The organism is Serratia inhibens (genome assembly GCF_003591175.1).
Taxonomy (GTDB): domain Bacteria; phylum Pseudomonadota; class Gammaproteobacteria; order Enterobacterales; family Enterobacteriaceae; genus Serratia; species Serratia inhibens.
Genome location: NZ_QYYG01000002.1, coordinates 1 through 55,700, shown reverse-complemented (window position 1 = coordinate 55,700; position 55,700 = coordinate 1). Strand labels below are relative to the sequence as shown.

61 protein-coding genes and 1 riboswitch (1 of these 62 running past the window's edge) are annotated in these 55,700 nt (G+C 55.2%); of the genes, 35 read left to right on the top strand and 26 right to left on the bottom strand.

All coding sequences use genetic code 11. The features are described from left to right. From D4100_RS09280 to ompC, 6 genes are all read left to right on the top strand, one after another. On the top strand, window positions 1–845 hold the 3' portion of the coding sequence (locus tag D4100_RS09280) for an aspartate aminotransferase family protein (protein WP_119804158.1). The gene continues 370 nt to the left of window position 1, outside the view; 845 of the gene's 1,215 nt are visible here — the last part of the coding sequence; the start codon falls outside the window, past its left edge; its stop codon occupies window positions 843–845. A 52-nt stretch (window positions 846–897) separates the two neighbouring features. After that, entirely contained in the window at window positions 898–1,932 is a 1,035-nt protein-coding gene (gene astA / locus D4100_RS09275) for an arginine N-succinyltransferase (RefSeq protein WP_006321574.1), read from the top strand. Beyond that, window positions 1,932–3,416, top strand: coding sequence for a succinylglutamate-semialdehyde dehydrogenase (astD, locus tag D4100_RS09270; RefSeq protein WP_119804157.1), 1,485 nt, complete (start codon window positions 1,932–1,934; stop codon window positions 3,414–3,416). The genes astA and astD overlap by 1 nt, the downstream gene beginning before the upstream one ends. Before the next feature lie 248 nt (window positions 3,417–3,664). Next, a complete protein-coding gene (astB, locus tag D4100_RS09265; protein ID WP_119804156.1) occupies window positions 3,665–5,005 on the top strand; it encodes an N-succinylarginine dihydrolase in 1,341 nt (446 codons plus the stop codon). Between the two features lie 11 nt (window positions 5,006–5,016). After that, window positions 5,017–6,000, top strand: a complete 984-nt coding sequence (gene astE / locus D4100_RS09260) for a succinylglutamate desuccinylase (protein ID WP_119804155.1) — start codon at window positions 5,017–5,019, stop codon at window positions 5,998–6,000. Between the two features lie 650 nt (window positions 6,001–6,650). Then, complete coding sequence (gene ompC / locus D4100_RS09255; RefSeq protein WP_119804154.1) at window positions 6,651–7,733, top strand: porin OmpC; 1,083 nt, start codon at window positions 6,651–6,653, stop codon at window positions 7,731–7,733. 82 nt (window positions 7,734–7,815) lie between these two features. Here the strand turns inward: ompC and D4100_RS09250 are convergent, their stop codons facing one another. Next, window positions 7,816–8,040: a biofilm development regulator YmgB/AriR family protein gene (locus tag D4100_RS09250; protein WP_006321579.1), complete on the bottom strand. Its 225-nt coding sequence runs from the start codon at window positions 8,038–8,040 to the stop codon at window positions 7,816–7,818. Window positions 8,041–8,170: 130 nt separating this feature from the next. Next, window positions 8,171–8,362, bottom strand: coding sequence for a YdfD/YebW family protein (locus D4100_RS09245; RefSeq protein ID WP_006321580.1), 192 nt, complete (start codon window positions 8,360–8,362; stop codon window positions 8,171–8,173). A gap of 230 nt (window positions 8,363–8,592) precedes the next feature. Here D4100_RS09245 and lysM point away from each other — a divergent pair, with 230 nt between their 5' ends. The 5 genes from lysM (at window position 8,593) to D4100_RS09230 (ending at window position 11,476) form a co-directional block, all read left to right on the top strand. After that, on the top strand, window positions 8,593–9,039 hold the full coding sequence (gene lysM, locus D4100_RS09240) for a peptidoglycan-binding protein LysM (RefSeq protein ID WP_119804153.1): 447 nt from the start codon (window positions 8,593–8,595) through the stop codon (window positions 9,037–9,039). A gap of 285 nt (window positions 9,040–9,324) precedes the next feature. Beyond that, on the top strand, window positions 9,325–9,465 hold the full coding sequence (locus tag D4100_RS25785; protein WP_004945701.1) for a hypothetical protein: 141 nt from the start codon (window positions 9,325–9,327) through the stop codon (window positions 9,463–9,465). 23 nt (window positions 9,466–9,488) lie between these two features. Beyond that, window positions 9,489–9,653 (top strand): hypothetical protein, encoded by a 165-nt coding sequence (locus D4100_RS25780; RefSeq protein WP_006321582.1) that lies wholly within the window; start codon window positions 9,489–9,491, stop codon window positions 9,651–9,653. Window positions 9,654–9,749: 96 nt separating this feature from the next. Continuing rightward, complete coding sequence (locus D4100_RS09235; RefSeq protein WP_119804152.1) at window positions 9,750–10,691, top strand: pirin family protein; 942 nt, start codon at window positions 9,750–9,752, stop codon at window positions 10,689–10,691. 428 nt (window positions 10,692–11,119) lie between these two features. Then, window positions 11,120–11,476 carry a DUF1304 domain-containing protein gene (locus D4100_RS09230; RefSeq protein WP_119804151.1) on the top strand — a complete coding sequence of 119 codons (357 nt, stop codon included), beginning with the start codon at window positions 11,120–11,122 and terminating at the stop codon, window positions 11,474–11,476. Between the two features lie 28 nt (window positions 11,477–11,504). On the opposite strand, the gene D4100_RS09225 is transcribed toward D4100_RS09230, so the two are convergent. Together D4100_RS09225 and D4100_RS09220 are read right to left on the bottom strand one after the other, a co-directional pair. Next, the gene (locus D4100_RS09225) at window positions 11,505–11,891 is read right to left on the bottom strand and encodes a helix-turn-helix domain-containing protein (protein WP_006321585.1); all 387 of its coding nucleotides are present in this window, start codon (window positions 11,889–11,891) and stop codon (window positions 11,505–11,507) included. 514 nt (window positions 11,892–12,405) lie between these two features. Beyond that, window positions 12,406–12,618 (bottom strand): YccJ family protein, encoded by a 213-nt coding sequence (locus D4100_RS09220; RefSeq protein WP_006321586.1) that lies wholly within the window; start codon window positions 12,616–12,618, stop codon window positions 12,406–12,408. A gap of 200 nt (window positions 12,619–12,818) precedes the next feature. Here D4100_RS09220 and D4100_RS09215 point away from each other — a divergent pair, with 200 nt between their 5' ends. Then, window positions 12,819–13,058: a DUF2766 family protein gene (locus D4100_RS09215; RefSeq protein ID WP_004945684.1), complete on the top strand. Its 240-nt coding sequence runs from the start codon at window positions 12,819–12,821 to the stop codon at window positions 13,056–13,058. Window positions 13,059–13,098: 40 nt separating this feature from the next. On the opposite strand, the gene D4100_RS09210 is transcribed toward D4100_RS09215, so the two are convergent. Next, window positions 13,099–13,332: a YobH family protein gene (locus tag D4100_RS09210; RefSeq protein ID WP_119804150.1), complete on the bottom strand. Its 234-nt coding sequence runs from the start codon at window positions 13,330–13,332 to the stop codon at window positions 13,099–13,101. Window positions 13,333–13,509: 177 nt separating this feature from the next. Here D4100_RS09210 and mgrB point away from each other — a divergent pair, with 177 nt between their 5' ends. Both mgrB and D4100_RS09200 read left to right on the top strand, forming a co-directional pair. Then, on the top strand, window positions 13,510–13,653 hold the full coding sequence (gene mgrB / locus D4100_RS09205) for a PhoP/PhoQ regulatory lipoprotein MgrB (RefSeq protein ID WP_472541450.1): 144 nt from the start codon (window positions 13,510–13,512) through the stop codon (window positions 13,651–13,653). Between the two features lie 99 nt (window positions 13,654–13,752). Further along, window positions 13,753–14,025: a YebO family protein gene (locus D4100_RS09200; RefSeq protein WP_006321595.1), complete on the top strand. Its 273-nt coding sequence runs from the start codon at window positions 13,753–13,755 to the stop codon at window positions 14,023–14,025. Window positions 14,026–14,078: 53 nt separating this feature from the next. Here D4100_RS09200 and fos read toward each other — a convergent pair whose 3' ends face one another. Beyond that, the gene (gene fos / locus D4100_RS09195; RefSeq protein ID WP_006321596.1) at window positions 14,079–14,486 is read right to left on the bottom strand and encodes a fosfomycin resistance glutathione transferase; all 408 of its coding nucleotides are present in this window, start codon (window positions 14,484–14,486) and stop codon (window positions 14,079–14,081) included. Window positions 14,487–14,655: 169 nt separating this feature from the next. Here fos and D4100_RS09190 point away from each other — a divergent pair, with 169 nt between their 5' ends. The 3 genes from D4100_RS09190 to D4100_RS09180 all read left to right on the top strand — a co-directional run bounded on the left by D4100_RS09190 (window position 14,656) and on the right by D4100_RS09180 (window position 16,817). Next, window positions 14,656–14,970 carry a phage protein NinX family protein gene (locus D4100_RS09190; protein ID WP_119804149.1) on the top strand — a complete coding sequence of 105 codons (315 nt, stop codon included), beginning with the start codon at window positions 14,656–14,658 and terminating at the stop codon, window positions 14,968–14,970. Between the two features lie 67 nt (window positions 14,971–15,037). Next, window positions 15,038–15,274: a DUF4060 family protein gene (locus D4100_RS09185; RefSeq protein WP_006321600.1), complete on the top strand. Its 237-nt coding sequence runs from the start codon at window positions 15,038–15,040 to the stop codon at window positions 15,272–15,274. Window positions 15,275–15,449: 175 nt separating this feature from the next. Next, on the top strand, window positions 15,450–16,817 hold the full coding sequence (locus D4100_RS09180; RefSeq protein WP_119804148.1) for an amino acid permease: 1,368 nt from the start codon (window positions 15,450–15,452) through the stop codon (window positions 16,815–16,817). A 39-nt stretch (window positions 16,818–16,856) separates the two neighbouring features. On the opposite strand, the gene D4100_RS09175 is transcribed toward D4100_RS09180, so the two are convergent. Next, complete coding sequence (locus D4100_RS09175) at window positions 16,857–17,147, bottom strand: hypothetical protein (protein WP_119804147.1); 291 nt, start codon at window positions 17,145–17,147, stop codon at window positions 16,857–16,859. A gap of 222 nt (window positions 17,148–17,369) precedes the next feature. On the opposite strand from D4100_RS09175, the gene D4100_RS09170 reads away from it, so the two are divergent. The 3 genes from D4100_RS09170 to cspE all read left to right on the top strand — a co-directional run bounded on the left by D4100_RS09170 (window position 17,370) and on the right by cspE (window position 19,607). Further along, entirely contained in the window at window positions 17,370–18,368 is a 999-nt protein-coding gene (locus D4100_RS09170) for an MBL fold metallo-hydrolase (RefSeq protein WP_119804146.1), read from the top strand. An 871-nt stretch (window positions 18,369–19,239) separates the two neighbouring features. After that, window positions 19,240–19,356, top strand: a complete 117-nt coding sequence (locus tag D4100_RS09165) for a DUF2627 domain-containing protein (RefSeq protein WP_002211058.1) — start codon at window positions 19,240–19,242, stop codon at window positions 19,354–19,356. A gap of 41 nt (window positions 19,357–19,397) precedes the next feature. Continuing rightward, window positions 19,398–19,607 (top strand): transcription antiterminator/RNA stability regulator CspE, encoded by a 210-nt coding sequence (gene cspE, locus D4100_RS09160; protein ID WP_002221949.1) that lies wholly within the window; start codon window positions 19,398–19,400, stop codon window positions 19,605–19,607. A gap of 55 nt (window positions 19,608–19,662) precedes the next feature. On the opposite strand, the gene D4100_RS09155 is transcribed toward cspE, so the two are convergent. Beyond that, complete coding sequence (locus D4100_RS09155; protein WP_119804145.1) at window positions 19,663–20,376, bottom strand: purine nucleoside phosphorylase YfiH/LACC1 family protein; 714 nt, start codon at window positions 20,374–20,376, stop codon at window positions 19,663–19,665. 132 nt (window positions 20,377–20,508) lie between these two features. On the opposite strand from D4100_RS09155, the gene rlmA reads away from it, so the two are divergent. Then, window positions 20,509–21,327: a 23S rRNA (guanine(745)-N(1))-methyltransferase gene (gene rlmA, locus D4100_RS09150; protein ID WP_006321663.1), complete on the top strand. Its 819-nt coding sequence runs from the start codon at window positions 20,509–20,511 to the stop codon at window positions 21,325–21,327. Here the strand turns inward: rlmA and D4100_RS09145 are convergent. After that, complete coding sequence (locus D4100_RS09145) at window positions 21,324–22,061, bottom strand: ArsR/SmtB family transcription factor (RefSeq protein ID WP_119804144.1); 738 nt, start codon at window positions 22,059–22,061, stop codon at window positions 21,324–21,326. The two genes, rlmA and D4100_RS09145, sit on opposite strands and share 4 nt — an antisense overlap. Before the next feature lie 129 nt (window positions 22,062–22,190). Between D4100_RS09145 and D4100_RS09140 the strand changes: the two genes are divergently transcribed. Next, window positions 22,191–23,576, top strand: coding sequence for an MFS transporter (locus D4100_RS09140; RefSeq protein ID WP_119804143.1), 1,386 nt, complete (start codon window positions 22,191–22,193; stop codon window positions 23,574–23,576). 67 nt (window positions 23,577–23,643) lie between these two features. Here the strand turns inward: D4100_RS09140 and mntP are convergent, their stop codons facing one another. The 5 genes from mntP to manX form a co-directional block, all read right to left on the bottom strand. Next, entirely contained in the window at window positions 23,644–24,213 is a 570-nt protein-coding gene (mntP, locus tag D4100_RS09135; protein WP_006321666.1) for a manganese efflux pump MntP, read from the bottom strand. An 11-nt stretch (window positions 24,214–24,224) separates the two neighbouring features. Continuing rightward, window positions 24,225–24,408, bottom strand: a riboswitch (yybP-ykoY riboswitch). Between the two features lie 219 nt (window positions 24,409–24,627). Beyond that, window positions 24,628–25,086 (bottom strand): DUF986 family protein, encoded by a 459-nt coding sequence (locus D4100_RS09130; RefSeq protein WP_006321667.1) that lies wholly within the window; start codon window positions 25,084–25,086, stop codon window positions 24,628–24,630. A gap of 54 nt (window positions 25,087–25,140) precedes the next feature. After that, window positions 25,141–25,983: a PTS mannose transporter subunit IID gene (locus D4100_RS09125; RefSeq protein WP_004945644.1), complete on the bottom strand. Its 843-nt coding sequence runs from the start codon at window positions 25,981–25,983 to the stop codon at window positions 25,141–25,143. A gap of 15 nt (window positions 25,984–25,998) precedes the next feature. Continuing rightward, window positions 25,999–26,799 (bottom strand): PTS mannose/fructose/sorbose transporter subunit IIC, encoded by an 801-nt coding sequence (locus D4100_RS09120; RefSeq protein ID WP_004945641.1) that lies wholly within the window; start codon window positions 26,797–26,799, stop codon window positions 25,999–26,001. Window positions 26,800–26,854: 55 nt separating this feature from the next. Continuing rightward, window positions 26,855–27,826: a PTS mannose transporter subunit IIAB gene (manX, locus tag D4100_RS09115; protein ID WP_119804142.1), complete on the bottom strand. Its 972-nt coding sequence runs from the start codon at window positions 27,824–27,826 to the stop codon at window positions 26,855–26,857. A 695-nt stretch (window positions 27,827–28,521) separates the two neighbouring features. Between manX and D4100_RS09110 the strand changes: the two genes are divergently transcribed. Then, a complete protein-coding gene (locus tag D4100_RS09110; protein WP_006321670.1) occupies window positions 28,522–30,066 on the top strand; it encodes a TerC family protein in 1,545 nt (514 codons plus the stop codon). A gap of 19 nt (window positions 30,067–30,085) precedes the next feature. On the opposite strand, the gene D4100_RS09105 is transcribed toward D4100_RS09110, so the two are convergent. The 4 genes from D4100_RS09105 to pabB form a co-directional block, all read right to left on the bottom strand. Then, window positions 30,086–31,702 carry an EAL domain-containing protein gene (locus D4100_RS09105; RefSeq protein ID WP_006321671.1) on the bottom strand — a complete coding sequence of 539 codons (1,617 nt, stop codon included), beginning with the start codon at window positions 31,700–31,702 and terminating at the stop codon, window positions 30,086–30,088. Window positions 31,703–31,984: 282 nt separating this feature from the next. Next, on the bottom strand, window positions 31,985–33,349 hold the full coding sequence (sdaA, locus tag D4100_RS09100) for an L-serine ammonia-lyase (RefSeq protein ID WP_119804141.1): 1,365 nt from the start codon (window positions 33,347–33,349) through the stop codon (window positions 31,985–31,987). 446 nt (window positions 33,350–33,795) lie between these two features. Continuing rightward, window positions 33,796–34,374 carry a CoA pyrophosphatase gene (locus D4100_RS09095; protein ID WP_006321673.1) on the bottom strand — a complete coding sequence of 193 codons (579 nt, stop codon included), beginning with the start codon at window positions 34,372–34,374 and terminating at the stop codon, window positions 33,796–33,798. Next, window positions 34,371–35,744: an aminodeoxychorismate synthase component 1 gene (gene pabB / locus D4100_RS09090; RefSeq protein WP_119804140.1), complete on the bottom strand. Its 1,374-nt coding sequence runs from the start codon at window positions 35,742–35,744 to the stop codon at window positions 34,371–34,373. The genes D4100_RS09095 and pabB overlap by 4 nt, the downstream gene beginning before the upstream one ends. Before the next feature lie 503 nt (window positions 35,745–36,247). On the opposite strand from pabB, the gene D4100_RS09085 reads away from it, so the two are divergent. Then, the gene (locus D4100_RS09085; RefSeq protein WP_119804139.1) at window positions 36,248–37,255 is read left to right on the top strand and encodes a glycosyltransferase; all 1,008 of its coding nucleotides are present in this window, start codon (window positions 36,248–36,250) and stop codon (window positions 37,253–37,255) included. A 63-nt stretch (window positions 37,256–37,318) separates the two neighbouring features. Further along, a complete protein-coding gene (locus D4100_RS09080; RefSeq protein WP_006316778.1) occupies window positions 37,319–37,564 on the top strand; it encodes a YoaH family protein in 246 nt (81 codons plus the stop codon). A gap of 33 nt (window positions 37,565–37,597) precedes the next feature. Here the strand turns inward: D4100_RS09080 and purT are convergent, their stop codons facing one another. Continuing rightward, on the bottom strand, window positions 37,598–38,776 hold the full coding sequence (purT, locus tag D4100_RS09075; RefSeq protein ID WP_119804138.1) for a formate-dependent phosphoribosylglycinamide formyltransferase: 1,179 nt from the start codon (window positions 38,774–38,776) through the stop codon (window positions 37,598–37,600). Between the two features lie 242 nt (window positions 38,777–39,018). On the opposite strand from purT, the gene dbpA reads away from it, so the two are divergent. From dbpA to yebF, 4 genes are all read left to right on the top strand, one after another. Next, the gene (gene dbpA, locus D4100_RS09070; protein ID WP_006316780.1) at window positions 39,019–40,401 is read left to right on the top strand and encodes an ATP-dependent RNA helicase DbpA; all 1,383 of its coding nucleotides are present in this window, start codon (window positions 39,019–39,021) and stop codon (window positions 40,399–40,401) included. Window positions 40,402–40,490: 89 nt separating this feature from the next. Further along, window positions 40,491–40,814 (top strand): YebG family protein, encoded by a 324-nt coding sequence (locus tag D4100_RS09065; RefSeq protein ID WP_006316782.1) that lies wholly within the window; start codon window positions 40,491–40,493, stop codon window positions 40,812–40,814. A gap of 39 nt (window positions 40,815–40,853) precedes the next feature. Further along, window positions 40,854–41,162 (top strand): N(4)-acetylcytidine aminohydrolase, encoded by a 309-nt coding sequence (gene yqfB / locus D4100_RS09060; protein WP_006316783.1) that lies wholly within the window; start codon window positions 40,854–40,856, stop codon window positions 41,160–41,162. Window positions 41,163–41,233: 71 nt separating this feature from the next. Beyond that, window positions 41,234–41,593 carry a protein YebF gene (gene yebF, locus D4100_RS09055; protein ID WP_119804137.1) on the top strand — a complete coding sequence of 120 codons (360 nt, stop codon included), beginning with the start codon at window positions 41,234–41,236 and terminating at the stop codon, window positions 41,591–41,593. A gap of 81 nt (window positions 41,594–41,674) precedes the next feature. Here the strand turns inward: yebF and D4100_RS09050 are convergent, their stop codons facing one another. From D4100_RS09050 to mdtH, 5 genes are all read right to left on the bottom strand, one after another. Beyond that, window positions 41,675–42,238 (bottom strand): lipoprotein, encoded by a 564-nt coding sequence (locus D4100_RS09050; protein ID WP_006316785.1) that lies wholly within the window; start codon window positions 42,236–42,238, stop codon window positions 41,675–41,677. A 153-nt stretch (window positions 42,239–42,391) separates the two neighbouring features. Beyond that, complete coding sequence (locus D4100_RS09045; RefSeq protein ID WP_006316786.1) at window positions 42,392–44,032, bottom strand: ABC1 kinase family protein; 1,641 nt, start codon at window positions 44,030–44,032, stop codon at window positions 42,392–42,394. A gap of 30 nt (window positions 44,033–44,062) precedes the next feature. Further along, on the bottom strand, window positions 44,063–44,710 hold the full coding sequence (gene grxB, locus D4100_RS09040) for a glutaredoxin 2 (RefSeq protein ID WP_006316787.1): 648 nt from the start codon (window positions 44,708–44,710) through the stop codon (window positions 44,063–44,065). Between the two features lie 128 nt (window positions 44,711–44,838). Beyond that, window positions 44,839–45,087 carry a hypothetical protein gene (locus tag D4100_RS09035; protein WP_006316788.1) on the bottom strand — a complete coding sequence of 83 codons (249 nt, stop codon included), beginning with the start codon at window positions 45,085–45,087 and terminating at the stop codon, window positions 44,839–44,841. A gap of 86 nt (window positions 45,088–45,173) precedes the next feature. Next, window positions 45,174–46,379 carry a multidrug efflux MFS transporter MdtH gene (mdtH, locus tag D4100_RS09030; protein WP_006316789.1) on the bottom strand — a complete coding sequence of 402 codons (1,206 nt, stop codon included), beginning with the start codon at window positions 46,377–46,379 and terminating at the stop codon, window positions 45,174–45,176. A gap of 345 nt (window positions 46,380–46,724) precedes the next feature. On the opposite strand from mdtH, the gene rimJ reads away from it, so the two are divergent. The 4 genes from rimJ (at window position 46,725) to murJ (ending at window position 50,576) form a co-directional block, all read left to right on the top strand. Further along, window positions 46,725–47,309, top strand: a complete 585-nt coding sequence (gene rimJ / locus D4100_RS09025) for a ribosomal protein S5-alanine N-acetyltransferase (RefSeq protein ID WP_006316790.1) — start codon at window positions 46,725–46,727, stop codon at window positions 47,307–47,309. 8 nt (window positions 47,310–47,317) lie between these two features. Further along, a complete protein-coding gene (locus D4100_RS09020; protein ID WP_006316791.1) occupies window positions 47,318–47,962 on the top strand; it encodes a YceH family protein in 645 nt (214 codons plus the stop codon). Beyond that, window positions 47,955–48,875, top strand: coding sequence for a Gfo/Idh/MocA family protein (locus tag D4100_RS09015; RefSeq protein WP_006316792.1), 921 nt, complete (start codon window positions 47,955–47,957; stop codon window positions 48,873–48,875). Before D4100_RS09020 ends, D4100_RS09015 begins: the two co-directional genes overlap by 8 nt. 165 nt (window positions 48,876–49,040) lie before the next feature. Further along, complete coding sequence (gene murJ / locus D4100_RS09010) at window positions 49,041–50,576, top strand: murein biosynthesis integral membrane protein MurJ (protein WP_119804136.1); 1,536 nt, start codon at window positions 49,041–49,043, stop codon at window positions 50,574–50,576. 72 nt (window positions 50,577–50,648) lie between these two features. On the opposite strand, the gene argS is transcribed toward murJ, so the two are convergent. Beyond that, window positions 50,649–52,379 carry an arginine--tRNA ligase gene (argS, locus tag D4100_RS09005; RefSeq protein WP_119804135.1) on the bottom strand — a complete coding sequence of 577 codons (1,731 nt, stop codon included), beginning with the start codon at window positions 52,377–52,379 and terminating at the stop codon, window positions 50,649–50,651. Window positions 52,380–53,301: 922 nt separating this feature from the next. Between argS and D4100_RS09000 the strand changes: the two genes are divergently transcribed. After that, entirely contained in the window at window positions 53,302–53,865 is a 564-nt protein-coding gene (locus tag D4100_RS09000) for a VOC family protein (protein ID WP_006316796.1), read from the top strand. On the opposite strand, the gene D4100_RS08995 is transcribed toward D4100_RS09000, so the two are convergent. Continuing rightward, window positions 53,862–55,013 carry a MalY/PatB family protein gene (locus D4100_RS08995; protein WP_119804134.1) on the bottom strand — a complete coding sequence of 384 codons (1,152 nt, stop codon included), beginning with the start codon at window positions 55,011–55,013 and terminating at the stop codon, window positions 53,862–53,864. The two genes, D4100_RS09000 and D4100_RS08995, sit on opposite strands and share 4 nt — an antisense overlap. A 102-nt stretch (window positions 55,014–55,115) precedes the next feature. Here D4100_RS08995 and cutC point away from each other — a divergent pair. After that, the coding region (cutC, locus tag D4100_RS08990) for a copper homeostasis protein CutC (RefSeq protein ID WP_119804133.1) at window positions 55,116–55,700 on the top strand (585 nt) is incomplete at its 3' end.

The following is a 55,700-nucleotide window of genomic DNA, read 5'->3' as shown; positions in this document are numbered from 1 at the left end:
ACAACGGCAACGCCGGCAAGAACCAGATTGTGGCGTTCAATAACGCTTTCCATGGCCGGACGCTGTTCACCGTGTCTGCCGGCGGCCAGCCGAAGTATTCAAAAGATTTCGCACCGCTGCCTGGCGGCATCAGTCACACGGGGTTTAACGATCTGGCTGCCGCGGCTGAGCTGATCAACGACCAGACCTGCGCGGTGATTGTGGAGCCGATTCAGGGCGAAGGCGGCGTGCTGCCGGCCGATGGCGCTTTCCTGCAGGGTCTGCGTGAACTGTGCGATCGCCACGATGCGTTGTTGATTTTCGACGAAGTGCAAACCGGCGTGGGCCGTACCGGTCATCTGTATGCCTACATGCAATACGGCGTAGTGCCGGACGTGCTGACCACCGCGAAAGCGCTGGGCGGCGGTTTCCCGATTGGCGCCATGCTGACCACCGACGCGTTGGCCAAAACCCTGAGCGTAGGCACCCACGGCACCACCTATGGCGGCAACCCGCTGGCGACGGCGGTGGCGGGCGCGGTGTTCTCCATCATCAATACGCCAGAAGTGCTGGAAGGGGTGAAGCAGCGCCACCTGTGGTTTATCGAAGGTTTGCACAAGATTAACCAGCAATACCCGATTTTCTCTGAAATCCGCGGCGGCGGCCTGCTGATTGGTTGCCAGCTGAATAAGGATTATGCCGGCAAGGCAAAACAGATTACCCAGTTGGCTAATGAAGAGGGCGTGATTGCGCTGATCGCCGGTCCGGATGTGGTGCGCTTCACCCCTTCACTGATCATTCCAGAGCAGGATGTGAAAGAGGGGCTGGCGCGATTCGCGCGTGCCGTGGCGCGGATTTGCAGCTAATACACAGGCTGCGCCTTAACCGGCGCAGCCTGATTCTGACGAGGTTCGCATTATGATGATTATTCGCCCTATTGAGCGTCGCGATTTGGCTGACTTACTGACGCTTGCCGGTAAATCCGGCATCGGTCTCACTTCCCTGCCGCAAGATGAAGATACCTTGTCGGCACGCATTGAGCGGGCGTTAAAAACCTGGCAAGGCGAACTTCCGCGTGGCGAGCAGTGTTACCTGTTTGTGCTGGAGGACAGTGAGCGCCAGCAGGCGGTAGGGGTTTGCGCGATTGAAGTGGCCGTTGGGCTGACCGAGCCGTGGTACAGCTTTCGCGTCGGTACCCAGGTGCATGCGTCCAAACAGTTGAACGTCTATAAATCGGTGCCGACGCTATTTCTCAGTAACGATCACACCGGTCATTCCGAGCTGTGCACGCTGTTCCTCGATCCGGACTACCGGCATGGCGAAAACGGCAAGCTGTTATCGAAGGTGCGTTTCCTGTTTATCGCCGCTTTCCGCGAGCGTTTTTCCGCACGGCTGATTGCCGAAATGCGCGGTTTTTCCGATGAAGAAGGCCGTTCGCCGTTCTGGGAGAGTGTCGGAAACCATTTCTTTTCCATCGAGTTCGCCAAGGCGGACTACCTGAGCGGCACCGGGCAAAAGGCGTTTATCGCCGAACTGATGCCGAAACACCCGCTGTATGTCGATTTCCTGGCCGAAGACGCGCAAAAGGTGATTGGCCAAGTGCACCCGCAGACCGTTCCCGCCCGCCGGGTGCTGGAGTCGGAGGGCCTGCGCTATCAGGGTTATGTCGATATTTTCGATGGCGGCCCGACGCTGGAAGCGGAAATCGACCAAATCCGTGCGGTCAAAGAGAGCCGTCTGGCGAAAGTGGTGCTGGACGAGACGCCGATGCGCGCAGATGCGCCGGCTCTTCTGGTGGCCAATGATCATTATCAGTCCTATCGCGCACTGTTGGTCAATGCCGACCTGTATGACGAACGCTTGCATATCAATGCGGAAACCGCTGCGGCGCTGGGCGTTGAGCAAGGCAGCCCGGTACGGGTCATCACCCTTATTTCACAGGAGAAAGCGTAATGTCACATCCTGCACTGTTTATTAACGGCGCCTGGCAGCAGGGCCGGGGCGCTGAATTCAGCAAAGCCGATCCGGTCGACAACCAAAGGCTGTGGCAGGCCAATGCCGCGGACGGCAGTGATGTCGCCGCCGCCTGCGAGGCCGCCCGTGCCGCGTTCCCGGCCTGGGCCCGTACCCCGTTTGAACAGCGTGAGCAGTTGGTGAAGCGTTTTGCCGCCCTGCTGGAAGAGCATAAACAAGATTTGGCGGCGGTGATCAGCCGTGAAACCGGTAAACCGCGCTGGGAGACGCTGACCGAAGTGCAGGCGATGATCGGTAAAGTGGCGATTTCCCTGCAGGCTTACCAGACGCGTACCGGCATCAGCGAAACCGCGATGGCAGACGGCGCTTCGGTGCTGCGCCACCGGCCGCATGGCGTGCTGGCGGTGTTCGGGCCTTATAACTTCCCGGGCCATTTGCCGAACGGCCATATTGTGCCGGCCTTGCTGGCGGGCAATACGGTGGTATTTAAACCCAGCGAGCTGACGCCGCTGACCGCCGAGGAAACGCTGAAGCTGTGGCAGCAGGCCGGTTTGCCAAACGGGGTGATCAACCTGGTGCAGGGCGGGCGTGAAACCGGCGAGGCGCTGGCTGCCAGCGCGGATATCGACGGTCTGCTGTTTACCGGCAGCGCCGGCACCGGTTATCACCTGCATCGCCAGTTGGCGGGGCAGCCTGAAAAGATGCTGGCGCTGGAAATGGGTGGCAACAACGCGCTGATTATCGATCAGATCGACGATCGCGATGCGGCGGTCAATCTGGCTATTCAGTCGGCGTTTATCTCCGCCGGCCAGCGTTGCACCTGTTCGCGCCGCATTCTGGTGAAACGCGGCAGCGAAGGCGATGCCTTTATCGAGCGTTTGGTACAGGTGGCGGGTGCTTTGCGCGTCGGCCGCTGGGACGCCGAACCGCAGCCGTTCATGGGCGGGGTGATCTCCTCTGCGGCGGCGGAAAAAATGCTGGCGGCGCAGCACCATTTGTTGTCTTTGGGCGGCAAAGCCTTGCTGACCATGCAGCAGCTGGAAAGCGGCAGCGCGCTGCTGAGCCCAGGCATTATCGATGTGACCGGCGTGCGCGATGTGCCGGACGAAGAATATTTTGGCCCGCTGACCACCGTCATTCGTTATAACGATTTTGACGAGGCGTTACGCATCGCCAACCAGACGCGCTATGGCCTGTCCGTCGGCCTGGTGTCGCCGCAGCGTGAGCGGTTTGAGCAACTGCTGTTGGAAGCGCGCGCCGGTATCGTCAACTGGAACAAACCCTTGACCGGTGCCTCCAGTGCCGCACCGTTCGGCGGCGTGGGCGCCTCGGGTAACCACCGTCCAAGCGCCTACTACGCGGCGGATTACTGCGCCTGGCCAATGGCGTCGCTGGAAAGCGAAAGTTTGACGCTGCCGGCCAACCTGTCGCCAGGGCTGTCGTTTAATACCGCTACACCCTAAGTTTGAGGCCGGTGGGGTCATTACAGGTTAGCCGACCGCTGAGCGCAGGCATGCGTTCACGGCGTGTCGGCGCTCTGTATGCCCCCACCTGTAGCACTATCAGGCGCAGCTACTTAGCTGGGTGCCTGGTTGTGCTGTACGGGGATGTACAAATGCCGCGAGCGCATGGGCGCGCCAGAGCGGCCAACGTGAAACTACAGGGTGTATTTTTTGAACAGGGGCGAGCCTGCTCGGCCCGGGAGAACCACATGTCAGGATATGAAGTCAATTTCGATGGTCTGGTGGGCCTGACGCATCATTACGCCGGATTGTCGTTTGGCAATGAGGCCTCTACGCAGCATCAAAACAGCGTGTCTAACCCGAAACTGGCGGCCAAGCAGGGTTTGCTGAAGATGAAGGCGCTGGCCGATCTCGGTTTCCAGCAGGGCGTTTTGCCGCCGCAGGAGCGACCGCATGTGCCGATGCTGCGCAAACTGGGCTTCAGCGGCAGCGATGAGGCCGTGTTGGCACAGGCGATGCGTCAGTCGCCACGCCTGCTGTCGGCACTCAGTTCGGCTTCCAGTATGTGGACCGCCAATGCGGCTACGGTTTCGCCTTCGGCGGACAGCAAGGATGGCAAGGTGCATTTCACCGCCGCCAACCTGAACAATAAATTCCACCGCGCCATTGAGGCTGAGACCACCTCTGGCGTGCTGCGCGCGATTTTCAACGATGAACGTCACTTCACCCACCACGAAGCCCTGCCGCAGGTGGCGCTGTTTGGTGATGAAGGTGCAGCCAACCACAATCGGCTGGGTGGCGACTACGGCAAACGCAGCGTGCAGATGTTTGTTTATGGCCGCCAGGAATTCGGCGGCGAAACCGCACCGACGCGCTACCCGGCGCGCCAGACGCGTGAGGCCGGCGAGGCGATTGCCCGACTGCATCAATTGGATGAGCGGCACACGGTGTTTGTGCAACAAAACCCGGCGGTGATTGACCAGGGCGTGTTTCATAACGACGTGATTGCGGTCAGTAACCAGAACGTGCTGTTCCATCATCAGCAGGCGTTTCATCAGCAGCAGCAAGCGCTGGATGAGGTGCGCCGCAAGATGGCGACGCTGGAAAGCGAATTGACGGCGATTGAGGTGCCGACGGCGCAGGTCTCGGTGGCGGATGCGGTATCGACCTATCTGTTCAACAGCCAGATTTTAACCAAACCTGACGGCAAGATGATGATTGTGGTGCCGGAAGAGTCGCGTCAGCATGACGGCGTGTGGCGCTATCTGAGCGAGATGGTGGCTGGCGGCGGGCCGATCGATGAAATCAAGGTATTCGACCTGCGTGAGAGCATGCGTAACGGCGGCGGACCGGCTTGCCTGAGGCTGCGCGTAGCGCTGAATGAACAGGAACTGCGGGCGGTGAACCCGCGCGCGATGATGAACGACACGCTGTTTGTCACGCTGAATGAGTGGGTCGATCGCTATTACCGCGATCGGCTGACGCAAAACGATTTGGCCGATCCGCAATTGTTGCGTGAGGGGCGCGACGCGCTGGACGCCTTGACGTCTATCCTCGGGCTGGGTTCGGTTTATCCTTTCCAACAATAGACGGAGTCGCCATGTTTGATTTGCTGGCCCTGACGCTGGCGGGGCAAGCCCCGGCCAACCAGCAGGGTGAGAACCTGAATGTCCGCTGGCGCTGGCTGGGGGAAGGTTTGCTGGAAATTACCCCACGCCAGGCTTACCGCCAGGCGGTAGTGCTTTCCGCCGGGATCCACGGTAATGAAACGGCGCCGATTGAACTGCTGAACCAATGGGTCAATACGCTGTTGGCGGGCGAGCGGCCGCTGGCGGTTCGGCTGTTGGTAGTGCTGGGCAATCCGGCGGCGATACGCGCCGGCAAGCGTTATCTGCACAGTGACATGAATCGCATGTTCGGCGGCCGTTATCGCGATTTCAACCACAGCGGTGAAACCGTGCGGGCGCAGCAGCTGGAGCAAGTGATAGCGGCTTTTTTCGACGGCGAAGAGGCTGAGCGTTTCCATTATGATCTGCATACGGCGATACGTGAATCGCGGTTGCCGCGCTTTGGCATCTTGCCATTCCAGACACGGCCCTACAGTGCGGATATGCTGGCCGTGCTGGATGCTGCCGATCTGGACGCGCTGGTGATCCACAGCGCGCCTGGCGGCACCTTCAGCCATTTTTCCAGCGAACACGCCGCTGCTGCAAGCTGCACGCTGGAGCTGGGCAAGGCGAAACCCTTCGGCAGCAACGATCTGCAACAGTTTGCCGCCATTAACCGTGCGTTGCAGGCGGTGGTGAGCGGTGAACCTTTACCTTCGCGGCCGGGTGTTGCGCTGCGCCTATTCCGCGTCGAACAGTCGTTGATTAAGCGCAGCGAGGATTTCAGGCTGCATCTTAGCGACGACACCGCCAACTTTACCGAGCTTAAGCAGGGCACTTTGTTGTGCGAACAACCGGGTGAGGAGTACCGGGTTCAACATGCCAGCGAGTGGATTTTGTTCCCCAATCCTGCCGTTGCGCTTGGGCTGCGCGCCGGTATGGTGTTGACTGAGGTGCCGCGCAGCACGCTGTATTAATCGGTCAGCTGTCCAGACGGTTTTATCTGTAGTGTACGTCAGGTTGCAGCGTTGTCAGCTGCAGCCTGTAATTAATCTGGCGTATTATCCTGTAAAATACGTTTGTTCTCCTCTCTTTATATATCCGCTATTCACTATTGCCATTTCTTAAATTTAATTTCCCCCGGTATTACTATTTTGACGCTTTGAGTCGCATTGATTATGTGAACCTGTAAAAGATCTGGTTAAAACCCGCTTAATGGCCTAAATCAGTGCAGTGACTTTGTTTAGATGAAAATGTGAAATAAGTAACGTTATTAGTAACCACGCTAAGTTTCATGTTATTTCCGTATCGTGTAGAAAGTAGGCTAAAATAAGTCAAATTGCACTAATTTGGTGCATTGCACCAATTTGGTTATAAGGTATGTGACAAATATCAATATGAATCAATGGTTTGTTTGTGTCCTTTGTTGTAACATTCAGTTACACATAAACATGCTTTACCCACGGTATTTTATGAACTTTTTCTTTTGAAGTTTGGATTCATGATGCTAATGTCACATGGCCCCTGATTAGGGGCGCTCATAAAATACTAAATGATAAAGATCACAGCCCAAATCATAAATTGGGCGTGATGGGCAGGTTTTTAATTATAATATCTAGGAAAATAAATGATGAATCGCAGTGTATTAGCCTTAGCTGTTGCCCTTGCGGCAATCACCTCCTTTGCCAACGCGGCTGAAATTTATAATAAGGATGGCAATAAACTTGACCTGTACGGTCGCGTTTCTGCCAAACATGTTTTCAGCGATGACAAATCCGAAGATGGCGACAAGACTTATGTCCGTCTGGGTTTCAAGGGCGAAACGCAAATCAATGACCAACTGACCGGTTACGGCCAGTGGGAATATAACGTCCAGGCCAACCACGACGAAGCGCAGGGTACCACAGGCACCAAAACCCGTCTGGGCTTTGCCGGTCTGAAGTTCGCCAACTACGGTTCATTCGACTACGGCCGCAACTACGGCGTAGTGTACGACGCGGAAGCCTACACCGACATGCTGCCGGAATTCGGCGGTGATAGTTACAGCTACACCGATAACTACATGACCGCGCGTTCCAACGGCTTGGCGACTTATCGTAACCGTGATTTCTTCGGGTTGGTGGAAGGTCTGAACCTGGCGGTACAGTACCAGGGTAAAAACGACGGCGACGGTCGCAGCGTGACCAAGCAAAACGGTGACGGCTACGGTCTGTCATTGGATTACCAGGATATCGGTGGTTCAGGTATCGGCGTGGCGGCGGCATTCTCTGACTCGAACCGCACCAGCGATCAAAAGAAACTGCAGTACGGCAAAGGCGACAGCGCGACGGCCTGGACCACGGCGGTTAAATACGACGCCAATCAGGTTTACCTGGCGGCAATGTACGCTGAAACCCGTAACATGACGCCAATCAGCGGCAACGGCGTGTCTGGCTTCGCCAACAAAACTCAGAACTTCGAAATGGTCGCTCAATACCAGTTCGAAAACGGTCTGCGTCCATCTCTGGCCTACGTGCAGTCTAAAGGCAAGGATATCGAAGGGTTTGGCGATGTCGATCTGGTGAAATACGTGGAAGTGGGCGCGACTTACTACTTCAACAAAAACATGTATACCTACGTTGATTACAAAATCAACCAGCTGAATGACGACAACAAGCTGAAACTGAGCACTGACGATATCGTCGCGGTTAACCTGACTTATCGTTTCTAAGTTTCAACGCTATTACCTTCATCCTGTGTCGGGAGAACGGTAAAAAGGCAGAGCGAAAGCTCTGCCTTCTTTATTTGGGCCGCTATCCTTTGGGGGCCAGGCCCATCAGTTCAATCGCAGAGCGCAGGGTGGCAGAGCGTTGCTGATTTTTCTCGTGTTCAATCTCGGTGACCAATTGGGCCAGAATATTATTGCCGGAGACTTTCTTATTGAGATTGATCAGTTGGATCACCGCGCCGCCGACCACCAGGCTGACATCGCGTAACAGGGTTTCATAATGTTCGTCTGAGAGAGTAGATACGGGCATGATGCCGTCTCCATATCGTTCGGGTGAAGCAATTTAGCAAAATAGCGGCATAAAACATCGTAGATATACCTCTTTCCCGATGAATTCAGAAATTCCTCAGAGGTAAATAGCAGAAAACCCGCATTCCGCTCTACAACGGCGCATATTCGCTGGCAGGCAGCCAGAAACCGTCGATAAAATCTTCCACCGGAAAACAGCCGGCGTGGCGCAGATTTTGTTCTTTCATGACGACCAGGCACTGGGGTTCGTCGCGCAGCACGTCAACCACGATATCGGCGCAGCCGCCATCCAGATAACAGACAAACATGACCAGTGCGTACATAGCCTCTTGCATCCTCGAGCCAAAATCTCTCCATACCCTTATTGTAGGTAAAAAAGGTGCGTCTTTCAGCGTGGACATCGGTACAAAGTGATGAATTGGCACTCAAAGAGGGCACTTTCGGATTACTCCAACGGCTAAATGCTACAGGAGCGATGGAATATCCGTTTTGCAGTGCTAAGCTTAACAAGCCTTAAGTGAACGCAACATTGTAACCATCGAAAGGAGTGAATATGGGATTGTTTAACTTCGTCAAAGAAGCTGGCGAAAAACTGTGGGACACAGTGACCGGCAACGCGACTGCCGAAGATCAAAGCGCCAAACTGAAGGAGCATTTGAATAAAACCGGTCTGCCGGGTACCGATAAGGTCGATGTGCAGGTGGTTGATGGTAAAGCCGTGGTGACCGGCGATGCCGCCAGCCAGGAGCTGAAAGAAAAAATCCTGGTGGCGATCGGTAACGTGGCGGGTATCAGCGGTGTGGAAGATAAGGTGTCGGTGGCACAATCTGCAGCAGAGAGCCGTTTCTATACCGTTAAGAAGGGCGACACGCTGAGTGCGGTGTCGAAAGAAGTGTACGGTAACGCCAACCTGTACAACAAGATCTTCGAAGCGAACAAGCCCATGCTATCCAGTCCGGACAAAATTTATCCGGGACAGGTTCTGCGCATTCCTCAGTAAAGAAGAAAAGATGTTCAGAAGCCCGATGTGATATCGGGCTTTTTTATCGTTTATATTATAAGTTTGACTAATTATTTTTTGTTTTAATAAAATTTTCGAATGTTTTATACTCACCGCCACCTCTGCTTCCGGGGGATATTGACCCTGGTGAGGAAAGTTGATAGCGTCTTGCCACTATTGAGGTCTGAATGGCATTGGACGCAGAATCTAAGAAAACCGCAGTAGCGAGTTTTTATCGATCATCCCACCACAATAACGTTTACGTGATGAGTTAAGATAGATTTTGTGAAAGAACAACGTAATGCCTCACAAGACAAAAACTACCGTGAAACTCTGGGAGATGCGCAGTTTGCCATCATCGTGCTGGCGATAGCGTCTTGCTCCCTGATCATTTTTACGCTGTCGGTCACCTTATGGCTGACATGACGTCGTTCTGAACAGGAGATAAAATGGAGCATAATCTCCACGACGAAACCAAACTGCTGGCGCTTATCGGCCTGCTGGTTTCCGTGTTGTTGGTCGTATCAATACTCTTTGGTGTGACGTATTTCTCCGATCTGAAGCATGCACATGACGAAGTTGATGTAAAAGGCTGCTATATCAAGTCATCCTGACAGGCTCCGCCTCCCTGGTTGCATTTAGGCCACTTGCTGTGTGATAAGCTGGCTTTGTCATTAATTCAACCTGTGTGTCGTTCTGGAGGCGTTACGATGAGCAACTCCCGCCCAACCCATTCTTCCTCTTCCCGCGATTGTCCAACGGTCGGTGGCGTGCGTCAGATTCAGCGTATTACCGCACGCAATGCCGAAGTCGGCGGTATCCCGATCAACCGCGCCTTACCCACCCGTGAACGTCGTACCGTAGGTGCCTGGTGCTTTCTCGACCACGCCGGGCCTTCGGTCTTCAGCGGTTCTTCTAAAGGCATGGACGTGGGTCCACACCCGCATATTGGCTTGCAAACCTTTACCTGGATGATTGAAGGAGAGGTGCTGCATCGCGACAGTCTGGGCAGCGAGCAGGTGATTCGCCCGGGCCAGGTCAACCTGATGACGGCGGGGCGCGGTATCGCCCATACCGAGCAGTCAACGGGGGAAGAGCGGCTTTTGCATGCTGCGCAGCTGTGGATTGCTTTGCCGGCCGGCAATGCCGATATGGCGCCGCGCTTCGATCATTATCCTGACTTGCCGTCCTGGGCACAAAATGGCGTGAGACATACTTTGTTGGTGGGGGAGTTTGAGCAATACCGTTCCCCGGTGTTTACTCTTTCGCCATTAATCGCCATTGATCTGGAGTGGCAGAGCGACGGCTATTTGCCGTTACCCTTGCGGGAAGACTTTGAAATAGGATTTTTGCCCCTTATTGGTGCATTTGAGGTTAATGATGAAAAATTTTCACCTGATGAGTTCGCCTATTTAGGGATGAATGTTAACCAGATCGGGTTAAATGCCAGGAAGGGCAGCCGGGCATTATTAATCGGTGGGGCACCATTAAACGAAGAGATTCTCATTTGGTGGAACTTTGTCGGCCACAGTAAGCAGGATATTACTCGGGCACAACATGACTGGGAGCAGGGGAATAGCCGTTTCCCGGATGTCGGTGGCTATAGTGGCCCGCGCTTGACCGCACCACGCCTGCCCTGGAGCGATGTTTGATGCCCTCTGGCTATAACGGCGGGATGATCTTATTCATTTCTTTCTATTAACGCTGAATTAATGTGATCGAAAGTCCATGTTTTGGATCGAATATAGTTTATCTGGTAAATAGTGATCTGGCGCAAATAATTGGTCGGAGCAGTGGATTAAGATATCTATCAAGAAGTGTTGTTATCTAACCGCTAGTCAGTAGCCTGTGAGGTCATTATGAGCCAAGTATTCTATCGTGCAAGATTATCCCATGTTGTTATTGCAACGGCGGCTTTCTGGATCTCAATCGCAGCTATGCTTGTTGTTGCGCTAAGTTAACACTGAATGATTAGGTAATAGACCCGCTGCGGCGGGTTTTTTTATGTCTGGCTATTCGCAATTTTCTGAATGTGGTTATACTTATTAAACCTAATCCTCAATTAACCTTACAAAATACAATGATAATAATTTCTAATATTATCGTCTTATTAATAGCCGCGATTCATTTGTATATTCTGATCCTGGAAATGTTCCTTTGGCAGGCACCGACCGGCAGGCGCGTATTCGCCACCACGGCGGAATTTGCGGCTGCAACACGCGTGCTGGCGGCTAATCAGGGGCTGTATAACGGTTTTCTGGCTGCCGGGCTGGCATGGGGTGTTTGGCGCGCTGATCCGGCTGTGCAACTGTTTTTCCTTGGCTGCGTGCTGGTAGCGGGCGTCTTCGGTGGCCTGACGGCGAGCCGTAAAATTCTTAAGGTCCAGGCGCTACCCGCGTTGATTGCCATACTGGTGGTTATTTGGGCCCATCTTTAGCCCGCCGGCCGGTGCGGCGGGAGAGCTGTCAGGCGGTTTTCTGATGGATGATGTGCAATGGAGGGGCGATGTGCAAATCTACGCTTAAATCCTGGCGGAAATCATAAGGCGTGATGTTGAACCGCTTTCTGAACATATAAGTAAAATGTGACTGCGAGCCAAAACCGAAATCCAGCGCAATGTCAAAAATAGTAGCGTCGCTGCTGCGTAATTGGTAAACCGCGCCGGCCAGCCGGCGTTCGCGGATATACTTGCCCAGCGAAATCCCGGTCGCTTCTTTGAACAACTTCTGCATGTGCCACAGGGAGTAGCCGGAGTACTCGGCCAGCTCTTCGAGATGGATCACTCTACCGAGGTGAGTTTCGACCCATTTGCTGAGGGCGCAGACCAATGAGAGGTGATGTTCTTGTATCATCAGTGCGTCTGTGTGAGATCTACATAGCGGTGAAGTATACACAACTTGCCGCCCCGGACAAAAAGCCCGCTGGCACCAGGGTGAAATTATTCGGAAAAACCATCATCAGGTGGCTTGTCAGCTGGAAGGAAAAACGGCTAATCTGAGATTGCCCGCTACCGCTGATACTGAAGTGGTTCAGGCCGCAGGAAATAAACCGCCTAGACAGAGTCAGCCGTGACAACTCAGCGTTGATGGGGTGATCGCATGTTAATGACAGTGATTATTACTCTGGTTGTAATCGTGGGTGTTGCCGCTTTTATGGTGACGCCGGTGATGAGAATGAACAATGCGGAAGGTGTGGGAGGTGAAGAGCCGTGATTTTTGGCCACAATATAACCCGCAATGGGGTATGACAGACGACCGAAAAAGCCTGGATGCCAATACCCGTCGTGTTTCAAGCTAGCGCGTTTTTGGCTGCAAACTGAAATTCACGGATATCGTTCATCCGGGCTTTTTGTTGATAACTTCCCAATCAGACGTTTTTGCGTTCTACGGTTTCTTCGCCCCAGTACAGCTGATCGGCGCTGGTTTTGGCGAAGGCCATTTGCAACGCTTCGTCGCTGCCTTCCTCCCAGATTTTTTGCGCCAATATTTCGTCGTTCTTGGCCAGTTCAAAAATCGCCTCGGCAATTTCAACCGACGTTTCACGCACTGTTGCCCAGGATTTCACATTGTGGTTGGCCATCGCACTCTCCCGTTAGGTTAGGGTTTGCAATGCGCTGCCGAGCGCAGCGCTCAAGCCCCAAGTATAGGCCAATTCGGCAGGGCATTTTGATGGCTAATGCGCATTAGCGCTGAAAATTCAGCGGTAAACGGCCAGGGGGCGGAAAAGCGGCAGGCGGCATGGTATTCTGTGCGGCGTCTGAACTAAGAAGGAAAGTAACCATGTCCGACATGCTGAGCAACGACCAGGAATTGGCTTCCGATCTGGTCGCCTGCCAACTGGTCATCAAACAAATTCTGGATGTCATTGACGTTATCGCACCAACCGAGGTGCGGGACAAAATGGCAAGTCAGTTGAAAAGCATCGATTTTTCCACCCATCCTGCCGGTGCCGACCCGGTGACGCGGCGGGCGATCGAAAAAGCGATTGCATTGATTGAGATGAAATTTACTCGCAATTGATGTGAAACCGCCGTTTGGCGGCGGTTTCGGACGGTGGTGATCAATCCACCACCGTTTCGATCTTTTTGAACAGCGGGCAGTCGGCAACGCCAATCACGCCGTTGTCACCGTGCAGATATTGCGCAATCACCACATTACGTGCCGTCAGGTATTTACACTGCAACCCCAGCCCTCCGACGTTTTGATTGCTGCCGATAAGCACCCCGTACCCCGAAAACAGAAATACGCCGTACATCACCGCCAGCGCTACGATCCACTTAATCAGCTTACCCATAGTGACTCCTTTTAGTTATCGCTATAACGATATAGCCATGAGCCAGGACAGGGCGCAACGGTAACATTCTGAAAAGTAAACCCAGGTGAGATTTCTAAACGACAGGTTAAACTTCGTTTAAGTTGGCTGTGATAGGCTGAATAACCAATTACCAAGATAACAATGAGGCTGCTAAATTTGTTGCGAAAAAAATTCCTCGTGATAATTGCGGCTCTGGCTGCCTGTCTGTTTTTTTACCTGCTGGCGCTGGATAGTTATTGCGATGAGGGGGAAACTTTTGCTCTGGGGATTTGTTCAATCACTCGCTTTGTTCCCTGGTAAGCTGCGCAGCGGGGCGCAACAATTTGCCGCGGAGATGTTCGCGCCCCTGCCCGGAGTGTTAAGATGTCCGCCTGTTTTTTGCAGTAGATAGGGTTGTCCATGTACGATTTAGGTTTTGGTCCAAATGGCCTGGTTTCGCTGGCCATCGCAGCGCTGGTGCTGCTGGTGGGATTATGGGGCTGGTTCCTGGTGAACCGCGCCAGCGTGCGTGCCAATGAACAGATTCGCCTGTTGCAGGAAATCGCCGAGCAGCAGCGCCAGCAAACGGCGTTACTGAAGAGCCTGGCGCAAAGCGCCCGCGGCGGCAGCGTGGCGGACGATGACGATCTCAGCCCGGCGCTGGATTTCAAAGGTTTTATCCCCGAACGTTAATCAGATGCCTGTCGGGTGGCGCTCCACGCTCTGTGCCACCCGCACCCGCTTCCTCAGAAAAACTCCATCCCCCGATAAGGCTGAACGCGGCATGCTGCCAAACGGCTCGCCAGATCGCCGCTGTGAATTTCTAACCTATGCCCATCGGGATCGAGAAAGTACAGCGATTCCCCCTCGCTGCGATTGCTTTTCCACTCTTTTACTCCTGCCTGGCGCAGCCGTAATGCCACGGCCGCAAAATTCTCCGCCGCCACGCTGAAGGCGTAATGGGTGTAGTCACCTGGCGCGTTCAGCGCTCGAGAATTGTCCCATGACAGGCACAGCCACAATTCGCCAAGAGACAGATAGGCGCCATGTTGCCAGCGTGCACGCGCAATGAATCCCAACGGGTTGGTATAGAAATCGAAACTGCGGTTGACGTCGCTTACCGCGAGTGTCAGGTGGTTAAGGCCGCTCAACATGGCGATCATTTCCGTGTAAAGGAACAGCTAAAAAGTGTAATCATCCGATTCGAAAATATAAAGTGGTAAAACATTAGTATGGATAATATGAAAAGCCGTCGTTTTGTCATAAATCTGTCGTATTGGCATCGTAATGTAGCGCCAACCTTACGAAAGATGGATAAAGCCGATGATTAAATGGTATGAAGAAAGCGACGCCGAGGTGAACCGCAGCATTGCGTTGATCACCGGAGAAAATCCGGACAAATGGTATCCTTATGGCGGCGTGAAAGGTAAAGACTATTGCAAGAATCCCTCCGATGCCTGGCCGATTATCTGTGCCAACAAAATCAGCTTGAATGCCGACGACCAAAGCGATAGCCCGCAGTGGCAGGCGCGAATGATCACCCAGCGTGGTGAGTGGCAAGCGGACAGCAGCAGCCCATTGCGTGCAGCGATGATCTGTTTCCTGCTGAGCCAGCAAACCACCGAAACGGTACGTTGAACCACCAGAAATACTGATGATTTTTCCCTTTTTATGACAACAGAACTGTCTCTGGCGGAGCCTGTTTATGAAGCGCATTATTAAAGGTGATAAAAACTTGTCTCATCTGGTGATTGCCCACGCGGCAATCGATCGTCACGCAGAAAGCTTTGGGCAGCGCCGACAGGGCTGGCCCTCAACCTACCTGATAAAATATCAAAACGATCGCGTGGCGGTGGAAGTGGTCACGCGCAGCCAGTCTTACGTCGCAACGCTGATGATTGGCGCACGCAATCTGACCAAACTGTGCGGTCTGCCCAACTGAATCTCAGCCATTCTGGCTCCCTTCTTTGCATAAAATAGCTCCCTGGCCTCCGTTGCCGGGGTGCTTCTCCTTGATGCTCCTTGGGTTAAGTGTTAAAAAGCCGCCCGCAGATACATTTATTGATTGGCGAAATCTTGTGCAAAATCGACGGGATCCAACGCCATATGAGGATAAGATGGGCGGTCAGCAACAGGATACCCCGCTAAAACGCGGTTTAAAAAACAGACATATACAACTTATCGCCCTTGGGGGCGCCATAGGTACCGGCTTGTTTCTCGGCATCGCGCAGACCATTAAAATGGCCGGCCCTTCCGTGCTGCTGGGCTACGCAATCGGTGGCTTTATCGCTTTTCTTATTATGCGCCAACTGGGTGAGATGGTGGTTGAAGAGCCGGTCGCGGGGTCATTCAGCCACTTTGCCTATAAATACTGGGGCGATTTCGCCGGTTTTCTTTCCGGCTGGAATTATTGGGCGATGTTCATCCTGGTCGGCATGGCCGAGTTAACGGCCGTAGGGATTTATATTCAATATTGGTGGCCGGACATCCCGACCTGGGTCTCCGCAGCGGTCTTTTTTGTGCTGATTAATCTGATCAACCTGGTCAACGTGCGACTGTACGGTGAAACGGAGTTCTGGTTCGCCATCATCAAGGTGGTAGCGATTGTCGGCATGATCCTCTTCGGTGCCTGGCTGTTGGCCAGCGGCAACGGCGGCCCGCAAGCCAGCTTCGGTAACCTGTGGGAGCAGGGCGGCTTTATGCCGCACGGCATCGAAGGGTTGGTGATGGCGATGGCGGTCATCATGTTTTCATTCGGTGGGCTGGAGATGGTCGGCATTACCGCGGCGGAAGCCGCCGATCCGCGCCGCAGCATTCCGAAAGCCACCAACCAGGTGGTGTACCGCATCCTGATTTTTTATATCGGTTCGCTGACCGTGCTGCTTTCTCTCTACCCATGGGACAAAGTGGTGGAAGGCGGTAGCCCGTTCGTGATGATTTTCCACGCGCTGAACAGCAGCCTGGTGGCGACCCTTCTTAACGTGGTGGTGCTGACGGCGGCGCTGTCGGTGTATAACAGCGGGGTCTACGCCAACAGCCGCATGCTGTTCGGCCTGGCGACTCAGGGGAATGCGCCGAAGGCGTTGACCCGGGTGAATAAGCGCGGCGTGCCGGTGCTGTCCATCGCGCTGTCGGCGCTGGTGACCTCTGTCGGCGTGCTGATCAACTACGTGATGCCCGGCAAGGCGTTTGAGCTGCTGATGGCGCTGGTGGTGTCCACACTGGTGATTAACTGGGTGATGATTTGCCTGGCGCACCTGAAGTTCCGTGCGGCGAAAAACCGCCAAGGGGTGATCCCGAGTTTCAAGGCGCTGTGGTATCCCTTTGGCAACTACCTGTGTTTGGTGTTTCTCGGTCTGATTCTGGTGATCATGTATTTCAGCGAGGGGATCCGCATCTCCGTATTGCTGATGCCGGCATGGATCCTGCTGCTGTGGGTTGGCTTTATGCTGACGCGCCGTAAAGGCGCCAAAGTGCGGTGTTAATCTCTACCGGAGGCGCCTTGCGCGCCTCCGGTTCAGGCTTTAGCTACGTGGCATAAAGGCGTTGCCCTGATTGCCGCGCCCCAGCCCCAACAGTTTCCTGCACAGCAGGAACAGGGTGGTGACGATATCGATAGCGACCACGCTAAGCATCAACACACCCAGCATGAAAAAACTCACCAGCGCGCCAAACAACAGCACCAGCGGGGCAGGTACCCTTATACGCCGGAGTTTCATCGCGGCATACATTTTCCAATACTGCCCTTGTGACCGCATCGCGCTACGGATACGGCCCATACGAACACGTGATTTGCGTGATGTAGAACGGCTCATAACTTCTCCTTTTCTGAATGTCCTATAAGTGAATCATAAAGATCTTAAGAGATGCTTAACAGGCTCTTTACGGCCCTGGCATGCTCATAGGGACTGTGACACCACAATATCCGAAAAGGTCCCCCCTGAGGTGAGCACGGTTCACAAAGCGCACTCATCGACTATCTTGTTATGTTATCTAATCTGCCCGTGCAGGGTGTCCGCAGTGGTCGGGAGAGCAATTTGAAGAGAACCAATCGTTACTATGATGCCGCGAAAGCGCACCACACCCCGGAGGGGTTTCGCAATCCGGAACCGACTCAGCGTCAGGAAGGGGATCTGAGGCGCTGGCAGAATGAGCGTAAGCAGCAAGGATTGCCCAAACCGCCGCAGTTGGGGTATCAGCAGTTTACCCAGCGTTGGTGGCAGAGCGCCGATCTCAGCGGCAGCGATAACAGCATCTGGTGGCTGGGGCACGCTTCGATGCTGCTGCGCCTGGATGGCCGCTATATCCTGATCGATCCGGTGCTTTCGCAACGCGCATCACCGTTGAGTTTCTACGGCCCCAAGCGCAAGACGCCACCTCCGTTGACGGTGCAGCAATTGCCGGCGGTGGATGTGGTATTAATTTCCCACAACCATTACGACCACCTCGATCGGCGTACCGTGCGCCAACTGGCGAAACGTTTCCCCACTGCGACTTTTATCGTGCCGCTGGGGTTAAAGAGTTGGTTCAGCCGTTATCGCCTCAAGCGTGTGGAGGAACTGGACTGGTGGGATAGTCTGTCGTTGGGCGAGTTAACGCTCCACTGCACGCCGGCGCGCCATTGGAGCATGCGCACCCTGTGGGATCGCAATCGCTCTTTATGGTGCGGTTGGGTTATTCATCATCCGGCGCTCCGTTTCTATTTTTCCGGGGACAGCGGTTATTCCGAGCGGCTGGCGAATATTGGCGCGCGTTTGGGGCCGTTTGACGTGGCGGCGTTGCCAATCGGCGCTTATGCACCGCGCTGGTTCATGCAGGAACAACATATGGATCCGCAGCAGTCGGTGACGCTGTATCAGCAATTAAATTCACCGCGGGTTATTCCGATTCATTGGGGGGTTTTTGAATTGGCCGATGAGTCGCTGGATGAACCGCCGCAGCAATTAAATCTGGCGTTGAGTTCTGCCGGAATAGATCAGCATCAGTTCCTGCCAATCAAAATTGGCGAGCGCATTGTGCTTGAACCTAACTCTTAAGCGTTATAGCCCATCCCTTGTGAGCGGCTTTTCAGGTTGAATTGCCTGCAAGGCCGCCCGGTTGCGGGCTGCCGTTGTACGGGCGAACGGCGGAGGGCGGTTAGCCGGTGCTGAACCTGATAAGCGGATGCGAATGGTGAAACGCAAAAAAACGAAATAAATAGGCTCGCGAGCCGGCATTATCGGCAGCGTAAATACCCACTGTCTTTTTAATATTTAATTCCGCTATACATTCTCGCCGACGTCAGGGTTATTGCCGTTATTTAATTCGCCCATCAACAGGGTATTTATCCGCTTATGCACAATGATGGTGCGTAAATTCCCCCCGTTGCATGCCTATGCACCTTAAAGCGGCAATGCCCTTTGTTTTTATGCCGGGGTGCGGTTGCGCAAATTATGCTCATAATAACGAATATCAATAATTAGTATCGGTATTGTTTTCTGTGACGACGGTAGCGTTATCAGACTGGGGGCGGTGCCGGCGTTGGGCCATCCAGATGGCGACGTGCTGGTCAGATGAGCCGGGCTGCGGGGACGCCCGTTCATCGATATTCAAATGTTGCATAAGAAATTCCATAAAGATTCAAATTTTTTAACGTTCTAAGCGTCCTGCAGCGGTTATATGTCGTAACGCATGGGGGCAATCGGATGAAAGAATTGTTAAAATTCAGTCAGGCTGCGGAGTGTAGCGCCGTGTGACCGTTAAGCAGAAAATAGCTAAGGCTTCAACATCTTTTAGCCTATTTAAGCTTCTGTTGCTATCGACCGTTTCAAATATGTGCGACAGGTCCATCAGTGATTAAAAATGGCTTGCCATCGAATACAGAGTATGTGATAACGCATCTGGGTAAAACGAGGTACAGTTCTGTATATGTGTGGCATTTTCAGTAAAGAAGTTCTGAGTAAAGACGTTAGCGTTGAATACCGCTTCTCTGCCGATCCTTATCTTAGTGCCTCAAGCAGTAACGACTCTAGTTTGTCTATGTAACGCCTCCGGGCGGTTTAAACAATCCAAAGGAAATACTCAAGATGGCAAAGATCAAAGGTCAAGTTAAGTGGTTCAACGAGTCTAAAGGTTTCGGTTTCATCACCCCAGCTGACGGCAGCAAAGACGTGTTCGTACACTTCTCTGCAATCCAGGGTAACGGCTTCAAAACCCTGGCTGAAGGCCAGAACGTTGAGTTCGAAATCCAAGATGGCCAGAAAGGCCCATCTGCAGTAAACGTTACTGCTATCTAATCAGCGTCAGCTGTACAAAAAGCCCGCCTCCGTGCGGGCTTTTTCGTGTCTGCGCTCAGCCGGCGATAATAATGCCCGCGTACTGATTGCGGCCGGTAATGCCTGGGTGCCCAGGATCTTGCTCGCGTCGATGGCTGTTGCGGCGGTAGCTGGTGTATTTAAAGCGCTGCGGGTGCCGCGAGTCGGTATTCGGCGTGCAGATGGTACAACTCCCGGCGCGATCAACGGCGGCAAACCCCAGCTCGCTGAGTTTGTATTCGGCGATGGCGGCCAGATCCAGGTGGCGATAGCTTGGGCTTATCAAGGCGGCGGGCAGCGGCAACTGCTGCTTAAAGCGCGCTACCAGCTCTTCGTTCACTTCATAGCAGCACGGGCCGGCAGCCGGGCCAATGGCGGCCACCCAGTTAGCCGTCGAATCATCGCGGCCGATGCGTGCCGCCAGTTGCTCAAGAATGCCATCCAGCAAGCCGCGCCAACCGGCATGCACGGCGGCAATGGCCGAGCCGTCGTTGCGGCTGAAAATGACCGGCAGGCAGTCTGCCGTCAATACGCTGAGCAGAATACCGGGTTGGGTAGTGTAAAAACCGTCGGCTTCACCGCAAATTTGGGCCGCCTGATGAATGTCGACGATGCGCGTACCGTGCACCTGTTTTTTTTCCGGCAGCGTGGCACGGTAAGGTTGCAAGTGCCCGGGCAGCAGGGCACTTTTGTTGCCGAATCCGTGCTGAATGGCCGGAACGGTGCTGAGAAGCGGGGAGTAGTCGGTCATATAACGTCTTTGCCTGCGTCAGAAAACATTACGTCAGTGTAGCCAGCTTTTTTATCCGTTGGCCAGGCCTGCCTTGCATCGCGCAGAAGCCTTCTTTAGACTACCCGCGCCGTATCTCTCTGGAATCCAATCATGTCTTATCAGTGCCCTCTGTGCCACCAGCCGCTTCATTTTTCTCACTTGCAATGGCGTTGCGATGCCAACCATCAGTTTGACTGCGCCAAAGAAGGCTATGTCAATCTGCTGCCGGTGCAGCATAAGCGCTCGAAGCAGCCGGGAGACAGTGCGGAAATGATGCAGGCGCGGCGCGCCTTTCTCGACGCCGGGTTTTATCGGCCGTTGCAGCAACGGGTGGCGGAACTGCTGGAACAGGCGCTGGGGGCCGAGGCGCAGGCGCTGCTGGATATTGGCTGCGGCGAAGGCTATTACACCGCCGAAGTAGCTGCACGATTGGCGCCGCGTGACATCACCGTTTATGGGTTGGACGTCGCTAAGGTGGCGATCCGCTATGCGGCCAAGCGTTATCCTGCGGTGTCGTTCTGCGTGGCGTCCAGCCACCGTTTACCCTTTGCCGACCGTTCTTTGGACGGGATCCTGCGCATTTATGCGCCGTGCAAAGCCGAAGAGCTGGCGCGGGTGGTGAAGCCCGGCGGCGTGGTAGTGACGGTATCGCCCGGTCCGCGCCACCTGTATCAACTGAAAGAACAGGTTTATCAGCAGGTGCAACTGCATGCCGAACCGGATGAGCAGTTGACGGGCTTTGACTGTGAGCGGCTAGAGGCGCTTTCTTACCCGATGACATTGCCGGGCGAGCAGGCGGCCAATCTGCTGCAAATGACGCCTTTCGCCTGGCGGGCCTCTCCAGAGGTGCAACAACGTCTGGGCGCCAGTGAATCCTTCGCCTGTGAAACGGATTTCGCCATAGGGCTGTACCGCCGCCAACCCGATTAAGCCACCGGATATGCCGCTTCGCCATTGACTCTCTCGTCCTCCAGATCTGCGCGCTCAACGGCGAGGTGCGTTTTCAACGCCGTCCACCCCAAAGGTGTTACTTTGAGCGCACGGGTTGCCGGCAAGCGCTGTAACCAGCCCCAATGGCAAAAAGCGTCAAGCAGATAAGCCGCCAGCGGCCCCGCGAGGTGATATTGCCGCTCGGTCCAGTCCAGACATTGACGGCCTTTGCCCACCGTCGCCGGCGCTACTGCGGTAGCCTCGGCCCCCAATTCCTGCAGCCAATCAGCCCCGGCCGGTGTCAGCACATATTCGCACGCGCCATTTTCGACGATTAGTCCCTGTTTCAGCAGGCTGCGCGTGACGGCAACGCCAACTTTCCCCGCCAGATGGTCATAACAACAGCGCGCGAAACGCATCTCACGCGCGGAGCGGTTGGGCGTATTGCGCCAGGCTGGCGTTACCGGCCCGATCGATGCAAGACTTTCCAACAGGTGCGAGACGTGCGGCCCCGACAATCGGTAGTAGCGATAACGCCCAAGCTGTTCGACGCTGAGCAGGCCACCGCCCAACAGCTTTGCCAGATGCGAGCTGGCGGTTTGCGGGGTGACGCCTGCCGCCTCTGCAAGCGCGCTGGCTGATAGCGCGTTGCCGTCGGCCAGGGTGATCAACATCACCGCCCGTACCGGCTCGGCGATCAGATGCGCCACGGATGAAATATTATGTTGGCCCACGAATTTCTCCTTCATCAATAGCGGGCGATGTTTTCATCGCTCAAAGCACACTTCGATATGGCTCGAAGCATTCCAGGTGAATAGCGGCTTATAGTCAATGCCTGTTTTATCAGTCTGGGGCTGCAGCCAGTGGCAAGCTTGAATCAACAACAAAAACGGGTACTGATGGCGACCAGCCTCAGCTATGTCATTGTCATCCTGGATACGTCGATCGTTAACGTCGCCTTACCGCCGATCGCGGCCGATCTGGGCTCCGGGCTTACCGGCCTGCAGTGGGTGGTGAGCGCCTATACGTTGACGTTTGCCAGCCTGTTGCTTAGCGGAGGAGCATGGGGTGACAGGTTGGGGGCCAGGCAGGTTTACCTTGCCGGGTTGGCGATTTTTGCCGGCGCTTCCGCCCTTTGCGGGCTGGCGGGCGGATTACCCTTACTGGTCGTTGCCAGAGTATTGCAAGGCGTTGGGGCCGCTTTGCTGGTCCCCAGTTCCTTAACGTTGATTAACGGGGCTTTCCCCGATGCCAGGCAGCGGGCAGGTGCGATTGGCGTGTGGGCCGGGTGCGGCGGAGTGGCGATGGCGGCGGGGCCGCTGATTGGTGGCATGTTGATCCAATTTTTGGGCTGGCGCAGCCTGTTTTGGATCAATATTCCGGTGATTGTGCTGGGAATAGGGCTCACGCTGCGTATTACGGCCGTTCGTGCGTTAATTTCCCAGCGCCAGATGGACTATGCCGGTCAGGGGGCGGTGATTGTGGCGTTAGCCACATCGGTGGCCGTGTTGATTGAGGGCGCACGGCTAGGCTGGCACTCTGGCTGGGTGTTGGGCGGTATCGTCGTGGCTACCCTAAGCTGGCTGATGTTTGTAGCGATAGAGCGACGAGGCAGGCAGCCCATGCTACCGCCGGCACTTTTCCGCAGTGCGGTTTTTTCGGCCTCGGTATGGGTGTCGTTGGTCTCTGCGTTGGTGTTTTATGGGGCGTTCTTTTTGCTGAGCCTCTATTTTCAAACCGTGCGCGGTTGGTCGCCGCTGCAGTCCGGCCTGGCATTCCTTCCCCTGACAATTATGGTCACCCTCGGCAGCTTTGTTTCTGGCCGCCTGGTTCGGGCGTTTGGCGCGGGACGGGTGGTTTATGGCAGTTTGCTGCTGTATACGCTGGGTTTTGGTGGTTTGCTGGCGCTGGCCGCAAGCTTGCCTTACTGGCGTATTGCACTATGCTTCCCCCTGCTTGGCCTGGCGGCCGGCATTATTACGCCTGCGGCCACGGCAGCGCTGTTGAATGAGGTCGAGAGCGGGCGGGCGGGCATAGCTGCCGGTGTGCTCAATGCCGGCAGGCAAAGCGGTTCCGCATTTGGCGTGGCGATTTTCGGTGCGCTGATGACGGCATTTCATCCGCTGGAAAGCGGGATCCGGATCGCCGTGTACGGCGCGATGGGCCTGTCGTTGCTAACGGCTGTTCTATGGGGATTGGCGATCAGGTTTGCCGTGCGCGCAGGAGCCAGGCAACCGACAGGGCGATAGCTAAGGCGATGCGTTGCCAGAAACGAAAAAACCTGCCATTGGCAGGTTTTTTTGTGTTCGGCGACAATCAGGCGAGGTAGCCCAAATGCTCCAGCAGAATGTTGATGCCGATACCAATCAGCACCACGCCGCCGATGATCTCTGCGCGTTTGCCCAGTAGCGGCCCGATAAAGCGGCCAATCATCATGCCCAGCGTCGCCATAATCATGGTGGCCATACCGATAGCCATAGCGGTATGCACAATATTGACCTGCAGGAAGGCCAGGCCGACGCCGATGGCCATGGCATCAAGGCTGGTGGCGATAGCGGTGGCCACCAGCAGCCAGAATCCGTGACGCTTCACTTTTTCCACTTCGTCCGGCCGGTTTCTGATGCCTTCGACAATCATGCGCATGCCGAGAATAAACAGCAGCGAGAAGGCTACCCAGTGATCCCACTCCATGATGTATTGGCTGGCGAACAGGCCAATCGCCCAGCCGATGATCGGCGTAATGGCTTCGACCACACCGAAGATAAGTCCGGTACGCAGGGCTTCACGAAAACGGGGTTGATGCAGGCTGGCACCTTTGCCGATCGACGCGGCGAACGCATCCATAGACATGCCAAAAGCGAGAATGAGTGTAGCGGAAATATTCATGTTAACTAGCCTCGGCCGGGCGGCTCCATATACACGTAACCCACCCCCAACCATACGACGGAGTTACGTGTCTATGGTCTCGCCAACCTTACCTGGCTGCCCGCACCACGTTTCAAAGAACAAAACGAGTATGTTGATACGGGCGTTTCTGGCGTTTTATTGCCCAGAAACCGGCTACTCCCCAATGACGGCGCAACCATACCATAATATTTCTGACGGCGACAACCTTAATTACTTGATAATATTCTTGTTGGAATTGAGACTTGTTTTCATTAAAGAATTGCAAGAGGGAATATAATGTAGGCTGATGCAACAATGTTGCGCAAATAATAAACGGATAAGCGCTGAGTTTGTCGATTAATTATCCATATACAGCGCATGTTAGCGGAGGGAGGAACTTGAATTTTATTTTATTTATTGATTTTCAACGAAAAAATGATAAATCCTCTCCAGATCATCTAATTGTGTAACCTGAATGAGCAACCGGCGCTGCTCCAGATCTATGACCAGGATGCCATCTTCGGATAAATTCATGGCTTTAATGCGCTTATATTCAATGAAGGTATTGGCATAAAAGAAACCCTGCGGTTTAAACAACATCTTTGGCCAGCGAATATAGGAAATGTAGACGGCGATCAATGCTAAAGAAATAAGCAGATAGGTGGTCAATATTGCACCGTTAGCGGTGACGTTACGGTAAATCAAAATGGCAATCAGGCCGACGAAAATCAGGCAGTCGATCCGATTACGGCGTTTTAACTGCACTTTAAGCAGCGTTTTGCCCTTCAGCAGGTTCATGCCGAATTCGTCGTAAATCGCATACAGCAGCATCAGCGCGGTAAAAATCAGTAATACGCTATCGGTCAGCGACATCTTTCAACTCCACAAATAAAAAAACCGGGGGTTTCCCCCCGGCCGTGACCCGCTTTACAGGCCCAGCAGGCCAATCCAGTAACCGAAGATACCGATGGCGAAGAAGCCGATGATAATCCACAACGCGTTCACTTTTCTGCGCAGCAGCCACATGCAGCCGAAGGTCAGCAGCAGCGGTACCAGACCCGGCATCAACTGGTCGAGAATGGTTTGCACTGTGGTCACCGTGGTATGCCCGGTCTGATCGGTGATCTTCGATACCACCAGCGGGATATTCACGTGCGTCCACTTGTTAACTAATGCCCCCATCACAAACAGGCCAAGAATGGACGCTCCTTCCGTCAGTTTTTGCAGGAAGCCGCCACCCATGTCATTAACGATATCCACCCCTTTGCGGTAACCGTAGGCCACGCCGTAATAGCGGGTCAGCAGGCGCACCAGGTTGAACAAGACAAAGAACAGAATAGGGCCAAGCAGGCTGCCGCTCATGGCGATACCGGCACCGAGTGCGGCGAATACCGGCCGCACCGTGCCCCAGAAGATCGGGTCGCCCACGCCGGCCAGCGGCCCCATCAAACCGACCTTGATGCCGTTGATGGCCGCATCGTCGATCGGTGCGCCGTTGGCGCGCTGTTCTTCCATCGCCATGGTAACGCCAAGCACCGGCGCCGCCACGTAAGGGTGGGTGTTGAAGAATTCCAGGTGGCGTTTGATCGCCTGTTTGCGGTCGTCGTTATTTTCCGGGTACAGGCGACGGATCACCGGCACCATAGAGAAGCAAAAACCCAACGCCTGCATGCGTTCGAAGTTCCATGAGCCCTGGAACAGGTTCGAGCGCAGGAACACACCGCGAATATCGGCCGGCGTGAGTTTCTTTTGAGCTGTTGTATCAACCATTTCTCTCACCTATTCCTAGTCGAGTTCGTTATCGAGATCGTTGGCATTAGCCGGGCCAGCCTGTACAACCTGAGACTTGTTGTATTTCGGACTGAGCTGGATATAAAGCACGGCCATCACCACGCCGATGACGCCGAGCGCCACCAGGTTGAAGTTGGTGAAGGCTGCGGTAACGAAGCCGAGGTAGAAGAAGGGCATCAGGTAACCGGCGCGCATCATGTTGATCACCATGGCGTAGCCGACCACCACGATCATCCCGCCGGCGATGTTCAGGCCGCTGGTGACGACTTCCGGGATCGAGTTAAGCAGAGCGTGAACGCCTGCGGTGCCCACCGAGATGGCCACAATGACCGCCGGGATGGCGATGCGCATCGCCTGCAACAGCAGGGCGGAGATGTGGATCCAGGTGATGGCGCGCAAGCTGCCGCGTTCTGCCGCGCTGTCTGCCGCGTGCTGGAAGGCCACGGTCAGGGTACGCACTATGATGGTCAGCACTTGCCCGGCTGCCGCCAGCGGTATGGCCAGCGCGATACCGGCGCCGACGCTCTGGCCGCCGGCAATAACCAGAATGGTGGAAATGATTGACGCCAATGCTGCATCCGGCGCGACCGCAGCACCGATATTCATCCAGCCCAGGGCTATCATCTCCAGCGTGCCGCCGATGATGATGCCGGTTTTCATATCGCCGAGAATAAAGCCAATCAGGGTACAGGCGACCAGCGGACGGTGGAACTGGAACTCGTCGAGGACGGATCCCATCCCGGCGATACAGGCAACGATAAATATCAGCACAATCTGAAGAGTGGTAATCTCCATTGCACTTCTCCTATGACCAAAGAGCTCTGAGTAAAATAATTATTGGCTGTCGCCATTAATTGAGTTTGTTAATCAGGTCCATCATTTTTAATCGGCTGTCGGACGAGACTTTGCGAACTTCCAGTTCAATACCGCGATCGTTTAATTTCTTAAACGCTTCGATATCCTTTTCGTCGACCGACACGGCGTTATTGACCTGGGTTTTCCCCTGGCGAAACGCCATGCCGCCGATATTCACCGATTTGATATCCACGCCGGCCTCGACCAGGCGCCAAACGTCGGTCGGGTTGGTGAACAGCAGCATCACGCGGTCACCGGCATATTTCGGGTTGTCCCATACGCGGATGGCTTTCGCCACGTCGACCACGTGTGCGGTAACGCCCGGCGGAGCCACTTGGGTCAGTAAGGTTTTGCGGACGTGATCGGCGGCTACTTCGTCGCTGATGACGATGATGCGACTGACGTTGGTTTCCTTGGTCCAACGGGTGGCAACCTGGCCGTGAATCAGGCGGTCATCGATGCGCGCCAGGCCGATCTTCATACGGTCATTGGGGCCAAGCGGTGCCTGCGGTGCGGCGGGTTTGGCGGCGGGGGAACTTTGTGGTGCCGCGGGCTTAACACTCTCTTCTTCCGGTTTTTTCAGCGCTTTAACGCCTTCACGGCCGGTTTCCAACGCCAGAGCGACCAATTCGTCGAAGCCCGGGTTATCGTCTCGCGCCATGAACGTTTCCACCAGCATGGGAATGTTAACCCCGGTGACGACCTCATGATTTTCCTTATCGACGGCAATGCGGCTGGCCGCGTTGAATGGGCTGCCGCCCCAGGTATCGACCAGGAACAAGACGCCACCGCTGGTGTCTAGCTCGCTGATTTTCAGGTTATATTTTTCGATTAACGTTTCGGCATTTTCACCGGGGACGAAGTCTATAAAAGCGACGTTATCTTGTTCACCCAATAGCATTTCCGTCGTCTTCAGCAATTGTTCCGCTGCGGTCCCGTGTGTGCCGATGATAATAGCTATTGCCACTCGCTACCTCCTCATTGAACTTCATACCCGTCATCTTTCAAGCCGCAGCGTTGTTGGCTGCACTCACTCACCCCAGTCACTTACTTGAGTAAGCTCTTGGGGATTCCTGAGTTTGCCGCCTAGCTGCAACGTGAAAGCTATAGGGTATATGCACGGATTGTGTCGTTATTGATTTCCTTTCTGGCAGTCACTTTCGCGTTTCAAATACATTATGGTAGAAAATTAAAAACGCGGGCTTAACATTTTTCGCGCAGTTTCAAAAGCCTGTGCGCGTTAATTCACATTCGCGTCATTTATTTTAGTGAGTGAAAAAATAAATTTTGTGACGTTGCTCCGTTATTGAGCGCTCAGACAACGCTTAAGGCGGTGTTTGCGGAATTAAACAACAGACCTGTTACAAGACGATGCTGAAGGTAAAAAAGCTTCTTTGCCGTAAAAAAAATTCCTGCTAGAGTATTTCCTCTTTCATATTTAGGAGTGAAGGGCCTCAGCCCACCCTATGGACTGTCACCGAAGTTACTGTTTTTCAAGGTTCCACCCGCCACCTGCTGGCGTAACACAAGTCACACGGCCGTTCGGCCATCCCCCGGTACCGCAATCCCGTTATCTTGCTGTTGTTGTCTGTGCGCACTCTGCGTCGGCATCGTCACGCCTGAGCCCCGCTCGGCAATCCTGTCTTTTTTCCGGAGTCTGATATGGAATTTTTAATGGACCCCTCGATTTGGGCTGGGTTACTTACACTGGTGGTATTGGAAATTGTACTGGGCATCGACAACCTGGTGTTTATCGCCATTCTGGCCGATAAGCTGCCGCCGAAGCAGCGCGACAAAGCGCGCATACTGGGTCTGTCGCTGGCGCTGTTTATGCGCCTGGGCCTGTTGTCGGTCATTTCCTGGATGGTTACGCTGACTACGCCGCTGTTCAGCGTGGCGGATTTCAACTTCTCCGGACGTGATTTGATCTTGCTGTTCGGCGGTGTCTTCCTGTTGTTCAAAGCCACCATGGAATTGCATGAACGGCTGGAAGGTCAGACGCACCAGGACGGCGCCAACCGTGGCTACGCCAAGTTCTGGGCGGTTGTGGTGCAGATTGTGATCCTTGACGCCGTGTTCTCGCTTGATGCGGTGATTACCGCCGTGGGGATGGTGAACGACCTGCCGGTAATGATGACTGCGGTGGTCATTGCCATGGTGGTGATGTTGGTGGCGTCAAAACCGCTGACTAACTTCGTGAACGCGCACCCTACCATTGTGGTGCTGTGCCTGAGTTTCCTGTTGATGATCGGCCTGAGCCTGATCGCCGAAGGCTTTGGCATGCATATTCCTAAAGGTTATCTGTACGCCGCGATTGGCTTCTCGATCCTGATCGAGTTGTTTAACCAGATTGCTCGTCGTAACTTTATCAAACACCAGGCGCACCGCCCGATGCGCGAGCGTACCGCCGAGGCGATTATGCGCCTGATGGGGCAACAGCGTTCACAGCAGACGGATGAAGCCGTACCTCAGCCGGTGAATGAGACCTTTGCCGCGGAAGAGCGCTACATGATCAGCGGTGTGTTGACGCTGGCTTCGCGTTCCCTGCGCAGCGTAATGACGCCGCGTACCGAAATTTCGTGGGTGGATTGCGATCGCTCTCGTGAAGAGGTGCGCGAACAACTGCTGGATACGCCGCACAGTCTGTTCCCTGTTTGCCGTGACTCGCTGGACGAGATTATCGGCGTGGTGCGCGCCAAGGATCTGCTGGTGGCGGTGGAACAGGGCGAGAATATCGCCGAGTTTGCCGCACGCACGCCGCCGATAGTGGTGCCGGAAACCATGGACGTGATTAACCTGTTGGCGGTATTGCGCCGGGCCAAAGGGCGTCTGGTGGTGGTGACCAATGAATTTGGTGTGGTACAGGGGCTGGTAACGCCGCTGGACGTGCTGGAAGCCATTGCCGGCGAATTCCCGGATGAGGATGAGACGCCGGATATCGTAGTGGAAGACGCGAGCTGGCTGGCGAAGGGCGGCACCGATCTGCATTCGTTGGAGCAGGCGCTGAACTGCGAAGATCTGGTTAGCCCGACGGCGGATTACGCCACATTGGCGGGCTTCCTGCTTTCTCACTACGGCCAGATGCCGGTGGTGGGGGATGTCGTGGAGTTAAACCAGCTGCGCTTCGAAATTATTGAAGTGTCGGAGTACCGCATCGAGCTGGTGCGTATCACTAAAGTGACGCCTCACGACGAGGAACCGCAGTAACATGACGAACCGGGGGCAATCACGCCTCCGGTTTGCTTTCCCCCTCGTTTTGCCGCTCTTCGCGCGCACTCACCGCTCGCAACCGCGATTCATATTGCTGTAACCACAGCGGAAATACGTTGATTGGCATCGGTTTGGCGAAATAAAATCCCTGCAGCGCGTTCACGTCGCGTGAGCGTAGATAATCCGCCTGTTCGGCGGTTTCCACCCCTTCGGCCACCAGCTTTAGCTTCAGTCGGTGCGCCAAAGTAATGATGGTATCGGTGACGGTGGCGTTGATCGCATCGGTACCGATGGCGGCGGTAAAACCGCGATCGATTTTCAACACGTCAGGGCTCAGTTTTTTCAGGTAGCTGAGCGAGCTGTGGCCGGTGCCGAAATCATCGATTGCCAGCATGATCCCCATTTCCTTCAGCGTTTTGATTTGTTCATACTGAATTTCAGACAAAGCGGTGCGTTCGGTAAGCTCCAGCATCAGCGAGGGCATCGGCTGGGCCGGTAGCCAGATACGCCGAATATCGTCGATAAGGGTGACCGCATTGAAATGCTCCGCCGCGACATTAATGCTGATATAAAACGACGGGCGCGGCGGGAACAACTGCAAATTTTCCACCACGGTGGCCATCAGGTAGCGGGTCAGGGCGACGATTAGCCCATGTTGCTCCGCGAGGGGGATAAATACGTCCGGCGAGATCCAGCCCTGGCGTTTGTTTTTCCAGCGCAGCAGGGTTTCCACCCCGATGCAGCGGCCCGTTTCGGCGTTGATGATCGGCTGGCAGTAAACGCGGAATTCACGGTGGGTAATGGCATGGCCAATATGATAGGACAGGCTCATGCGATTGGCGGTGAGCAGGTACACGACATAGGCCGCCAGCAGGCTGATCAGCAACGCCAACGGGATATGGCGCGGCAGCGCAGCCAGAGCGAGCCGACTGGCCTGCGGGCCAAACAGCGAGATGGAGAAAGGGTATTGCGCTGATTTTGCGGTATAGAGAAGGCCTCTGGTCAGGGAATCGCTGCGCAGGATCTCCCGTCGACCATATTCCAGGCTGTAGTCGCCGACGTTCAGCACCACCCGCTGTGCGTAAGGCTCCTGCGGTTCCAGCAGGAAATTCGCCAACAGCTCAATATTGAATACATGCAGAACGCCGTTCAGGTTGTGACCGGCCGCACCCGGCGTCCACATGATCAGCGTTGGCACCCCTTTGGCGACAGAAAGAGAAGGGCGCAGCGCCAACTTCGCGCTACCGTCCGCCAGGGTGGGCAAGATAGCGCTGAAAACATAGTTACGTACGCCGAACAGGCTGGAACAGTAAATAACCCCGTCTTTGACCAACAGCATGGCCCGCAGCGCCTGATTTTGCGCAGCGCGAAAGCGCAGCGTCGGCATGACGGTCTCGCAGGGTTGCTCCAGCAAGGGCATGGAGCGTACGGCCTGCTGCTCGGCCGGTGCCAGCAGATTGTTGATTTTGGTGACAGTGCGGGTGGCCAGTACCCGTTGGCTTTGCTCGATGGTACCGAGTTCCTGATAGTAGCGGGTGTACAGAGAGAGCAGCAGAATAGCCAACCCAACCGCCCCGGCCAGCAGCCAACGGTAATAGCGGTATTTAGTTACGGCAAGTTGGGTCATCAACATCGGTAAATCCTTGTTCGGTAAGCTAGCCAAGCATCCTCGACCGGCCAAATTGCCATGGAATGATACTCGGCTAATTCTAGCTTGTCGTTATACAAGAGTGATGATAACCCAGTAAATTATTTAAATTTGGCGAAACAAAGGGCTAAATTGCAGGTTAACCGGAGGATCGACGCGATATTGTAAAAATATTTTTTCGTGACGCCGTCACATTTTGGTGGGTGGGTTTTTTATTATCAATAGGTTACGCAAAGAAAAACCCCGCCAGGAAGGCGGGGTGTGGGATCAATCGCACTGCACTTTTATCGCCAGGCCGCCGCGCGAGGTTTCGCGGTATTTGGCGTTCATATCTTTACCGGTTTCGTACATGGTCTCGATCACTTTATCCAGAGAAACGCGTGGCTCACTGGTGCGGCGCAGCGCCATGCGCGCCGAGTTGATCGCCTTCACGGACGCAATCGCATTACGCTCGATGCAAGGTACCTGAACCTGCCCGGCAACCGGATCGCAGGTCAGACCCAGATTATGTTCCATGCCGATTTCTGCCGCGATACAAACCTGTTCCGGGCTGCCGCCCAGCAGTTCAGCCAGACCTGCCGCCGCCATTGAGCAGGCGACGCCCACTTCACCCTGGCAGCCAACCTCGGCACCAGAGATGGAGGCGTTCATCTTGTACAGGGCGCCGACGGCACCCGCAGCCATAAAGTAGCGAATATAAATGTCCGGGCTGACGGATTCGATAAAGTGGTCATAGTAAGCCAACACGGCAGGAACGATGCCGCAGGCGCCGTTGGTCGGCGCTGTGACTACGCGGCCACCGGCGGCGTTTTCTTCGTTAACCGCCAGCGCGAACATATTGACCCAGTCAATGACGTTCATCGGGTCGCTGGACAGCTTATCGGAGGAAACCAGCAGGCGGCGCAGTGCGGAAGCGCGACGCGGTACACGCAGCGGCCCAGGCAGCACGCCCTCGGTATTCAGGCCGCGATCGATACAGGCGCGCATGGTCTGCCAGATGTTGCCGAAATAGGTTTCGATTTCCTGTTTGCTGTGCAGTGCCAACTCGTTCTGCATCACCATGCCCGACAAGGACAGCCCGGTTTCGCGGCAGTGATCGAGCATTTCACGGGCAAAATTGAACGGATAAGGGACGGCCAACTCATGTTCGTCGACTTTGCCGAAGTTCTCTTCATCGACGATAAAACCGCCGCCAATGGAGTAGTAGGTCTTGCTGTAAACTTCTTTATCACCGGCGAAGGCATGAACCTGCATGCCGTTTTCATGCAGCGGCAGGTTGTCGCTGCGGAAAACCATGCCGCCGTCGCGCGGGAAATCAACCTCATGCAAGCCACCGGCCAGCATCAGGCGTTGACGTTGTTCTACATCGTGAATAAAACCCGGGATGCTATCGATATCAACGGTATCCGGCATATTGCCTGCCAGGCCGAGGATGATAGCGATATCGGTATGGTGACCTTTACCGGTCAATGAGAGTGAGCCGTAAACGTCTACAGCCACACGCGTGATAGAAGGCATCAGGCCTTTATTTACCAGATCGTCGACAAACTGTTTGCCGGCTTTCATCGGTCCAACCGTATGAGAGCTGGACGGGCCGATGCCGATCTTAAACATGTCGAAAACGCTAATCACGCTAAAACTCCTTAGAGGCATATTGTTATGGTTGCATCGGTTAAAAACCGAGCAGGGAACAGCGATATTGTAAAAGGCCCGTACGGGTTCGGTTGCCTTTTTCGCATGAAATAAAATAATCCTTGGTGTTAACTTGCTTATTGATTGCCTCAGGCACTCGGTCAGCCGTGGAGCCTTCCGTTGCCCAAATTCCGTTAATGACAATCGCGTCAGCTTCCGTTGCTGGACGCTGCCGGCTTAATCCCTGTTTTGATAGTGGTTTATTCCGGACGGCAGTATTTTACAGGTATTTCGTAAGGTTGAAGAGAGGGTTTACAGTTTTTTTAAAACTCTGATAGCCAGAAAGGTAGTTGAAAAAGCAGATGAATGAAGTGATGAGGATCGCTTTACCTGCGGGTGTTACGCAGGTAACCGTTTGGCTTGTGATATTCATCACGAAATAAGCGTTAAATACTGACCTGTTGCGCCAGCCGCCGAATGATGGCGGCGGTCAGACCCCAGACAAACTGGCTCTGATACCAGGAAAGATAAATGCGGTGCGAATGGCCTGCACGGTGAATATCCAGCGGGTAATAGCGCGACAGCGTCAGTGCTTCATGCAGCGGCATCTCGAAGACGTCGGCCACTTCGTCTTCGTTGGCGCGGAATTGCACATCGGGCGAGATGAGACCGACCACCGGCGTGACCTGAAAGCCGGTGCTGCTGTCGAGCGGCGCCAGTTGGCCCAGCACGGTCACCGACCGGGGCGGGATCGCCACTTCTTCCTGCGCTTCACGCAGAGCGGTGATAATCGCAGAGCCATCTTCAGCATCGGTTTTACCGCCCGGAAACGCGACCTGGCCCGCATGTTTGCGCAGCGAGTCGGCGCGGCGGGTGAGCAGCAGCGTAGGTTCGGGGTGGCAGATAATAGGGATCAATACCGCCGCAGGGCGGATATTGTGCGAAATCTGCGACGCCTGCGGCAGCTGCAACTGGAAACGGCTGATAAAGGCGGTAAGCGAGGTCGGGTAGGTTGGTTGGCTCACGAGGCGGTAACCTCCCCCAGTTGCGGCAAGATGCGGCCGACTTTATCAAAGGTTTCCTGATACTCCGCCTGCTCCTGGCTGTCGGCCACGATGCCGCCGCCCGCAGAACAGTAAATGCGACCGTTTTCGGTGATTAACGTGCGGATGGTGATATTGGTGTCCATGGTGCCGCAGGCGCTGATATAACCTATGCTGCCGCAGTAGGCATTGCGCCGCTGCGGCTCAAGTTCCTCGATGATTTCCATCGCCCGCACTTTTGGCGCGCCGGTAATGGAGCCCCCCGGAAAGCAAGCGCGCAGCAGATCGGTTGCCGCGGTGCGTTCCGGCAGGATGGCGGTGATGGTGCTGACCAAATGATGGACTGCGGGGAAGGCTTCGACCACGAACAATTCGGGGACACGCACGCTGCCCGGCTCGGCGACACGGCCGATATCATTACGCAGCAGATCGACAATCATCAGATTCTCCGCACGGTCTTTCGCAGAGTGTGCCAAGCGCCGTGCCTGTTGCGCATCCTGCTCGGCATCGGCCAGCCTCGGCAAGGTGCCTTTGATCGGGCGGGTTTGAATATGCCGGTTCGCCAGCCACAGGAAACGCTCGGGCGAAACGCTCAGCACGGCGTTGTCCGGCAGGCGCAAAAAGGCGGAGAAGGGCGCGCGGTTGCTGGCGTTCAATTGTTGAAAGGCTTGCCATTCATCGCCCTGATAATCTGCTGAAAAGCGCTGCGCCAGATTAATTTGATAGCAATCACCGCTACGCAGGTAATGCTGAATGCGCTGGAACTTTTCGCCGTACTGTTGGCGCGTCATATTGGCTTGCCAGCGGCTGGTCAAGGCAAATGCCTGCTGCGGTTCCGGCCGTTGTGCGTTAAGCCACTGCCAGCGCTGTTCCGTGTCGCCGTAGCTGAGCAACGTCAATGTCTGCCGATGGTGATCGGCAATCAGCGCCCAGTCGTAAATGCCAATCGCCATATCCGGCAGCGCGATATCCGCTTGCGCCCATTGCGGCAGCTTTTCCACTCTGCGCCCCAAGTCGTAACCGAACAGCCCGAGTGCGCCCCCCTGAAACGGCAGGTTGGGATCTGCCGCGGGATGCCACCCTTGTCGTTCCAACTCTTCTTGCAGCAGGCTGAAAGGGTCTTCTTGCGACTGTCGGTGATCCTCACCGCGGCGAACCTCGGTGATTTGTCCTCGTGTGGTGAGCGTTGCGCAGGGATCCGCGACCAGAATATCGAAACGGTTATGCGAGTGCTCGGCAAACCCGGAGTGCAGCAACATTGCCCACGGTTGCTGAGCAAGCGGAGCAAAGTGCTCCAACAGGGCGGTACGGGTGTAAGGCAAAGACTTAAGATTCGGTGCGATCGCGCTCATGGGCCTCAATAAACCTGACTGACGGTAACGGCTGTTTCTGGCGGCTATTCTGCCATATTCGACCGGCGGGCGCATGCCCTGGCGTTGGAAGCCTGAGCACACTTCACATAAACGGCGAGTAAACGATTTTGTAATGAAGCATTTTTTGCGCCATTGACCAGAATCTTATGTGTTAGAAAATAATAAATTCAACCGAGATTAAATCAATTTTTACCTGCGTGTACTGATTGGAAAATAAAGCGATGAGTTGGTTTTGTCTTGTTATTATTTCAGGTTGACATCAAAAATGGCGAGGGCAAATATGTTTTATTGTCAGCTGCATCATAAGCGGAGTTTCGATTTTTCGCATCCTTGTGGCGTTCATCTTTCTTTGCGGGAAAGGCCGGCTAAAGAAATTAATTTGGGGACAAAACGCATTCATAAAGCTTGTTTGATTATTTAACTCCCCCCTTTTTTTAGAAAAAAATAAATATTTATTCGTTACTTTTTGCGAAGAGCTACCTATGCCCCTAATGTTGAGTGTCATTGTCCCGTTGCATAACGCGGGTGAACTGTTCGAGCCTTTTATGGCGTCGCTGCTGGCCCAGGATGAACAACGGCTGGAGGTGATCATCGTCAATGACGGCTCCACCGACGGCTCCGGTGCTGCCGCCCACCGCTATGCCCGGCTGCACCCGCATATTACCGTGATCGACCAGCCTAATTCTGGCGTTTCCTGCGCGCGCAATGCGGGTCTGGCTATTGCTCGGGGGAAATATGTGGCGTTTCCGGACGCGGATGATGTATTGGCACCTGAAATGTATTCAACGTTGGTGGCCTTGGCCGAACAAGAACAATTAGATGTCATGCAGTGTAACGGGGAACGTTATTTTACCCACAGGGATGAATTGCAATCGATTATTCCGCAAGATCGACTGGGCGACACCGGTGTAATTAGCGGGGCGCAATGGTTGGAGCGCGCGTTGAAAACAAGAAGGTTTATCCATGTGGTTTGGTTGGCGGTGTATCGCCTTGATTTTATTAAGCGGCATCGGTTGTATTTCGAACCGGGTTTGCATCACCAGGATATTCCCTGGACCACCGAAGTGATGTTTAATGCGCAGCGGGTCAGGTACCTCAGCAAAGCCTTGTATCGGCAACGGGTGCACGATCAATCCATCAGCAATCGTCGCCGCACCGGCAAGGCGAACGTGGAATACCAGCGGCACTACATGAAAATAGTGGAAATGCTGGTGGTGCTTAACCAGCGTTATGCCGGCAAAATGGTTATTAGACCGGCTTTTCACTGGCAGATTGCCCGCGAGGCGTTGGGTATTTGCCACAGTATTCGCCGGGAACCTGAGCTGGCGGCGCAGTGCCAAATCACCGATGAGTTCTATCAGCGCGGCATTGATCGAACCATGGCGGCTAACGCGCGCGGTCTCAAGCAGAGCTGGCACGTTATGTTGTGGTTGCATCGTCTGAAGCAGTGGCAAGGCGGCGATCATTGCTCGCAGCCCGCCGCCGAATAACAGGCGTTGGGATCCGCCGGTTTAAGGCGTATAATCCCCCTCCATTTTGCCGGAGAGAAACACATGCTTGCAGGTATGCCGTCATTGAGTCACCAAGAGCAGCAGGAAGCTGCGGACCGTATCCATCTATTGATGGAACAAGGCATGAGCAGTGGTGAAGCCATAGCGCGCGTCGCGCAGGAAATCCGCGAAAAACACCAGGGCGACCAGGTTAGCGTTCTGTTTGATGACGAAGACGAAGACGAAGATTATCAGGAAAGGCCGGACGAGCAGGATGACGACGAGTCGGAAGAAGACGAAAACTATTGATGTTGCAGGGGCCGGCAAAGCCGGCCCCAACGTTTACCCCTCAATCACTACCGCGGCGGCAGCCTGTTTGGCTAGCGCCACTGCATGCTCTACATTTTCCGCCGTTGCCAGCGCCACACCCATCCTGCGTTGCCCGTTAATTTCCGGTTTGCCGAACAAACGCAGCTGATTGTGGCCGCTCAGTGCGCGATCCAAACCGCTGAAGCGCAGATCGCTGCTGGTCATTTGTGGCAGGATCACCGCCGAGGCCGAAGGGCCGAACTGACGAATCGCGCCAATGGGCAGACCAAGGAAGGCGCGAACGTGCAGGGCGAATTCGGACAGGTCCTGCGAGATCAACGTCACCATGCCGGTATCGTGCGGGCGCGGCGATACCTCGCTGAAGATCACTTCATCGCCGCAGACGAACAATTCAACGCCGAACAGGCCGAATCCGCCTAACGCCTGCACCACGTTTTGCGCAATCTCCTGCGCGCGGTTCAATGCCAGCTCGCTCATCCGTTGCGGTTGCCACGATTCGCGATAATCTCCGTCCTCCTGGCGGTGGCCTATTGGCGCGCAGAAATGGACACCGTCGATCGCACTGATGGTCAACAGGGTAATTTCAAAATCAAACTTCACCAGACCTTCGACAATCACTCGCCCGCCGCCGGCGCGGCCGCCCTGTTGGGCATAATCCCAGGCGGTTTTCAGCTGCTCCGGGCTGCGGATCAGGCTCTGGCCCTTACCGGAGGAGCTCATGACCGGTTTGATAATGCACGGATAGCCAATTTCGGCGACGGCCTGCCGGAAGGCTTCTTCGCCGTCGGCAAAGCGGTAGCTGGAGGTCGGCAGGCCCAGGGTTTCAGCGGCCAGACGGCGGATACCTTCACGGTTCATGGTCAGGCGAGTCGCTTCGGCACAGGGCACTACGCGGTGTCCTTGCTGCTCCAACTCAACCAGCATGCTGGTGGCGATGGCTTCGATCTCCGGCACGATGTAATCGGGACGTTCCTGTTCAATCAGGGCTTTCAGTGCGTTGCCGTCCAGCATATTGATGACGTGGCTGCGGTGCGCCACGTGCATGGCCGGGGCGTCCGCATAACGGTCTACGGCAATCACTTCCAGTCCTAAACGCTGGCATTCGATGGCAACTTCTTTACCCAATTCGCCGGAGCCGAGCAGCATGACGCGGGTGGCGGACGGGCGCAGGGCGGTTCCAATAGTTAACATAGTCTCGTACCTGGATCTGTGGATTTAACGCGGTCTGATAATGGGTGTGCAGTATATACGAAAACGTTTGCGCATGCAGGCGGGGGAGACGGAGGGCGATGTTATTGTCAAAAAAACCTGTCCGGCGGCTTTTTTTATGCGTGAAATCCGTAAACCCTACTATCTCTGTTATCATCTGCGGCTGATTCGGCGCCAACCCGTGGGCGCGCCGCCATTCCATTTGCCATATAAGAGTTATCGCCGTGAGCACAGTATCTTTTTCTTCCCTGCCGCTGCCAGCCGAACAGTTGGCCAACCTCAACGAACTGGGGTACGCCGAAATGACGCCGGTACAGGCCGCCGCGTTGCCCGCCATCCTGAAAGGGCAGGACGTTCGTGCCAAAGCAAAAACCGGCAGCGGTAAAACGGCGGCGTTCGGTATCGGCCTGCTGGACAAAATCAATGTTTCCCAGGTGGCGACACAGGCGTTGATTTTGTGCCCGACACGCGAACTGGCTGACCAGGTAAGCAAAGAGTTGCGTCGGCTGGCGCGTTTCACCCAGAACATCAAAATCCTTACCCTGTGCGGTGGCCAACCAATGGGGCCTCAGCTCGATTCGCTGGTGCATGCACCGCATATCGTGGTGGGCACGCCGGGGCGTCTTCAGGAGCATTTGCGCAAGAAAACGCTGGTGTTGGATGAATTGAAAGTGCTGGTGCTGGATGAAGCCGATCGCATGCTGGACATGGGCTTTGCCGATGACATCGACGATGTGATCAGTTACACCCCGCCGCAGCGCCAGACTCTGTTGTTCTCGGCGACCTATCCGAGTGGCATTGAGCGCATCAGCGCTCGCGTGCAGCGTGAGCCGTTGAATGTGGAAGTGGACGATGGCGACGATCAGACCTCCATTGAACAACGCTTCTACGAGACTACCCGCGATCAGCGCCCGGCGGTGCTGGTGTCCGCCATTCGTCATTATCAGCCTTCTTCCTGCGTGGTGTTCTGCAACACCAAGCGCGATTGCCAGAGCGTATATGAAGCGCTGGAAGCCCGTGGTATCAGCGTATCGGCTCTGCATGGCGATTTGGAACAGCGCGATCGCGATCAGGTGCTGGTGCGTTTTGCCAACCGCAGTTGCCGGGTGCTGGTAGCGACCGACGTAGCCGCTCGCGGGCTGGATATCAAAGAGCTGGAGCTGGTAGTCAACTATGAGTTGGCATTTGATCCGGAAGTACACGTACACCGTATTGGCCGTACTGGCCGCGCGGGCCTGAACGGCCTGGCGATCAGCCTGTGTACGCCGCAGGAGATGGAGCGTGCGCATGCGGTCGAGGAGTACCAGCGCAAGGCGGTCAACTGGGCGCCGGTGTCTGAACTGAGCGGTGCTTCCAATACCACGCTGGAGGCCGAAATGGTCACCCTGTGCATCGACGGCGGGCGCAAAGCCAAAATTCGCCCTGGCGACATTCTCGGTGCCTTGACCGGCGACGCCGGGTTGACGGCCGCTGAAGTGGGGAAAATCGACATGTTCCCGGTACACGCCTATGTGGCGATCCGCAAGGCCAGCGCTCGCAAGGCGCTGCAACAGCTTCAGCAGGGCAAAATCAAAGGCAAGAACTGCAAGGTGCGGTTGTTGAAATAATTCGCGTCAGGGGTGCGCCTTGCATCCCTGCGTAAAATCACCTTATACTGTATAAAAATACAGTATTCTAACCTTTGAGGAATGCACACATGGCTGTTGAAGTAAAATATGTGGTGGTGAGAAACGGTGAGGAAAAGATGACTTTCGCAACCAAGAAAGAAGCCGATGCTTACGACAAAATGCTGGATCTGGCGGACAGTCTCGGTGAATGGCTGCAACAGGCGCCTCTTAACCTGGATGACGAGCAGCGTGAAGGGCTGAGCTTCTTCCTGGCGGAGCATAAAGACGCGCTGGGGCAAATTTTGCGTGGCGCCGCGCCGGCGGAAGCGCCGAAGAAAGCGGCCAAAGTAAAAATGGAAAAATCTGTCGCTACCTCAAAAGAGGGGTCTACGTCAGAAAAGCAGGCAGCATAATGACTTATGTTGCGGCAATGTGATGAAAAAGGATCTAGAATGACCCGTGGAATAACTTTCTTCAGTCGCTTTGAGCAAGACATTCTGGCCGGGCTCAAGACCATTACTCTCCGGGACGCCAGTGAATCCCACTTTCAACCCGGGGAAGTATTGCGTGTTAGCCGTAATGAAGACGACGTATTTTTCTGCTTTATTGAAGTGCTGTCAGTCACGCCGATTCACCTGGATGCGCTAACCGAACAGCATGCCAAACAAGAAAATATGTCGCTCAGCGAGCTGAAGCAGGTGATCAAGGAAATCTATCCGGGGTTGGATGAGCTGTTTGTCATCAGCTTCGTAAAACGCTGATCCTTTGCCAGACCTGTTGTGAGCCAGGGGGCAAATGCCCATGGATAGTGTCAATCACAACTGGAGGGCATATGAAAAGAACGGGACTGAGTTTGGCCGTAGCGCTGTTGGCCATGGCGGGTTTGACGACGACGGTACAGGCACAGGAGCAGCGCACTGCCAAAGTGGCGCAATGTAGCGGCCTGCAACCGGCAGGCGTCGCCGCTCAGGTAAAACGCGATTATCTGCAGAACCGCATCACGCGCTGGGCATCGGATAAAAAGTTGCTGGGCACAGACACTCCGATAGTTTGGATCAGCCCGGAAGCCATCACCGGCAAGGACGCGATCTGGCAGGTGCCGTTGACGGTACGGGGTACCAGACAGGATAAAACCTATAACGTTACTCTTGACTGCAACACGGGTGGAATCACCTACAGCGAACCGCAGTAACGCCACTGCTTTCAGGCTAAAGTCTGCCTGAAAATAATAAACCCGCCTTGTCAGCGGGTTTTTTGGTTTTAGCTGTTTACCTTAGTCGGTGAACGGAATAACCAGTTCACCAGGCTTCACTTCCAGCCCTTTTGCCAGCTTCTTCGCCAGCGCTTCGGTTTTGCTGTTATCCGGGTTCAGCACGTAGGCCGGTTTTTGATCGAAGTAGGATTTCAGCGACTGATTCAGGTAAGGGGTCAGCGCTTTCATCACCGTCTGCATTTTTTCCGGCTGCACGCTATAGTCGGTCAGCTCCATGTCCTTCAGGAATATCGCACCTTGCTCACGGTCATAGACCGGCTGCGCCTTCAGCGTCAGTTTCAGGTCTGCCGTCTGCGGGCCGAGGATCGAGCTGATATTCACCTTGGCATCGCCGGAAAGGGTGACCTTGCCCGGCTCACTGCGGCCAATCTGACTTTTTAACTGGGTCAGCACAATATTGGCATCCAACAGCCCCGGCACGCCGATTTGCTTCTGATAATCGTTGTGCTTTTGCAGGTAATCATTCACTTCCTGTTCGCTGAGCGTGTATTGAGTGAGTTGATTACAACCAGCCAATACGCCGGCGAACAGCAGGGCGGCCGCGCCCATCAGAATCTTCTTCATTTGTGCCTCATAGCTACTGCCAACAAATTGCTGCAGATAATTGATTTGTCATTATAAGCGGCCACCGCCTGTGAGGGAAATCGCTGACGGTGGCAAGCAGAATGATAGTGCGCGTGAAAGATGGCATCACCTATCGGATAACGCTGAAACTGCTCAGCGCCGCAGACGCAGCGCCAGCAACAGCACGCCGCCCAGACAGGCCAGCCCACCCAACGCAGGAAACAGCGGAATGCCCCAAAGCCGCAGCGAAGCGTGCATCAGGTAGGGCGCAAGCCCCAGCGCGAAGGCTGCGGTGACAATGGCGATAGCCAGAGTGACGGCGGCCCGTTCCAGCGCTTTGCTCAACTGATCGATATTCTTGACGTTGATGTCGGCGCCGATTTGCCCGCGCTTCATACGGCGCATCAGCAGCCGCAGGGTTTGCGGGATCTCTTCACCGGCATCCAGCGCTTCCGCACCCAACGCCAGCATGCGCCGTTGCACCGCGTCGGGGGCGTAACGCTGCAACATCACCTGCTGCAGCATGGGTTTCAACGTGGCGATAATGTCAAAGTTGGGATCGAGCCGGTGCAGCACGCCGTCTGCGGTGATCAACGCCTTGAACAGCAGCACCAGGTCCGGCGGCATCGCCAGTTGGTGCTCACGTGCCATTACCAGCAGATCGGTCAACGCCTTGCCTAACGTCAGGGTGGCGGAGGCTTGCTTATCGAGGAAGTTTTGCGCCGCCAGTTCCAGATCCAACAGATCCAGCGGATCGCTGTCCGACCAGGCAATCAGGGTATTAACGATGCCACCGGACTCGCGTTCAGCGATGGACTGCAACAGAAGTAACAGTTGATTGCGACGCCGTTCGGAAAGCTGCCCCACCATGCCGAAATCGATAAAACCGACGCGGTTACCCGCTAACGCCATGACGTTGCCGGGATGAGGGTCGGCGTGGTAAAGGCGATGCTCCAGCACCATTTTCATAAAAGCTTGTGCGCCGCGTTGCGCCAGTAACGGGCCGTCAAACCCGGCCGCCGCCAACTGCTGAGGGTTCTCCGGCGCGGTACCCGGCAAGAATTCCTGAACCAGCAGGCGTTTTGACGACCACTGCCAGTAAATCTTCGGGATTGCCACCTCAGGTTGCCGGGCAAAGCATTCAGCAATACGCTCGCAGTTATTGCCTTCGTGGGTCAAGTCCAGTTCGTGATTGAGCGCGGTCGCCAGCGCTCGCACCATTTGACGCGGGCGGTGACGGGCCAGCGTCGGGCTTTGCTGTTCAACGGTTTCCGCCAGATAAGTCAGCAGGCGTAAATCGGCGTGAATGGTTTTCGCAAGGCTTGGTCGCAGCACCTTGATCACCACCGCTTCGCCGCTGTGCAGGCGTGCGCGGTAAATTTGCGCCATCGAGGCGGCGGCCAGCGGCGTGTTGTCAAACTCGGCAAACAGCTTGTGCGGTTCGGCGCCCAGATCGGCCGTGACTTGCGCTGCCAGCTCGCTCCATGGCAGGGTAGACGCCTGACTGTGCAAGCGATCAAGTTCGTCGGTCCAACTCGAGTCAAGCAGGTCCGAACGGGTAGCCAGAATCTGCCCGAATTTGACAAAGGTGGGCCCCAGCGCCTCCAGCGCAGCGCGCAAACGCGCCGGCAGGGTTTGGTTATCTTGTTGAACACCGCCGTTTTCGGCACCGCTCAGCAGGGAGCCCAGGCCCAGCAGGCGAATGATATCCTGTAATCCGTAGCGGATTAACACCGAGGAAATCTCTTTCAGTCGCGCCCGGTCGCGGGCGGTAACCAACACCATTTTCAGCATATGCGCGCTATATCCTTATTGCGAAAGGGCTCACTGTTCCATATCGAGCAGCAGCGGAACGTCACTGAGTTGCGCCATACGGTTGCGGTAGGCCTCAACGTTTTCCGGTAGCGTAACCCCGGCGACGATCGACAGAGAACGCAGCAGCGGAAACAGCTGAATGTCATCTTCAGACAAGGTGCCATTCACCGCATCAGGGGCGACAATCAGGCCGGAAAGCGCCTGGAGATCGATCTCCAGCTCAGCGATCAGATCGGCGCTGTTGGCCAGATGCTCGGCAAAATCACCGATCGAGGCCTGTTTCTTGCGGGCAAAGTATTGGCGTGCGCTGTCAGTGGCGAACTCTTCGAAATCGGCATTGGCAATGCGCGGCAGCAGTAATTTTGCGGAGTAGGCACCGACCCGTTGCAGCCAGTCGGCGATGGCCGGGTTGGTTTTGCCGGTCAGCAGCGGCAGGCCGTCGAGGTTATCGACGTAGCGTACGATATCCATGCTTTCCGGCAGATAACTGCCATCGTCTTTTTGCAGAATGGGCGCCATTTTCTTGCCAATCATGCTGATGGGCGTGGCTTCATCATCGTTGAGCAAGGTGACGAGGCGGACAGGCAGATTTTTCAGGCCGAAAATCATGCGGGCTTTAACGCAGAATGGGCAATGATCGTAGATAAACAGTTTCATGCTTGCTCCGGTTGTCAGGTTTGAACAGCAATAGTTATCACAGCATACTGAGGCTGTCGCGAAGAGTTGTGTTGGAAGGTGCGTTATTGTGGCGTGGCCCGCGCATTGCGCACGGGCCATAGCAGAGGTTACTTTTTGGTCGGCACTGAATTGATGACGTCTATCAGGTGCGTACGCGCCTCTTCCAAATCGATTTTATCGCGCTCGTTGGCTGCATTGACTATCTGCAACTGCTTGATGATGTCACTTTTCAGAGTGGCATTTTCAGCAATGATATGAGCCAGGGCTTTTTCTACCAACGTTGAGCGCGCGTAGATCATGCGCAAGTTAAGTACCATGTGTTCCAGCAGTTGCGGTAATTTTTCTTCATCTGTCATTGCCAACTTCTCCTGTTCCCATTTTTACTATCAGGATAGCAGCTCTGGGAAATTCGGCTGATTTTCTGGCAACTTAGAGAAAAAACTCACCCGTCGCGCAAGATCGCCGGTGCGGCAGTGCGCGGATTGAACTGCCAGTACAGAGCGAACAGCGTAATAAAACCCACGATACCCAGCAGGATCCACGGCAGTTCGGGCAGATTCATCGTCCGGCCGGTGTCGTACATCCAACCGCCGCCGGTGTAACCGATCGCGCCACCCAAAGCCAGCCCGAGGCGGCTGAATCCCATATAGCTACCGCGTGCGCGCGGATCCGCCAGTGAGGCGCCGAGGGTTTCCCGCGCCGGTTCGGCGATGATGGAACCGAGGTAGAAACAGCAGATCAGGGTGAAGACGCTCTGCAGGCTGGTCGCCAGGCCGATAGGCAGCAGGCTGAGGGTCATCAGCAGCAGGCCTGCCATCAACCGCTGTTCCAGGCGAAAACGCTTTTCGCTCCAGCGTGCCAGCGGGTAGAGCAGTGACAGCGACAGCGCGGCCTCAATGGCATACATCCATTTTACCGCTGCCGGCGAGCCGGCGATTTCATTGACCACGATAGGCAACATCAGCATCACCTGAACCGACAGCATGTAGTAGCCGGTCAGCGTCAGCACATAAGTCAGGAAACGGCGGTCGCGCAGCACGCGCATCATGCCTTCTTTCATCGGGGCGCGAACGGTGGAAATTCGGTAAGCCGGCAGCAGCCAGGCGTTCCAACCTGCCGCCAGCACGAAAATGGCCGCGCCAACCCAGCAAACGAAGTGGAAATCATATTGCAGCAGCCAACTGCCGATCAGGGCGCCAATCACTGCGCCGGCGCTGTCTTGCATCATCAACAGAGAATAAAAGCGGCTGCGTTCATGCGGGCGGGTGAGCTTAATCACCAGCGCGGTGCGTGGCGGATCAAACAGCGTGCCACCGAGTGCGGAAAGGGCGCAAGAGAACCACAGCAGCCAGGGCTCATCGGCCATCGCCATGGTGGCGAAGCCTGCCGCGCGCATCAGCATGCCGGTGACGATCATCGGCTTGGCGCCGAACCGGTCGGCTATCGCGCCGCCGAAGATCCCCAACCCTTGCTGAATCAACTGTCGTAAACCCAGGGCGACGCCAACCACCACCGCCGCCCAGCCGAGTTGGTCGACAAAGCGGATTGAAATAAGCGGAAAGACCACAAAGAAGCCCAAAACAACCAACAGATTATCGAGTAACAGGAAATATTTACCCAAGCTCCGAGCTTGCGATACCAGAGACATGCTTCACCACGAGCAATTAAGAGGGAGAGGAGAGCGACCCGTCTAGTTTGTACCCAATCCCCGGAGGCCGATAGGGGCGAGGTAGATAATATTTTTTTATCGTCAATACGTTACCCGTACGGCAAAACAGCACGAAAATAGCCGTAAAATGATTAATCGCTTATTTACTGAGCTGTCGGGGTTTTACCTCCAGGGCAGGCTACGGTTATATTAAATGAGGGGAAGTGCGGTTCTGCGCCGGTCGTTGAAAAATAATGGCTCAGGATATGATCGTTACGGGATTATTATCCGGACGCGCACCCAATAAATACTTCTTATCGAACCGTTCTGACCGCGGGGGAAATGATGTTTGGCTACCGCTCTGCATCACCGAAAGTACGTCTCATCACCGACCGACAGGTCGTGCGTTTGGTTCATGAACGCGATGCTTACCGTATGGCGGAATACTATGCCGAGAACCGGGCTTTTCTGAAGCCCTGGGAACCGGTGCGGGATGAAAGCCATTGTTATCCGTCCGGCTGGCAGGCGCGGCTGGGGATGATCACTGAAATGCAAAAGCAGGGCAGCGCTTACTATTTTATCCTGCTCGATCCGGAAGAAAATGAAGTGCGGGGCGTGGCGAACTTCAGCAACGTACTGCGCGGTTCGTTTCATGCCTGTTTTCTCGGCTATTCGCTGGCTGAAAAGTGGCAAGGGCAGGGCCTGATGTATGAAGCCCTGCAGTCGGCGATCCGCTATATGCTGCGTCAACAGCGCATGCACCGCATTATGGCCAACTATATGCCGCACAATCAGCGCAGCGGCGCGCTGCTCGCTCGTCTGGGATTTGAACGTGAAGGTTATGCCAAGGATTATCTGCTGATCGACGGGCAGTGGCAGGATCACGTCCTGACTGCATTCACCAATAAAGAATGGCTACCGCCACGCTGAGAGCAAAAATGAAATACGAATTAAGCGCTAAAGAAGCCAGAGTGATTGGCTGCCTGCTGGAAAAACAGGTCACCACGCCGGACCAGTATCCTCTCTCCCTGAATGGGATCACCCTGGCGTGCAACCAGAAAACCAACCGCGAACCGGTGATGGATCTGACGGAAAGCGAAGTGCAGCAAGTTCTCGACCTGTTGTTAAAAAAACATTTTTTGCGAACGCTGAGCGGCTTCGGTAACCGGGTAGTCAAGTATGAACACCGTTTTTGCAATTCGGAATTCGGTCAACTGAAACTGTCTGCCGCCGAACTGGCGGTGATAGCCACCCTGCTGCTGCGCGGTGCGCAAACCCCCGGTGAATTGCGGACCCGTACCAACCGCATGCATGAATTCAGCGATGTTTCTGAAGTGGAGCTGGTGCTGCAGCAGTTGAGCGCCCGTGAGGACGGGCCGTTTGTCGTGCGTTTGGCGCGGGAGCCGGGCAAACGCGAAAGCCGCTTTATGCATCTGTTCAGCGGCCCGATTGATGAGGCGGCGGCGGAGGTTGTGGCGATCGATGACGCTGAATTGAGTGAGCGCGTCAGCGTGCTGGAAAGCGAAGTCGCAGAATTGAAACAACAGTTGCAGGCGTTACTGGCTCGGGGGCAGCATGACTAAATTACGCGTTGGCGTTGTGGGGCTGGGTGGCATCGCGCAAAAAGCCTATCTGCCGATCCTCTCCCAGGCAGCGGATTGGACGCTGGTCGGCGGCTTTTCCCCTAATCAGCAAAAAGCGCAGCCGATATGCGACAGCTACCGCATGGCCTGTTTTTCCAGCCTGGATAGCCTGGCGCAGCAGTGTGATGCGGTATTTGTTCACAGCAGCACCGCCAGTCATTTTCAGGTGATAAGCGAGCTGCTGCGTCATGGCGTGCATGTTTATGTCGATAAACCGCTGGCGGAGACCCTGGAGCAGGGCGAGCAGTTGCTCGCCTTGGCCGAGAAGCAGCGCAAAACGCTGATGGTGGGTTTTAACCGCCGTTTTTCCCCGGTGTATCGCCAGTTGAAACAGGAAATGCAACGGCCGGCGTCGATTCGCATGGATAAGCACCGGGCCGACAGCGTCGGGCCAAACGGCCTGCGTTTTACCTTGCTGGACGATTATTTGCATGTGGTTGATACCGCGTTGTGGCTGGGGGGAAGTGAAGGGCAGTTACTCAGCGGCAGCCTGCGTGTCACAGATGCCGGTGAACTGCTGTATGCCGAACACCACTTTGCCTGCGGCGAAACTCTGGTGACCACCAGCATGCATCGCCGGGCCGGCAGCCAGCGCGAAAGCGTGCAGGCGGTGGCCGAGGGGGCCGTGTATCAGGTGAACGATATGCGGCAATGGTTGCGGGAAGATCCGCAGGGCGTGCTGGAGCAGCCGGTGGCCGGTTGGCAAACTACCCTGGCGCAGCGCGGTTTTGACGGCGCCATCCGGCATTTTATCGAGTCTGTCAGCAACCAGACCGTGCCGGAAACGGCCGGGGAACAGGCTATCGCCGCTCAGCGGGTGATCGAACGGCTGCTGCAGGATGCCGGTTTGTAAGGCGATGCCCCGCGTGGGGCGCACGCGCTATTGCGGGATGTGCCTATAACTCCATGTAACATATGGCGGTAGCTATTCTGCTGTGGATGCGTAAACTTATCCGCTAGTTTTACGGACGCCTGCTGATGCAGGCGTCGACATTTACGGGATACATCAGACAACCACATGAACCTACTAAAATCACTGGCCGCCGTGAGCTCTATGACGATGTTTTCACGGGTGCTGGGCTTTGCCCGTGACGCCATAGTGGCGCGCGTGTTTGGTGCCGGTATGGCGACAGACGCCTTCTTCGTGGCGTTCAAACTGCCTAACCTGCTGCGCCGTATTTTTGCCGAAGGCGCATTTTCTCAGGCCTTTGTGCCGATCCTGGCCGAATATAAAACCCAGCAGGGTGAGGAGGCGACTCGGACCTTCATCGCCTACGTTTCCGGCTTACTTACGCTGGTGCTGGCGGTGGTCACCGTATTGGGGATGCTGGCTGCCCCTTGGGTGATCTACATTACCGCGCCGGGCTTCGCCGATTCGCCGGACAAGTTCGCGCTGACCTCGTCGCTGCTGCGCATCACTTTCCCCTATATTCTGCTGATTTCACTGGCTTCGCTGGTGGGTTCGATCCTCAATACCTGGAACCGTTTTTCGATCCCGGCCTTTGCGCCGACGCTGTTGAACGTCAGCATGATTGGCTTTGCGCTGTTTGCCGCACCTTATTTCAACCCACCGGTGCTGGCGTTGGCCTGGGCGGTGGTAGTGGGCGGCGTGCTGCAACTGGGTTACCAGCTCCCACACCTGAAAAAGATCGGCATGCTGGTATTGCCGCGCCTCAAGCTGGGCGATGCCGGCGTATGGCGGGTGATGCGCCAAATGGGGCCGGCGATCTTTGGCGTTTCGGTAAGCCAGATCTCGCTGATTATCAATACCATTTTCGCTTCGTTCCTGGTCTCGGGCTCGGTATCCTGGATGTACTATGCCGATCGTCTGATGGAGTTCCCTTCCGGCGTGCTGGGCGTGGCCCTGGGTACCATCCTGCTGCCGTCGCTGGCCAGGAGCTTTTCCAGCGGTAACCACGAGGAGTATTCGCGCCTGATGGACTGGGGGTTGCGCCTGTGTTTCCTGCTGGCGCTGCCGAGCGCCATTGCCTTGGGGATATTGGCCAAACCCTTGACCGTATCGCTGTTCCAGTACGGCAAGTTCAGCGCTTTTGACGCGGCCATGACCCAGCGTGCGCTGGTGGCGTACTCGATAGGCCTGATGGGATTGATCGTGGTGAAGGTATTGGCGCCGGGCTTCTATTCGCGGCAGGACATTAAAACGCCGGTGAAAATCGCCATTATTACGCTGGTCATGACGCAGGTGATGAATCTGATGTTTATTGGCCCGTTAAAGCATGCCGGCCTTTCGCTGTCGATTGGGTTGGGAGCTTGTCTTAACGCCTCGCTGCTGTACTGGCAGTTGCGTAAGCAACAAATTTTCCACCCGCAGCCGGGCTGGGCAATGTTCCTCACCAAACTGGTGATTGCGGTGATCGTGATGTCGGCGGTGTTGGTGGGCGTGATGTGGCTGATGCCGGCCTGGGATCAGGGCAACATGCTGGAGCGCCTGCTGCGACTGGCGGTGGTGGTGGTGGCCGGCGTGGTCGCCTATTTTGGCGTGTTGGCCGGTTTGGGCTTCCGCCCACGGGACTTCGCGCGCCGGGTGGCATAAACGGGAATTCCCGGCCGCCATTGCACAAAAAAGGGTCGCCTCGGCGACCCTTTCTCGTTTTCAAACGCTGCCTTACATGCGTTCGACAGTGTCGATACCCAGCGTATCCAGACCGGTTTTCAGTGTCCTGGCGGTCAACAATGCCAGTTTCAGGCGGCTTTGGCGCGCTTCTTCGCTGTCTGCATTCAGGATTTGGCAATGTTCGTAGAAACCGGAGAACAGGCCCGCCAGGTCGTACAGGTAAGTACACATCACGTGTGGCGTGCCATCGCGTGCCACGGTGGTGATGACTTCTTCAAATTGCAGCAGACGGGTCGCCAGCGCAATCTCACGCTCTTCGCTCATCACCAGCGGCAGCGTCAGGTTGCTCTCGTCGAGACCGGCGCGTTTGAATACCGAGGCCACGCGGGTATAGGCATACTGCATATAAGGGGCGGTATTGCCCTCAAACGCCAGCATGTTGTCCCAGTCGAAGATGTAGTCGGTCGTACGGCTTTTTGACAGATCGGCGTATTTGACTGCGCCGATACCGACCACGTTCGCCAGGTGCTGCATTTCTGCCGCCGGCATATCCGGGTTTTTCTCGGCAATCAGTTTGCCGGCGCGATCGATAGCTTCATCCAGCAGATCGGACAGCCTCACGGTACCGCCCGCACGGGTTTTGAACGGCTTGCCGTCTTTGCCCAGCATCATGCCGAACATGTGGTGTTCCAGCGAGAGGGAGTCCGGGATGTAACCGGCTTTACGCACGATGGTCCACGCCTGCATCAGATGCTGGTGCTGGCGGGAGTCGATGTAGTACAGCACGCGGTCTGCGCCCAGCGTTTCGTAGCGGTATTTGGCGCAGGCGATATCGGTGGTGGTGTACAGGTAGCCGCCATCCTTCTTCTGGATGATGACGCCCATAGGTTCGCCGTCTTTATTCTGGTATTCGTCGAGAAATACCACGGTGGCGCCTTCGCTTTCCACCGCCAGCCCCTTGGCTTTCAGATCGGAGACGATGCCCGGCAGCATCGCGTTATACAGGCTCTCGCCCATTACGTCGTCTTCGGTCAGGGTGACATTCAGGCGGTTATAGGTGAGCTGGTTTTGCGCCATGGTGATGTCGACCAGCTTACGCCACATCTTCAGGCAGTATTGATCGCCGCCCTGCAATTTCACCACGTAGGCGCGGGCGCGTTCGGCGAAACCGGCATCTTCGTCGTAGTGTTTCTTCGCTTCACGATAGAACTGTTCCAGATCGGACAGGCCCATGTCGCTGGCATTTTCATTCTGCATTTTTTCCAGGTAGGCAATCAGCATGCCGAACTGGGTGCCCCAATCGCCGACGTGGTTGGCGCGGATCACTTTATGGCCCAGGAATTCCTGAGTGCGTGCAGCGGCGTCGCCGATAATGGTCGAACGCAAGTGACCGACGTGCATCTCTTTCGCCACGTTGGGCGCGGAGTAGTCGATGACGATGGTTTGTTGTTTAACCGGTGCAATGCCAAGCTTTGGCGCACTCAGCACTTGATCGACCTGCTGAGCAACCCATTCACCGTTCAGGAAGATATTAATAAAGCCGGGGCCGGCAATTTCTACTTTGCTGGCGATGTCGCCGAGATCAAGCAGCTGTACCACTTTTTCCGCCAACTGGCGTGGCGGCATGCCGAGTTTCTTGGCTACGGACATCACGCCGTTTGCCTGATAGTCGCCAAATTGTGCTTTTGCTGACTGACGGACCTGCGCTTCGCAATCGGCTGGCGCGCCTGCGGCAATCAGCGCCTGGCTGACTTTATCTGAAAGAAGAACCTGAATATTCACCGGGTTACCTTAATGACGAACGAGGGGCCGTATGCCATGCCCCTGCGGGATTCAAAGGTGGTTTTCTGGCTGCGCGTCAAGACGGCGGCCCACCACAAAACAGCCTGTAATTGTAACCGATCTGATGTGTTACGTCAGCAGTTGGCGCGGGAGAGAAGGCGAAAGTGCAGGTCTGAAAATGCCCGCCCAACAAAGAGAGCGTGTTTTAAAGGGGAGGAGCGCACAGTGCAAGAAGGTCAAGAAGAGCGAAAAGGAATAGGCGAGAAGGAAACGAAATAAGCGGTTCTAATGCTTTTTGTTATGACGTCGGGAGTCCAGAGTGTTAATGCGACGCGATTTGAAATGGCGGTATATCGCGTACACGGCAATAACTACCAGTAGCAAAGATGTGATTAAAAGAAACATAAGCATTATCTCAATTTTTGATTTTACCCAAAGTAGCGTAATTGATTTTTATAATCAATTATTAAAGTGACCTTTAAGATAAGTCTCAGGTTTTTGCGGGGTTAAAATCAATGAAAACAATAAATTGGCATTCCATTTCTTACTGCTTAATTATTATATTGCATTGTTAATCCTGTGGTTTTTGGCACGTGCTATAGAGTGTGAATGATCCGTTTTTTGGATTCGATATGGCTTGTTAAGTTAATAGTCTCTGAAATTTTTTCGTCATAAGAAAAAGCTATGTCTTGTTGCGAATATTCTGAGTTTTAATTAATCAATCAGGGCTGTTAAATCGCCATTAATAAACTCAATAACGCTTATTCTTTTGTGCTCTTTATCGGCATTACCCGAAATATTTTACGCAACGGTAATGCAGAGGACACAAATGTTGCATCTTGCCAGGGCAAAACGTGGATAGCTGCGCCCCAGCCGTGTAAATTACCCCCCTGAATTTGCTTTCCGTTGTTTCGAGGACCTTATGACGATCTTCCCGGCCATTGCCGAGCTTAATGATTTAGCGCTGGATCTGCCGCGTTTCGAACTGGCGCTGAGCCAGTTTGCGGAAAAACTGCATCTGGATTTGTCGCAGTTCAGTGCGGACCACATTTCGGTGCGTTGCCACCAGAACACTACCGCTGAACGCTGGCGACAGGGGTTGCTGCAGTGTGGTTCGTTGCTGTCTGAAGCGACGATCAAAGGTCGCCCGATTTGCCTGTTTGATCTACAGCAGCCGTTGCAGGTAGGACCGTGGTTAATTGACTGCGTGGAACTGCCTTACCCGGGGGAAAAGCGCTATCCGCACGAAGGATGGGAACATGTGGAACTGGTGCTTAGCGGCGATCCTGCATCGCTGTATGCACGCGCGCTGAGCCATTTGCCCGATGAGGCACTGTTGGCACCGGGGATCAAGTTGAAACAGAGTTCACCGCGGGGCGAGAGTGAACGGTTGCCGAATCCGACGCTGGCGATCACTGACGGTAGCGTGACGATTAAGTTTCACCCTTATTCCATCCGGGATATCGTCGCCAGCGAGCAAGCTTAACCGGGCATCAGAGCTTGGGTGGCCAGCATCATGCGATCCAGCGCCTGCGCCAGCAGCTCGCGCCGGCAGCCGAAATTCAGGCGTACAAAACGGCGGTTACCGAAATCCAGGCCCGCACTTAAGCCCACCCCGGCCCGTTCAAAGAAAGCGTGCGGATTGTCGGTCGCCAGTTGGCTGCAATCGATCCAGGCCAGATAGGTGGCTTCGATCGGATGCAACAGCAGGCCGGGCATGGCGTTGATGCGCTCGGTCACCAAATTGCGGTTGGCACGCAGATAAACCAACAGGGCATCCAGCCACTCTTGTCCGTCCTGGTAGGCAGCCTGCGCGGCAACCAGCGCCAGCACGTCAACGTCCGGGACTATGCCGTTGCGCGCCCGGACCAGCTTTTGACGAAGGCCGGCGTTGGGGATCACCGCCATTGATGCACCCAGTCCGGCAATATTGAAGGTTTTCGAGGGCGACATCAGCGTAATGCTACGTTGGGCGGCGTCTTCATTAAGCGTGGCAAAGGGGATATGTTCACAGCCCGGTTCAAGCAACAGATCACAATGAATTTCATCAGAACAGACGATCAAATCATGGCGACGGGCGAATTCATGCTGTTGCAACAACTCCTCCCGCCGGTAGACGGTTCCGCCCGGATTTTGCGGGTTGCACAGCAACAGCAATTTTTCGCTGCCGTTGAGCTGACCCGCTACCGCGTTGAAATCCAGCAACCAGCGCTCATCGTGCAGCCTGAGCGGTACCGGCAGATGCGGGCGTCCGGCGAATTTCGCCGCCTTGCGAAACGGTGGGTAGATGGGCGATGGCGCCAGGCTGCCTTCGCCCTCAGCGGTAAAGGCGCGGACGCACAAATTGAGTCCACAGACCAGGCCGGGCAGGAAAATCAGCCATTCGGGCAAAATGTGCCAGCCGTAGCGCTCTAGCATGCGGCGGGTAAAAACCTCGATAAGTTCAGGGGCGGGATGACCGTAGCCGAACACACCATGGGCCACGCGCCGCTGCAATGCGTCGATGATGGCGGGCGGTGACGGGAAGTCGGTGTCGGCGACCCAGAGCGGAATAATGTCGCGGTCGCGATATTTATCCCACTTAACGCTGTCACTGTGACTACGGTCTACCCATTGATCAAAATTGAATGCCATAGTTATTATCCTGAACCGGTTCATGTCTACCAATGAGCCTACGCGAGAAATTCTGAAGTTAACAAATTGCCGTCACATTTTGGCCGTCATCTGGGGGTGACAATGATTAAACTGGAAGTTTGCTGCTATAGCGTCGATTGTGCGCTGACGGCTGAGCGGGCAGGAGCTGACCGCATAGAATTGTGCGCCAGCCAAAGTGAGGGGGGTTTGACGCCCAGCTACGGCTCTTTGCGTCTGGCGCGCGACAGGGTATCCGTCCCGGTGCATCCGATAGTCCGCCCGCGCGGCGGGGATTTTTGCTACGGCGCGGTGGATTTCGACGTGATCAAGCAGGATATCGTGCAGATCCGCGACATGGGTTTTGCCGGCGTGGTTGTTGGCATGCTGGATCAAGAAGGGCACATCGACCTGCCGCGCATGCGCGAAGTCATGCGGTTGAGCGGCAATATGGCGGTCACTTTCCATCGTGCTTTCGACATGTGTCAGAACCCGATGGTGGCACTTGATCAACTGACGCAACTGGGCGTGGCGCGGATTCTGACTTCTGGCCAACAGCAAAGCGCCGAGCTTGGGCTGCCGTTGCTGCGCGATCTGGTGCAGGCCAGCCAAGGGCCGGTGATTATGGCCGGTGCCGGCGTAAGGCTCAGTAATCTGCACAAGTTTGTGGATATCGGTATTCAGGAGGTG

Bases quoted from the DNA above. Each gene is read 5' to 3' on its own strand.
- astA (WP_006321574.1), top strand. From the start codon at position 898: ATGATGATTATTCGCCCTATTGAGCGTCGCGATTTGGCTGACTTACTG.
- astD (WP_119804157.1), top strand. From the start codon at position 1,932: ATGTCACATCCTGCACTGTTTATTAACGGCGCCTGGCAGCAGGGCCGG.
- astB (WP_119804156.1), top strand. From the start codon at position 3,665: ATGTCAGGATATGAAGTCAATTTCGATGGTCTGGTGGGCCTGACGCAT.
- astE (WP_119804155.1), top strand. From the start codon at position 5,017: ATGTTTGATTTGCTGGCCCTGACGCTGGCGGGGCAAGCCCCGGCCAAC.
- ompC (WP_119804154.1), top strand. From the start codon at position 6,651: ATGATGAATCGCAGTGTATTAGCCTTAGCTGTTGCCCTTGCGGCAATC.
- D4100_RS09250 (WP_006321579.1), bottom strand. From the start codon at position 8,040: ATGCCCGTATCTACTCTCTCAGACGAACATTATGAAACCCTGTTACGC.
- D4100_RS09245 (WP_006321580.1), bottom strand. From the start codon at position 8,362: ATGTACGCACTGGTCATGTTTGTCTGTTATCTGGATGGCGGCTGCGCC.
- lysM (WP_119804153.1), top strand. From the start codon at position 8,593: ATGGGATTGTTTAACTTCGTCAAAGAAGCTGGCGAAAAACTGTGGGAC.
- D4100_RS25780 (WP_006321582.1), top strand. From the start codon at position 9,489: ATGGAGCATAATCTCCACGACGAAACCAAACTGCTGGCGCTTATCGGC.
- D4100_RS09235 (WP_119804152.1), top strand. From the start codon at position 9,750: ATGAGCAACTCCCGCCCAACCCATTCTTCCTCTTCCCGCGATTGTCCA.
- D4100_RS09230 (WP_119804151.1), top strand. From the start codon at position 11,120: ATGATAATAATTTCTAATATTATCGTCTTATTAATAGCCGCGATTCAT.
- D4100_RS09225 (WP_006321585.1), bottom strand. From the start codon at position 11,891: ATGATACAAGAACATCACCTCTCATTGGTCTGCGCCCTCAGCAAATGG.
- D4100_RS09220 (WP_006321586.1), bottom strand. From the start codon at position 12,618: ATGGCCAACCACAATGTGAAATCCTGGGCAACAGTGCGTGAAACGTCG.
- D4100_RS09215 (WP_004945684.1), top strand. From the start codon at position 12,819: ATGTCCGACATGCTGAGCAACGACCAGGAATTGGCTTCCGATCTGGTC.
- D4100_RS09210 (WP_119804150.1), bottom strand. From the start codon at position 13,332: ATGGGTAAGCTGATTAAGTGGATCGTAGCGCTGGCGGTGATGTACGGC.
- D4100_RS09200 (WP_006321595.1), top strand. From the start codon at position 13,753: ATGTACGATTTAGGTTTTGGTCCAAATGGCCTGGTTTCGCTGGCCATC.
- fos (WP_006321596.1), bottom strand. From the start codon at position 14,486: ATGTTGAGCGGCCTTAACCACCTGACACTCGCGGTAAGCGACGTCAAC.
- D4100_RS09190 (WP_119804149.1), top strand. From the start codon at position 14,656: ATGATTAAATGGTATGAAGAAAGCGACGCCGAGGTGAACCGCAGCATT.
- D4100_RS09185 (WP_006321600.1), top strand. From the start codon at position 15,038: ATGAAGCGCATTATTAAAGGTGATAAAAACTTGTCTCATCTGGTGATT.
- D4100_RS09180 (WP_119804148.1), top strand. From the start codon at position 15,450: ATGGGCGGTCAGCAACAGGATACCCCGCTAAAACGCGGTTTAAAAAAC.
- D4100_RS09175 (WP_119804147.1), bottom strand. From the start codon at position 17,147: ATGAGCCGTTCTACATCACGCAAATCACGTGTTCGTATGGGCCGTATC.
- D4100_RS09165 (WP_002211058.1), top strand. From the start codon at position 19,240: ATGTGTGGCATTTTCAGTAAAGAAGTTCTGAGTAAAGACGTTAGCGTT.
- cspE (WP_002221949.1), top strand. From the start codon at position 19,398: ATGGCAAAGATCAAAGGTCAAGTTAAGTGGTTCAACGAGTCTAAAGGT.
- D4100_RS09155 (WP_119804145.1), bottom strand. From the start codon at position 20,376: ATGACCGACTACTCCCCGCTTCTCAGCACCGTTCCGGCCATTCAGCAC.
- rlmA (WP_006321663.1), top strand. From the start codon at position 20,509: ATGTCTTATCAGTGCCCTCTGTGCCACCAGCCGCTTCATTTTTCTCAC.
- mntP (WP_006321666.1), bottom strand. From the start codon at position 24,213: ATGAATATTTCCGCTACACTCATTCTCGCTTTTGGCATGTCTATGGAT.
- D4100_RS09130 (WP_006321667.1), bottom strand. From the start codon at position 25,086: ATGTCGCTGACCGATAGCGTATTACTGATTTTTACCGCGCTGATGCTG.
- D4100_RS09125 (WP_004945644.1), bottom strand. From the start codon at position 25,983: ATGGTTGATACAACAGCTCAAAAGAAACTCACGCCGGCCGATATTCGC.
- D4100_RS09120 (WP_004945641.1), bottom strand. From the start codon at position 26,799: ATGGAGATTACCACTCTTCAGATTGTGCTGATATTTATCGTTGCCTGT.
- D4100_RS09110 (WP_006321670.1), top strand. From the start codon at position 28,522: ATGGAATTTTTAATGGACCCCTCGATTTGGGCTGGGTTACTTACACTG.
- D4100_RS09105 (WP_006321671.1), bottom strand. From the start codon at position 31,702: ATGTTGATGACCCAACTTGCCGTAACTAAATACCGCTATTACCGTTGG.
- pabB (WP_119804140.1), bottom strand. From the start codon at position 35,744: ATGAGCGCGATCGCACCGAATCTTAAGTCTTTGCCTTACACCCGTACC.
- D4100_RS09085 (WP_119804139.1), top strand. From the start codon at position 36,248: ATGCCCCTAATGTTGAGTGTCATTGTCCCGTTGCATAACGCGGGTGAA.
- D4100_RS09080 (WP_006316778.1), top strand. From the start codon at position 37,319: ATGCTTGCAGGTATGCCGTCATTGAGTCACCAAGAGCAGCAGGAAGCT.
- purT (WP_119804138.1), bottom strand. From the start codon at position 38,776: ATGTTAACTATTGGAACCGCCCTGCGCCCGTCCGCCACCCGCGTCATG.
- D4100_RS09065 (WP_006316782.1), top strand. From the start codon at position 40,491: ATGGCTGTTGAAGTAAAATATGTGGTGGTGAGAAACGGTGAGGAAAAG.
- yqfB (WP_006316783.1), top strand. From the start codon at position 40,854: ATGACCCGTGGAATAACTTTCTTCAGTCGCTTTGAGCAAGACATTCTG.
- yebF (WP_119804137.1), top strand. From the start codon at position 41,234: ATGAAAAGAACGGGACTGAGTTTGGCCGTAGCGCTGTTGGCCATGGCG.
- D4100_RS09050 (WP_006316785.1), bottom strand. From the start codon at position 42,238: ATGAAGAAGATTCTGATGGGCGCGGCCGCCCTGCTGTTCGCCGGCGTA.
- D4100_RS09045 (WP_006316786.1), bottom strand. From the start codon at position 44,032: ATGCTGAAAATGGTGTTGGTTACCGCCCGCGACCGGGCGCGACTGAAA.
- grxB (WP_006316787.1), bottom strand. From the start codon at position 44,710: ATGAAACTGTTTATCTACGATCATTGCCCATTCTGCGTTAAAGCCCGC.
- D4100_RS09035 (WP_006316788.1), bottom strand. From the start codon at position 45,087: ATGACAGATGAAGAAAAATTACCGCAACTGCTGGAACACATGGTACTT.
- mdtH (WP_006316789.1), bottom strand. From the start codon at position 46,379: ATGTCTCTGGTATCGCAAGCTCGGAGCTTGGGTAAATATTTCCTGTTA.
- rimJ (WP_006316790.1), top strand. From the start codon at position 46,725: ATGTTTGGCTACCGCTCTGCATCACCGAAAGTACGTCTCATCACCGAC.
- D4100_RS09020 (WP_006316791.1), top strand. From the start codon at position 47,318: ATGAAATACGAATTAAGCGCTAAAGAAGCCAGAGTGATTGGCTGCCTG.
- D4100_RS09015 (WP_006316792.1), top strand. From the start codon at position 47,955: ATGACTAAATTACGCGTTGGCGTTGTGGGGCTGGGTGGCATCGCGCAA.
- murJ (WP_119804136.1), top strand. From the start codon at position 49,041: ATGAACCTACTAAAATCACTGGCCGCCGTGAGCTCTATGACGATGTTT.
- D4100_RS09000 (WP_006316796.1), top strand. From the start codon at position 53,302: ATGACGATCTTCCCGGCCATTGCCGAGCTTAATGATTTAGCGCTGGAT.
- D4100_RS08995 (WP_119804134.1), bottom strand. From the start codon at position 55,013: ATGGCATTCAATTTTGATCAATGGGTAGACCGTAGTCACAGTGACAGC.